Here is a 57,671-nt window from a genome sequence, read left to right on the forward strand (position 1 = left end):
GGCAGGAGCGATCTCTTGTACGGTAACAGATGCAAACGGATGTACAGCTACGGTGGACTTTACAATCAATGAACCAACTGCTCTTACAGCTACAGCTGATGCACAAACGAACGTTTCTTGTAACGGTGAAGCTGATGGAACTGCTTCTGTGGCTGTTTCTGGTGGAACTACTGATTATACATACGATTGGACTGGAACGCCAACTGGTGACGGAACGGCTTCGGTTACTGATCTTGCAGCAGGAGCAATCTCTTGTACGGTAACAGATGCAAACGGATGTACGGCGACGGTGGACTTTACAATCAATGAACCAACTGCTCTTACAGCTACAGCTGATGCACAAACGAACGTTTCTTGTAACGGTGAAGCTGATGGAACTGCTTCTGTGGCTGTTTCTGGTGGAACTACTGATTATACATACGATTGGACTGGAACGCCAACTGGTGACGGAACGGCTTCGGTTACTGATCTTGCAGCAGGAGCAATCTCTTGTACGGTAACAGATGCAAACGGATGTACGGCGACGGTGGACTTTACAATCAATGAACCGGCTGCTCTTACGGCGACTATTACATCAACAGATGGAGTTACATTGGTTGTTTCAGAAGAGGCAACTTCGTACCAGTGGATTGATTGTTCGACAGATGAAATGATTGAAGGTGCTACTTCTGAAACTTATGTTGCTTCAGAAAATGGAGAATATGCCGTTCTGATTATGAATGAAGATGACTGTATAGCTGTATCAGATTGTTTCAGTGTAACAACTGTTGGTTTTGCGGAAAATACACTTGCTGAAACGCTTGTTAGTCTGTTCCCTAACCCAACGAAAGAAAGTTTAACAATTGAGCTAACAGAAATCAATGAAACAAGTGTTCTTGTCTACAACACACAAGGAAAACTAGTTCTTTCTGAAGGTCAGGTTCAATCCGGACACATTATTAACATCTCTTCTTTTGAACCGGGAGTATACTTTGTAAAAGGAACTCACGATCAGGGAACATGGATGAAACGCATTGTAAAGATGTAATATCCTTATATTAGATGGTTTTTAACCCAGAAAAAGTCGCCTGAGTTCAGGCGACTTTTTTTGTTTACCCTTCTTTTTCAGAAATTAACCCTCGTTTCAAAAAAGAAAGTCAGCATATAAATACTCTCATATATGTTACTATTTTTGCCAACTTCACATAAATAGAAACAGAATAAAAACGAAATAAGTATGAAGGCATATGTATTTCCGGGTCAAGGGGCTCAGTTTTCAGGAATGGGAAAAGACCTTTACGAAAATTCAGAAGTAGCAAAAGAATTATTTGAAAAAGCGAATGAAATTCTAGGCTTCCGAATTACTGATATCATGTTTGAGGGAACAGACGAAGAACTAAAACAAACAAGGGTAACACAACCAGCCATCTTCTTACACTCTGTGATACTTGCAAAAGCACTGGGAGATAGTTTTCAACCGGACATGGTTGCCGGACATTCTTTAGGCGAATTTTCTTCGCTTGTAGCAAACGGTACTCTAAGCTTTGAAGACGCTCTTCGTTTGGTATACCAACGCGCTATGGCTATGCAAAAGGCTTGTGAAGCAGAGCCTTCAACTATGGCAGCAATTCTAGGGCTTGAAGACGAAAAAGTAGAAGAAGTCTGTAACAACGTTGACGGCATCGTTGTTCCTGCAAATTATAACTGTCCCGGACAACTTGTTATCTCCGGAGCGGTTCCTGCTGTTGAAAAAGCGTGCGAATTAGCTACTGAAGCCGGAGCAAAAAGGGCATTAGTTCTTCAGGTAGGAGGAGCTTTTCATTCTCCATTAATGGAACCTGCAAGAGCAGAACTAGCTGCTGCAATTGAGGCTACAGTCTTCAATACTCCTTCTTGTCCAGTATATCAAAATGTTGTTGCAAAAGCAGTATCAAATCCGGAAGAAATAAAAAAGAATCTGGTTGATCAGTTAACTGCTCCTGTACGTTGGACTCAAACCATGAACCAAATGATTGCAGATGGAGCTACAGAGGTTATTGAAGTAGGACCGGGTAAAGTTCTACAAGGATTATTTAAAAAAGTAGACCGGCAATTCCCTGTGTCCAGTGCACAAATTTAATTATCGTTGCGCTATTCATAGAAAAAGGGGAAATGATAAAATCACTTCCCCTTTTTTACCTCTATCAAAACCCTAAACTATCGTAAGACATTTACATGTCCGATATATTCTTCTCTATCATCTACATCTGTTCGCTTCACAACTATTTTCCAGATATAAGTTCCATCTTCAACAATTTTCCCACCATACGTTCCATCCCATCCGAATTCCGCATCATACGATTCGAAAAGAATTTCTCCCCATCGGTTAAATATGGTCAGGTGATAGTTGAAGGGATCAAACCCGGATGTAAATACCGGTAAAAACACTTCATTAAACTGATCCTGATCCGGAGTAAAAGTATTCGGAACGTAAAAAATCAACTCTTCCTTCACTGTAATCACCTGTTCAGTAACATCCACACATCCCGCAGGGGAATAAGCTGTCAACGTCACTGTGTAAACACCTGGACCATCCGGGAAAGTATGCGAAGGAGCAACATCAGTTGAAGGTCCAGAACCATCTCCGAAATTCCATATATAAGAATCCGCTCCTTCAGAATTATTAATCATCCGACTGGTTGGATAAACCGTTGACAATTCGGAAGGGTTCGGGTAAAACGATGCTATTGGGTCAGGTTCTACACAAACATAGTTAATGGCTGTTGTTGAATTTGTACATCCTTCAGGTGTTGACACTGTCAATGTAACATCATAGCATCCGTAAGAAGTAAATGTGGCTGTTATATCCGAACAACTACTAACTGTCTCTCCATTACTAAAAGTCCATTGACAATCTAACAGGTTTCCTGTTGATGTATTGTTAAATGTAGCTGTCACGGGAGAACATCCAGATAAATCCTGACCAGTAAATGATGCAACAGGGTTAGGCACAACGGCCACCTGAACATCATCCGTATTACTACATCCATAGACATCGGTTCCTGTCACCGTATAAATAGTCGTATCTGCAGGAATAAAAGGAACTCCATTGGAAATACCATCTGACCAGCTATAGGTATTGGCTCCCGATGCAGTCAGAATAACCGTCGATCCGGCACAAATTACAAGATCATTTCCGGCAAAAACAGTAGGAAGATCATGAACAGTTATTACAGCCGATCCTGTTTGCGCCTGACTACAAGCTGTTGAAGACGCATCCTGAACGCTTAAAAGGTTAACAGTTATCGTCCCGACAACACTTGTAGGAACTGTAATGGTAGCCGTAGTATTAGTTCCCGTTGTAGTTATTGTTTGATTTCCTGCTCCATTCAAATTGTAAGTGAATGTATAGGGAGCAGTTCCGTTGTTCCCTTCAAAAGTTACTACTGGCGCTGCACTGCCTACACAAACATCAGTTGTTCCTGTCACCGTTGCTGTTGGGAGCGGATTTACCTCTACTGTTACTGACTGTGTCTGTGGATTAAGACATGCCGTAGAAGAAGCATCCTGAACACTGATAAGACTATAAACAAAAGTTCCAGCTGTGGCTGTAGGAACAGACACTGTGGCTGTAGCACCTGTTGAAACAACCGTTTGATCCGGACCGTTATTTATCGAATAAGTAAATATGTAAGGAGAAGTTCCTCCGTTTCCGTTAAAAGTTATCACCGGCGAAGTTCCATTCTGACAAACTTCAGTAGTTCCCGTAATGGATGCTGTCGGAAGTGGGTTTACCGTTACTGTCACCGAGCCTGACTGAGCCTGACTACAAGTTGTAGATGAGGCATCCTGAACACTCACCAAATCATACACAAATGTTCCTGCCGTTCCCGTAGGAGCAGAAACGGTTGCTGTGTTACCCGTCGAAACAACTGTTTGATTAGGTCCGTTATTTACAGTATATGTAAAAGTATAAGGAGTCGAACCGTTTGCACCAGTAAAAGTCACCAATGGAGATGTACCGCTCTGACAAACTTCAACCGTTCCATCAATAGTCGCAGTAGGAAGTGGATTTACCAGAATAGTTGCTGATCCTGACTGCGATTGACCACAAACTGTAGTTGAGGCATCCTCTACACTCACCAAATCATATACAAATGTCCCCGCTGTTCCGGTAGGTGCAGTTACCGTAGCAGTATTACCACTTGAGACAACAGTCTGACTCGTACCGTTATTAATTGTGTACGTAAAGGTATAAGGAGCTGTTCCGTTTGCACCGGTAAAAGTAATAACTGGCGCGGCATCGTTCTGACAGACATCCATTGTACCACTTATTGTTGCTGTAGGAAGCGGATTAACGGTTACAGTTACTGAACCTGTTTGGGAATTCAGACAGGCTGTAGATGAAGCATCCTGAACACTTACCAAATCATACACAAATGTCCCTGCAATTCCGGTTGGAACACTAAAGGTCACCAGATTCGAATTATTAGTAGAAACAACAGTTTGATTGGCCCCGTTATTAATTGTATAAGTAAATGTATATGGAGCAGTTCCTCCTGAAGCAGTAATCGTAATAACAGGGCTTGCATCATTTCGACAAACTATAGACGCTCCATTAAGAGCAATAGAAGCTGTTGGAAGTGGATTAACCAGAACCGTCGCCGACCCGGATTGAGGCTGACTACATGTCGTTGAGGAAGCATCCTGAACACTTACCAAATCATAGACAAACGTTCCTGCTGCTCCTGTCGGCACATTGACTGTTGCAGTCGTCCCTGTCGAAACCACTGTCTGATTAGCCCCATTATTAATTGTATAGGTAAATGTGTAAGGTGCTGTACCATTTGCACCGGTAAAAGTAATAACCGGCGCAGCATCATTCTGACAGACATCAGTTGTTCCATTGATTGTTGCCGTCGGAAGTGGGTTAACAGTAACAGTAATCTGATCCGTATTAACACATCCATGAACATCAGTACCGGTCACCTCGTATGTCTGAGTTCCTGAAGGCGTAAATGGAATCCCATTGGAAACTCCATTATCCCAAACGTAGTTCACAGCGTTACTTCCGGAAAGTGTGATTGCATCCCCGGAACATATTGTAAAATCATTTCCGGCAAAAACATTTGGCAGCGGATGAACGGTCAATGCTACATTTGCTGTTGAATCACATCCTGTTGTCGACACAAAAACCTGAGAGTATACTCCACTTGTTGTTTGCGTAACCCCATGAATCACCATCGACTGTCCCTGACAAATTTCGTAAGAAAAGTTTGCTGTTATATGGGAGTTCTCCGTTACTGAAAAAGGTGCCGAAGTAGTAGAACATCCGGCAGCATTTGTTACAGTAACTGTTACAGGATTATCTCCATCAGTAACATTTGTTGTTTGAGTTGTAGCTCCATTTGACCACAGATAAGAAGTAAATCCTGCTCCGGCATCAAGTGTAGCTGAAGCTCCTGCACAATATTCACTTGCACCGCTAATTGACACTACCGGGTTCGCATTAACAACCACGGTAGCAGTTTGATTAATGGTTCGCTGACAAGTTGTTGAACTGGCATCTACAACACTCACAAGATTCACATTGAATGTTCCTGCTGTAGTTGTTGGAACTGTTATTGTAGCACTATTTCCCGTCGATACAATAGTTTGGTTCGTTCCTCCATTTATATTGTAGGTAAAGGTATAAGGTGCCGTACCTAAAGATCCTGTAAAAGTTACAACAGGGTCAGTATCACCAACACAAACAGAAACCCCTCCTGTTACAGTTGCTGAAGGAAGTGGATTGATGATTATCGTCGCAGTTGCAGTCTGAGGATTCAGACATGTTGTAGACGAAGCATCCTGAACACTCACCATAGCATATACAAATGTTCCCGCCGTTCCGGTTGGTACACTTACAGTTACTGAAGAGTTTCCGCTTGCTGTAGTAACCGTCTGGTTTGGTCCGTTATTAATTGTATACGTAAAAGTATAAGGCATTGTTCCACCCGCCCCCGTAAAGGTAATAACAGGAGCAACATCATTCTGACAAATTGTATTATCTCCTCCGATTACAGCAGTCGGAAGTGGATTTACCACTACAGTCGCTGAACCTGCCTGAGCCTGACTACATGTTGTAGACGAAGCGTCCTGAACACTTACCAAATCATAGACAAACGTTCCTGCTGTTCCGGTTGGTACATTTACAGTAGCCGTGTTTCCTGTTGAAACCACTGTCTGATTCGCGCCGTTATTAATCGTATAAGTAAAGGTATAAGGAGCTGTACCGTTTAAACCGGTAAAGGTAATAACAGGGGCAGCGTCATTCTGACAGACATCAATTGTTCCGGCAATAGTAGCCGTCGGAAGTGGATTTACGACTATTGTCGCTGAACTAGTCTGAGCCTGACTACATGTTGTAGACGAAGCATCCTGAACACTTACCAAATCAAAAACAAATGTCCCTACAATTCCGGTTGGTACGGTAACAGTAGCTGTGTTTCCTGTTGAAACCACTGTCTGATTCGCTCCGTTATTAATCGTATAGGTAAAAGTGTAAGGAGCGGTCCCATTTGCACCGGTAAAGGTAATAACAGGAGCAGCGTCATTCTGACAGACGTCAGTTGTACCAGTCACTGCCGCAGTTGGAAGTGGATTTACCACTATTGTCGCTGAACTAGTCTGAGCCTGACTACATGTTGTAGACGAAGCATCCTGAACACTTACCAAATCAAAAACAAATGTTCCTGCCGTTCCGGTTGGCACAGTAACAGTCGCTGTGTTTCCTGTCGAAACTACGGTTTGATTTGCACCGTTATTAATTGTATACGTAAAGGTATATGGAGCAGTCCCGTTTGAACCGGTAAAGGTAATAACAGGAGCAGCGTCATTCTGACAGACATCCGTTGTTCCGTTAATTACAGCTTCCGGAAGAGGGTTCACAGTAACCGTTACCTGATCCGTACCTGTACATCCATTCGCATCCGTTCCATTAACCGTGTAGGTTGTAGTAACCGTTGGGCTCACCGTATGAGAAGCTCCTGCTCCCAAACCATTATCCCATGAATAAGAAACACCTCCTGTAGCAGTCAGCACAACAGATTCTCCTTCACAAATTGTTACATCAAACCCTGCATTTATAGGTGCATCAGGATTAACAACAACAGTTATATCATCCGTATTCTGACATCCATTTACATCCGTTCCAGTTACCTGATACGTTGTTGTTCCGTTAATAACGAAAGGAACCCCATCAGTTACCCCATTATTCCACACATAACTGGTTGCCCCGGACCCTGAAAGAGTTATCGTTGAACCAGTACAAACTGTGAAATCATTCCCTGCCGATACATTCGGAAGCGGGTTAACTGTGACTGTTATCTGATCCGTTTCCGTACATCCTGCTGCAGAAGTACCTGTAACTGTATAAGTAGTTGTTGCAGTCGGAGTGAAAGCGACACCATTAGAGATACCATTGTCCCATGAATAAGAAGCTGCATTTCCAGTAGCTGTCAATGTAACAGACGTACCATCACAGACAGCAAGATCCGCACCTGCATTCACAATCGGTAGCGGATTAACTGTTACTGTAGCTATATCTGTATTGGTACAACCTGTTGCAGTTATAGTACCTGTTACAGTATAGTTTGTTGTGGTTGATGGTGATGCATCTACAGAAGCCCCTGTTGTTGCGCTTAAGTTTGTTCCAGGGGACCAGGAATACGTATCCGCTCCTGATGCTGTAAGGGTAACCGTCTCTCCATCACAAATTGTAGGATCATTCACTGCCACGACGGGTAAAGGGTTAATCGTAATCGTAAATGATTCTATCGAATAACAAACCGGATCCGGTGACTGGTATACAATAGTAAAAGTACCCGGTCCTGTAGCACTCAGATCAACAACTCCAGTAGCTGAGTTAATAGCCACTCCAACCGTCGAGCCAAATTGACCTCCTGTCACACCTGTAATAGTTGGTGAAGGATCTGCATCATCAAGACAATAAGTTGCAGAAGGATACGTGAATGATGCGTCTTCCGGACCTGTAAAAGTCCCGGTTATTGTTACCGGACAACCGTTACCGTCTGTTATATCAAATGAGTAATTATCTCCATCCACCAATCCGGTGACAACAATAGTACCGCCATTCCCTGTTGTGGTATTGCTAAAGGAAGCTGACGCAGGTGTAAGGTTGGATGCTGTAAAATCAGATCCATCTACTTGAGGTAAGCCTCCCGACACAGTAACTGTTACACTACCTGCCTGACAATCTTCAGATACATTCGTCTGAATCTCCGGCAAATATTGAACGGCATAAGGCGCACCCATTTCATAACAATCCAAACTTGTATTGGTATAAGATACTAATAACGGGTTTGAACTGACATTGTAAGCTGTAATCGGAACAAAATACACCGTATTGTTTGTAAAAACACCGGGGTAATTATCAATCCAGAATTGGTCATTTAGCTCATTCAGGTTTTCTATAGAAGTGACTCCGATCCAACAAGGGTCATCCGTTATAAAATAAGTAGGATCCGGAGTAACCGCCACTGTTGGAGGGCAAGAATAGACTCCCCAAATAATATTGGGATCGTACCCGGAGGCTGAAGGCGGATACAATGCTTCTGCCGGTGGAACATAGTCCCCATTTGGCGTAATATCCAAATTATCACCATAACACAAGATGTACGGGTTAGTACTTATTCCTCCCATTACTGGTGTGAATGTCCCTATCTCCGCATAACATACACAGGGCTGTGTATAGCTAATGTTGGACAATGTTATTGTACAGGCAGGATCATCGGTAAAGTATGCTGTTACTGAACAGGTAGAACCATCTGCCGTTATATTATCAATACTAAAATTGAATGGGCTAGTAAAAGGAGCGTTATAGGTAGACGAATTTCCGTGGCAATCTTCTACAATTAACTGTCCCGTTCCAGGAGGGTAATCAAACTGTAACTCTCCCGTCAGATCAAAAGTGTTATCCGGTTGACAAGGTTGAGAAACGGTCGATATAGATGTGAAGTTACAAACACAGGTGTTCGTGTATAGTACCGAATCAATTGCTGTACAACCGAAATTATCCGTAGCTGTGAGGTAATACCATGTATTCGCTGTCGGAGCAGGATTTACTGTAGTAGAAAGTGTATTCGCTCCCGTTGACCAGGAAACTGAGGTTATTGAGTTATTTAATGTAATAGGAGTCGTTGTGGAAACGCTCGGTGGAACAGAGAAGATAGATGCCGATGCCGCGGAACAAGAGTTATCATTAATTGCAGAATTAATAGATCCTGAATTATAATTTACATTCAAAGGACCGCACGTACCCTGACCATTGAAAGCAATACTTGCACTAGTCAATGCGCCAACGTCTGACCCGATACAATCATAAATCTGTACACTCCATCCACCGGCTGATGCATCACAACCGTATAAAGACGACCAGTTTATCATTGTTCCTGCCCCAGGACCATACCCTCCATAGGTTCCACTAAGTGGCACTCCTGCCGAACAAACATCAAGAATAGTAGTTGAGGTACTCGAAAAACAAAGGTTATTTACATTATTACCACTGTTACAAACATTATTCTGTCCTATTGCCCCCGGATTAGGAGACAATGTAATTGTAGGAGACCCGCAGGAAGCAGGACCAACAAGGAAAAAGCCTAAATCGGAAACATAGGTGTGGTTTGCATTGAAACAGACCTGAATACTTGTTGTATTATCAATGGTCAATGGATTTGGCGGCGGGTTGTAGTATACGAAATTTGCTACAGGACTTGCCGTACCATTTAAAGTAAATGAACCACAGGCAGCAATGGGAGCCCCTGCATCAACAGTAGTCTCGTTCAAAAACACCCAGGCACGATAACATCCTATTCTTGTTCCGTTTGCGTCCGTGATTGCAACCAGGTATCCTCCATTAGCCAAACCATTGATCGTACTCGTCGTTCCATTCGTATTTGTGTAGGGATCCCAACCATTCGAAGTCGAATTGTAGGAATACCATTGAAATGTATACGGCGCTACTCCGGAAGGAGAACTTGCTGTTAACGAACCGGTAACCGGATTTCCATCGGAGTCCGGTGTGCAGTAAATATAAATCTGATCATTCGGTGAGCCATCTGTGTAGGATGTTGATGTAGTAGTCGAATGCCCGTTGCCCGTTATCTGAGCCAAAGCACCAGCAAAACATACCACCAAAAAGAAAAGTAGCGTAACCAGTTTTTTCATCGTGTATGTGTATTAATTTTCTTCTGTTTGTTCTGTTCGGCGGATCTTCTCTTCCAAAATACGTCTCTCTTCGGACCCTTCAGGATATTTTGCAAGTTCATTTCTGTAGAGAGTCAATTGTTCTTCTTTCGAAACAGACCCTGGGGTTGAAGGCGTTTCTGACATACGTTGTCTCTGTATTTCAGACTTTTCAAGATTTCTGTGATAGTTGGTATCAGTATAATTATTCGTAGTGATAGGCTCAAAAGTACTTTGCCCCAAAGCACTCCCTGCAATAAACAGCATACCGACGACGGCTATACTGCCTGTAAAACAATTCACTTTCTTCTTCATAGTTGTGGGTTTATTCCTGGTAAAAACCAAATAGCATGTTCATTATATTCAACGAGTTCCCTATCAAAAGGGTTGCTTATTTTCATTTTTAAAATTAACATTTTTACAACACCTAGTGAAAAAAAAATATTTACCCCCTGATTTATTACTACCAACCTCATCCAACTCTTTTGTTTTAAGCTCTTAAAAAAGATGAAATTTCAATTATCTTTGCGGTAACCTACCTAAATTTATTGAAAATGGAAAGCGCCAGAAAACAGCTGAAAACGATATTCGGCTATTCTACATTCAGACCTCAGCAGGAAGAAATAATTCGAACGACACTCGAAAAAGAGGATACAATTGTCCTGATGCCAACAGGAGGAGGAAAATCAATTTGTTATCAAATTCCGGCACTCGTATTTGATGGTACAACACTTGTCATCTCTCCCCTTATTTCTCTCATGAAAGATCAGGTCGAAGGTTTACGATCCAATGGTGTAGAAGCTGCCTTTTTTAATAGTTCTCAACCTGAGTCAGAACGAGCTGAGGTTATACAACAGGCAAAATCAGGCACCTACAAATTACTATACATGGCACCTGAAACAGTATTCCCTGCATTAGACAGTTGGTTGTCCATGGTCCCTGTTTCTATGGTCGCCATAGATGAAGCCCACTGTGTTTCAATGTGGGGTCATGATTTTCGTCCAGAATATACCCAATTACATCTGCTCAGAAATTACTGGAAAGACATCCCTTTTTCTGCGCTCACAGCAACAGCAGATAAAGCTACCCGTAAAGAAATCGAAAACAAACTGGGCCTGAAAAACCCTCATGTTTTTCTCTCTTCATTTGACCGCCCTAATATCAGTCTTGAAGTCAGAGGAAATATTCCCAAGAAAAAAAAGCAGGAAGAAATCCTCGATTTTTTAGAAGAACACGAAGGCCAATCTGGGATTATCTATTGTTTGTCACGAAAAGAAACTGAAGACATTAATAATTTTCTCCTTCAGAACGGGATTCCTTCCAGCCATTATCACGCCGGACTTTCCAACACCGAACGATCAAGAATTCAAGAAGATTTTATCCACGATCGCACTCCGGTGATTACAGCAACTATAGCTTTTGGAATGGGAATAGACAAGTCAAATGTACGATGGGTTATTCACAATAATCTTCCTAAAAATCTGGAAGGATATTATCAGGAGATAGGACGCGCCGGACGGGATGGTCTCGCATCCAAAGCTGTTCTCTATTATACAATGCGTGATGTAAAACTTTTGGCCGACTTTGCGCGGGACAGTTCACAAAAAGAAGTTCTTACAGAGAAGTTGAACAGGATGCTTCATTACGCAGAGTCTCAGACATGTCGTCGCAAAACATTATTAAGCTATTTTAGTGAAAATCTGGAAGAAAACTGTGGAAACTGTGATGTATGCCTGAATCCTCCTTCGTTTATTGATGGTAAAGTCATTGCACAAAAAGCGCTTTCCGGTATAAAAAGAACCCATGAACAAATCGGTTTACACCTATTAATCCAGTTACTCAGAGGTGCCAAGACTGCTGATATTTATACAAATGGTTATCAAAATTTAAAAACGTACGGAGCGGGAAGAGATCTTAGTAATGAAGAATGGCTTTTTTATCTGATACAACTTCTTAATCAGGGGGCTATTGAAATAGCTTACGATGAAAACTTTCATCTTAAAACAACTCCATTCGGAGATAAGATCCTGTTTGAAGGACAAGATTTCTTACTTGCTAAATTCTCTGGTTCGTCTAAAAAGCGAACGGAAACGAAAACTCCTTCTTCCTCTAAAAGCGCATCTCCTGAAGAAGAATTATTTCAGAAACTGCGTCAGTTACGACGAATTATTTCAAAAGAAGAAGAAGTACCTGCGTATATCATTTTCAGTGATGCCGCTCTTAAAGAAATGGCCTCTCAACGACCGGTAACGAAGAATGATTTTCTTGACATACCGGGTGTGGGTCATCAAAAAATGATGAATTACGGGGACGAGTTCATAACGGTAATCAGGGAATTTGAAAAAACCATAAAGCCTGAGGTATCAACCTATGAAAAAACATACGAGCTCTATAAAGAAGGACTTCTTCCCGAAGAAATAGCAACTATTCGGAAACTAAATAAAGAAACCGTATACTCCCATCTCGCAAAACTCTATCTGGAGGGGACCCAGGTTGACTTATTGCGTTATGTAGAAACCTCTCTCGTTGATCGTGTCAGAGAATTTTATGAAAGAACAAAAGATTCCGTATCACTAAAACCCTATTTTGAACACTTCAATGGTGAAATACCGTATTATCAGATACGACTTGCACTCTCTTTACTGGAAAAAGAAAGTGCAGAACTATAATCAGGGAATTTTACATCATTTTATAACGCGATGACATAGCCTGTATTCTATTCATCATTTCCGTTCTTAGTTCTGGTGGCTCTATCACCTCTATCTCACTTCCGTAACTTAACAGAGTACGTATCAGTTCTTCTGTTATTAAAACATGTAAACTAAAAGTCGTTCGTTTATTTCCATTCTTAACCGTTAGCTGTGATGGGTGTAGCATCTGAGAAGCAATGTATTTTGCAGCAATATTATCTGCTTTAAACAGTACCTCAACCGGTTGATCTCCTGTCACCGTAATCCCAAGGCTGTGCTTAAAGTAGAGATCAGGGTTGAAATTTACCGGGAGAGTTGCTTTTCCCTCAGAAGGGTCAATATTACTCATCCGATCCAAACCAAACGTAGAAATCCTGTCTTTTACAAGATCATAACTAATCAGGTACCAACGATTTCGGTATTCCTTTAACAGGAGCGGGGTAACTTTTCGTCGCTTCATTTCTCCATTGGCAAAGCTGGTATAATCGAACCACACTTCTTTTCCACCTTCAATCGCTTGCAGCAACGGGTTAATATATTCCTGCCCAGTTTTTCCATACCCTGTTTCAAACTGGATCATTTCCGTGTCCGGGCGAAATGATTTTTTGTGACGCTTCACATCAATGCGGTCAATCATTCTTTCCAAAGCAAAACCATACTCTTTGAAAAAATCCATATTCCGAAACTGAGCGATCGTACCTGCTGCAAATTTCAATGCATTAACATCATCCTGTGTAAGTGGTGTATCATCAATTGAAAAATCAGGGTCTTCGTAATAATACCCTCTTTCCTTCTTACTGTAATATATAGGTGCGTCATATTCCATACGCATAGCAAACAAATCCTTCTCAATAGTTGAATCACAAATATTTGCTCCTGAAGAAGAACCAAACAATGTTTCTTCACACAACTCCCGAAGCTTTCTCTTGGAAGGATATGGATTATTCGAGTTCCGGATAGCCCGGTCAATTACACGATATCGAAGTAAAGCATTTTTAACGTGCGGCATTATTCTTCGGGGTTTTCTTCAGTTTTCTTTTTTCTCAATTCAAAGTTCCGTCCAAGATATACCTTTCTGACCTGTTCATCGGCAGCGAGCTCTTCGGCTGTTCCCGATTTAAGGATACTTCCTTCAAATAATAAATATGCTCTGTCAGTGATTGAAAGTGTTTCCTGAACGTTGTGATCGGTTATCAGGATACCTATATTTCGCTTTTTGAGATCTGCGACAATGGACTGGATGTCTTCAACAGCAATCGGATCAACCCCTGCAAATGGTTCATCCAGTAATACAAACTTGGGATTCGTAGCAAGTGCACGGGCAATCTCAGTCCTTCTTTTCTCCCCACCTGATAACATGCTTCCTAAATTCTTTCTTACATGCTGCAGAGAAAACTCATTCAATAATTTTTCAAGTTGTGCATGACGCTCCTGTTTGTTCAGTTTCGTCATCTCAAGGATTGCCATGATATTATCCTCCACACTTAATTTGCGGAAAACAGATACTTCCTGAGGTAAATATCCCACACCAAGCTGCGCCCGCTTGTACATTGGCAATTTGGTTATTTCTCTTTCGTCCAGAAATACACGACCTGAGTCGGGAGAAACCAAGCCTACAATCATATAAAACGAAGTCGTTTTACCTGCTCCATTCGGACCTAAAAGCCCAACAATTTCTCCCTGGTTTACTTCCACGGTAACTCCTTTGACAACAGGCCTTCCTTTGTAGGTTTTCTTAATCTCCTTTGTATGCAGTTTCATTAAAAATCAAAATTAAGCCGGGCACGAATGCCAAAGTTATTAACTCCCGGAACTCTGTGTGTCAACCTCCAGGTAAATTCTATGCGAAGGTAGTTGAAAATATTCTCAATTCCTGCTCCAACTTCCACGTAAGGTTTCCAATTCAGCGAATGGGTAACATCAGGAAGGATCATTTCCGATAAATGGCGATTCCCTAAATCTCCTGCCACTCCCCTTACAGCTGTAACCATTCTCCATTTCAACTTTCGTATTCCGGGAATCCGGTCAAAGAGCAACCCGTTCCAATGGTGTTCTGCCATCAGCGAAACATAACGATCACTCACAAACTCAAAAAAACTCATATTATTGAATGCTTCTGTCTGGAGCCAATACGATTGATTTCCCGGATGAACTTTCAGAAACGGATAAGCTGCTCTTCCGAATACATGTCCCGCCTGAATATCATAATGTATTGCACCGAAAAAACCAAGTCGTGCCTTGTGACTCAACTGAAATTCAATCTTCTGGTAATTATAATCTGAGTTAAACAGATCCTTCACACCAAAAATTGCCTGCAGAGATAAAATAGGGAATCTTGACCCCAGAGAAATTCTGTCAAACTGACCCGAAATAAACTCCTCATTTTTACCCCACCTCAACTTAATGGTAAACTCACTTGCCTTAATGTTTTCTATATCCCTGACAGTCCCTTCGTTGTCATATCTTTTATAATCTGCAATTCCAAGAGGTGTGTACGATTTCCACTCAAAACCACCGTAGAGAATCAAATCTTTTCCAATATCTTTTTCCAGATTCACCCCGGTTTTCTTAACGGAAGTCAACTTATCAAGGGGCCCAGTACGCAAAAGGGTTCCAAAAGTCGCTCCCACCTCTTTTGCATTCGGAGACATCCCTAACTGCTCAATGTCATTTCGATAATAGACGGCCAGCATTCCTCTCTTTTTAGGAGTGATATTATAACGCATCCCCACCCCATATTTGATTTGCTGATCTGACCAGCCGTATGCAAGCCTGCCTGCCAATTCAATTCGCTTACTGAATTTATTAGATGTTCGAACCGAAATTTCGTTTCGGATACCTTCTACCTCATTATAACTAATCAGATTATATAAATTACCAACTTCAATCAATCCCAGACGATAGTGTCCGGTAGTTAGCATATATCCGGCATTCTGTAAAAAACGAAATGTTGGATTATACGCAAGCGTATCCACCATCTTAATTACTCCTTTTTCATCTTCTGACAAAGGTTCATGCCTGTGGTCCCTCCAGTAGGATTGATCTTTTTCTTTGGCATCATAGGCAACTTCTACCCGGCTATCTGAACTATAAAATTCATCATCGTACGGCTGATTAATGACAAAATCTTTTCGCATCGTAGTCTTTCTCCCGTAAAAACCATAAATTTTTGATTTACGCAACAACTGGAAATCAACAATTACGCGCTCTCTGGTTAACATCCAGACTTCCGGTTCTACCTGATCAAACTCCTGCTCAAATCGCATCCCCCGGACGTAGTTCAGGTTTGCCCAGGGAGATATATCACCTGTAATTGTTTTAACTGCGTATGTTGTATCGTGAATCCACATCTCCCCTTCAAATGTCAGATCCCCCTTTCTTTTAGGAGTAAAAGTGAGCTTATAACACCACTGATTATCTATAAATGCAGAATCAGCCAGGTAGTACTTATAAAACAATTTATACGAATTGTTAAGCGGAGAAATAAACTGTTTACCAAATAAGAAGATCAGATTATCATAGACATTAATATCCTGATACATTTCCCCCATAAACTGGCTTACCTCCAAATTTTCGACGCCGGTGATATGCGTTGCGTCCATTATCTCTTTCTTCCGTTTTGGATTCTTCTTGAAATAATAACGAGAGACCGACTCTGAAAGAATCATCGGAAGATACTTTCCCTGTTTATTCGAGTCCAGATAATCCAACACCTCTCCCAACTTCTGAACAAACTTTCTGTCATCAAAACCATCCCCGATATTATTCAGGTCTAATTGTATTTTGTTGTACGTTTCGTATTGATAAGCATCCAGTTTTTCTCTATTATTAATTGGCTTATTTCGCACAACGAGTCGCATAAGACGTTCACTCGGTAATTCATCAGGTGCTTCAACAATTATATCATTCAGCATACCCGAAGTTGGTTGTAAAGCAATTTGAATCTCTTGTGTTTTACCTACATCAACCGGGACTTTTGTTAATTCATACCCGACAAACGAAATTTCCAATGTATCCGTAGCATAATAAGACTCGATAAGAAACTCTCCTTCGAGATTAGTCGTCCCTCCGCTTTTTGTATCCTGAAATTTTAAATTGACAAACGGAAGGCGCTCTCCGGTTTCAGCATCCGTAATCACCCCACTGACAACTGTTTTCTGGGCAATAGAGAATATAGGCAGGAACCATACAAATAAGTGTAGTATTCTTCTCATAACTCGGATCAATCGCTAAAGTTATGAAAAAGAAGTTAAGATTTCCAACAGGGTTTACCCTCTAGGCTCTTTTTTTTCAACAGATCTGGCTAACAGAATACTTATCTCATAAAGCAATACAATGGGTATTGCCACGATAATCTGACTAATCAAATCCGGGGGAGTAATCAATGCTGAAAGGATCAACACCCCCACAATCGCATGTTTTCTGTATTTCTTAAGGAATGCTGAAGATACAATCCCTAATTTGGCAAAAAAGTAAACCAAGACCGGAAGTAAAAATAAAAGACCGGAAAAAAAGATCGTTGAAATAACCGTACTCATATATGATGATACAGTAAAGTTATTCTGAATTCCTTCCGCAATCTGGAAAGACCCAAAAAACTGAACACTAAGCGGCGCTACAATAAAATAACCAAAAAGCACTCCTATGAAAAACAAAACACTCACAAAAAAGACAGTCCCTTTAACCGCTTTTAGTTCATTTTTCTTTAGCCCGGGCTTTACAAAACCCCAGATTTCCCAGAAAATATAGGGGAAAGCAAAAATTATACCCCCGACAACACTCATCATCAAAGCATACGAGAACTGCCCTACCACTTCCGTACTCTGCATATTGACAGGTACATCTTCAACACAAACATTGATGGTGCGGCACAAAAAGTCAAATGTATAGAAACTTGATTTTCTCATAGTCATGAACAAATTTTCCATGATCCATGATTTAAATATCCAGATAACTGTCGCTATGGCAACGATTGCTACTGAACTTCTCACCAAACGCCAGCGGAGCTCTTCCAGGTGATCAAGAAATGACATTTCCTTGTTGTCTGTCATCATTACTTAATTGATCGAACAAAGGTAGTCAAAAGTTTAGTTTCTATCTACCCTGTCAGAACCAGAAATATCTTAACTTCGTAGCGCCGATTTGTTAAAATAAGTTAATAGAAACAAAAACAGGCTTCGTCCCCGGTTTCGTCAAAATCAGCGATAAATAATTTATAACCAATGTATTTTAATTAACTTCGTTAGCCGTTTTTTTTAGTATATTAGGGGAAGAAGAGTAATTAAGTTGAAGTAATGGAAGTAGTTCAGTTGAAAGATGCGTTAAGGACGTATTTTGGATTTGACCAGTTCAAGGGTGAGCAGGAAGCTATTATTACAAATGTTCTTGATGGAAACAACACATTTGTAATTATGCCTACGGGAGGAGGAAAATCTATGTGTTATCAGCTCCCGGCACTCATGATGGACGGAACTGCAATTGTTGTCTCCCCTCTGATTGCCCTTATGAAGAATCAGGTTGATGCAATTCGAAATGTAAGCGAAGAAAACGCTGTAGCTCATTTCCTGAACTCATCGCTAACCAAATCGGAAATCAATCGGGTTAAAGAAGATATTCAGGCAGGAAAAACAAAATTACTTTACGTAGCTCCTGAATCCCTTACCAAACAAGAGAATATTGACTTCCTGACTTCGGTTCCGATTTCTTTCTTTGCAATTGATGAAGCACACTGTATTTCTGAATGGGGACATGACTTCAGACCGGAATACAGGAGATTACGGGAGATATTTGAAAAAATATCAAAAGTTCCCATTATCGCTTTAACAGCGACTGCTACCCCTAAAGTTCAGGTTGATATCCAGAAGAACCTGAATATGATGGATGCAAAATTGTTTAAAGCATCTTTCAACAGAGATAATCTTTTCTATGAAGTACGCCCTAAAAGGGAGGTTGAGAAAGAAATTATTCGTTTCATCCGTCAACACGAAGGGAAATCGGGAATCATTTATTGCCTGTCCCGTAAGAAAGTAGAAGAACTGGCGGAAGTACTCCGGGTAAACGGAATTAATGCTCTTGCCTATCATGCGGGAATGGACGCTTCAACACGCGCCAGACATCAGGATATGTTCCTGATGGAGGACGTAGATGTTATTGTAGCGACTATTGCTTTCGGGATGGGAATAGACAAACCGGACGTACGCTTTGTGATACACCATGATATTCCTAAATCTCTGGAAAGCTATTACCAGGAAACCGGACGTGCCGGAAGAGATGGAGGAGAAGGTCACTGCCTTGCTTTCTACAGCTATAAAGATGTAGAAAAACTAGAAAAATTTCTGCAGGGGAAACCAGTATCTGAAATTGAAATTGGTAAACAATTATTATTTGAAATAGTCTCGTATGCCGAGACTTCCATTTGCAGAAGAAAATATTTACTCCATTACTTCGGAGAGGAATTTGATGACAGCGCCTGCTCTGACATGTGTGACAACTGCAAAAATCCAAAAGAGAGATTTGAAGGCAAAGATGAAGTCCATCTACTTTTGCAAGCAATTGTTGCACTGAATCAAATGCAGAAAAACAAACACATCAGTGCCTTTTTAAGTGGAAACAAAACTTCTGATATTGTCTCCTACAGACATGATCAACATGAACTGTTTGGAAAAGGGAAAGAACATGACGAAGTATTCTGGAATGCGGCGATACGCCAATGTCTTGTTAACGGACTACTCCATAAAGACATTGAATCCTATGGAATTCTGAAGCTGACTGAAAAAGGAATGGATTTTCTGGAAAACCCGGTTTCCTTTCTACTCATTCGCGAGACTGATTATTCAGCAACAGACGATCAGGAAATCATCACACAGGCAGGAGCAAAAGATGCCTTTGATGAAGCATTGTACAAAATGCTGATTGACCTGCGTAAACAGACATCAAAAGCACAAAACGTCCCTCCTTTTGTTGTATTTCAGGAAAATTCGCTCAAAGAGATGGCTTTTCACTACCCAATCACAACGGAAGAACTCACAAATATTCAGGGAGTCGGACAAGGAAAAGCCCTAAGGTATGGAAAGCCTTTTATCAATCTGATTGCAAGATATGTAGAAGAAAATGACATCGACCGGCCACAAGATCTGGTTGTAAAATCCATTGTAAATAAATCAGGACTTAAAGTTCAACTGATTCAGAATATAGACCGGAAACTACCTCTCGAAGACATCTCCAAATCTCAGGGGAAAACAATGGACGAAATCATTGATGAAATTGAAGCCATTGTACTTTCGGGAACAAAAGTGGATATCCGTTATTATCTGGATGACATCCTCGACGAAGAAAATCAGGAAGAAATATTTGACTACTTCCGGGAAGCCGAAACCGATTCTTTAGTTGAAGCCTATAATGAGTTTGACGGAGATTACACAGAGGAAGAATTACGATTGATGCGTATCAAGTTCATGTCTGAAATGGGGAATTAAAAAAGTCCCCAATACGTCAAAGTCTATTGATCAGAGTTTACTGAAGGACAATTTTGTTTCGTCCCAGTTTGATCATTCCTTTCGTTTCCATTTGCTTCAGGATCCGCGAAACAACTTCACGAGTCGTACCCAACTCATCCGCTAACTGTTGGTGTGTAATACTAATCTCTTTGTTGTTATACAGGTTACTCTTCTGTAAGATTAAGTGTTCTAACCGTTGGTCCAGTTTCTGAAACGCGACAAGGTTCACCATTTCGAGTAACTCTTCGAACCTTCTGTGATACAAACGGAACATAAAATCCGTCCACTCCGGATGTTCTTTAATCCACTCACCTGCTTTATCCACAGGAATCAATAGTAATTGCGTTTTCTCTTCAGCTACCGCTTTTACTTTGCTCATCTCCTGATGGAGCCCCCCCAGAAAAGACATAATACAACTTTCACCCGGTTTGATATAGTACAAAAGAATTTCACGCCCGTCAGGATCAGTTCGCATTACCTTCAAACTACCATCAAGAACAATCGGAATAGATCTGATAAAAGATTCTTCATTTAAGATAACATCTCCCGGCTCAAAAGTTTTAACCACACCGGAGTTCTTTACATCATCTTTCAGAACTGACTTGAATAATTCATCAGGAAGTACCATACAACACATTTTTTACGTGTGTCGAAGATACTAATTTTTCACTTACAAAAACCCATCTAAATCTCCTCTTAGTCCTATAGGGATTTAGTCCGACCGCCGTCTACAGGTATATTGATCCCATTAATGTAAGAAGCACTTTCGGAAGCTAAAAAAGCTACTGCGGCAGCAACTTCCTCCGGCTCAGCAATACGTTTCATCGGTGATTCTGCCGCCATTTCAGCAAAAATATCCTCAACAGACTCTCCTGTATTCTCAGCCTTTACAGCGGCAATAGACTGCAAACGAGAAGTATTCGTTGCGCCTGGCAACACATTATTCACTGTAATATTAAAACGCCCCACCTCATTTGCCAGTGTCTTACTCCAATTTGCTACTGCACCACGGATTGTATTTGAGACACCCAGATTCGGTAATGGTTGTTTAACACTTGTAGAAATGATATTAATAATTCTTCCGAAACCTGCATTTTTCATACCCGGAATCAAAGCGGTAGCTAAAATATGATTACAAACCAAATGTTGGTTAAATGCATCTATAAACTCCTGTGGCTTTGCCTGAAGAATAGGACCTCCTTTTGGTCCACCAGTATTATTCACAAGTACATGAGCAACATTACCTGAATTCACCCATTTTGAAACAACCTGTTGAACCGATTGTGGATTTGAAAAATCTGCAACAATGTAGGTATGACTTTGCCCTTCATTTGTTGAAAATCCGGCAATCACCTCTTTGAGCTTCATCTCATTCCTTGCAATCGCAACGATTGAATATCCTAACACGGCTAACGCCTTAGCGCTTTCAAATCCAATTCCTTGCGTAGCTCCACAAACTACTGCTGTTTTACCTAATCCGATCAAAGTCATTCTGTCTGTTTTTTCTAAAAAAAACAAAGATAGGCTATTTGTTAAATTTCTCCTCTTTTTCTTTATTTAACTGATTATTATTATATTCGTTATAATAAATTAATAAACTAGTTGTGATTATGAGAAAGATTTACAAGAGGGCTAAAGTTTTTGCCCTAAGCTTACTCTTCGGAGCCGTCGGCTTCAACACGCAAGCACAGTTTGGCTGTGGCTCGGGTGTTGTAATTACCGATGGATTTACCCAGTCGGGTATAACGACCCCGGGTAACGGAGGTGTTGAAGATTGGAATACCAACCCAACAGGCACTTCCATCGATGAACTTTATTGGGATGATGATGTCTATCTATTTGAATATACATCAGGCAGCTTGGTAGAGGAAATATCCATGACTATATTTTCGCGAAATAGTTGGAATGGAATTGGAATTTTTTCAACCTGTACAGGCACCGAGTTCAGTGGAGAGTTAGATGCCGACGGGAACATTTCGGCTGATGTCTCTACTACAGTAACAGCGACTATACCACCATCTACTACGGTTTACATTGCTATAGGTCAATGGGGAAGCCCAAATGATTTAGATTTTGATGTTACAGATTTCACTGTAACACAAATCCCATGTCCGGATGTAACTGGAATTACGACCGATGATTTATCAGCTACTACCGCTGATATTTCCTGGACAGCCGGTCTTTCCGAAACTTCCTGGAACATTCAATGGGGAGCACCTGGTTTCACACCTGGTAATTCAGAAGAAATCGGGAGTTCTATAGTTACAACAACTCCTGCTTATCAAATTACAGGGTTAACTGAAGTAACCGATTATGAAATCTATATTCAGGCAGACTGTGCTGCTGACGGAACCAGCAACTGGGTTGGACCGTATGCTATCACTACCGAAGCCATTTGTCCGATCGTTTCAAATATTACGCAAGATGCTATAGATTACACGACGGCAGATATTTCCTGGACACCAGGAGGAACGGAAGCTTCGTGGAGTATCGAATGGGGGGCTCCAGGGTTTACCCCAGGAAACTCGGAAGAAATAGGTGCTGACATTTCAGCTTCTCCAAACTACCAGATCACTGGACTTACAGCAGGCACTGGTTATGAAATATATATTCAGGCAGATTGTGACACAGATGGAACAAGCCAATGGGCTGGTCCTTTCTCTATTTACACAGGATATTGTGTTCCTACTTTCACATACACAGGTGACTACACATCTTCTTTTGTAACTATAGATGCAATATCTAACGTTTCCTATTCAGCTTCATCCCAGCCTGCTGGCGGGTATGAAGACCTATCCGCAGGTTCACCTATTGTTAGTCAGGCAGACAGTACGTTCAATTTTACTACTGCATATGTTGGAGGAAGCAATACTTTCAGAATTTGGGTAGATTGGAACAATGACTTCACATTTGATGACGCAGAAGAAGTATATCTGAACTCTGTATCTGGCGCAACTCAATCCGGATCTATCACAATTCCTAACGGAACTGTTTCCGGTGATTATAGAATGCGTATTAGATCAAGATATTCTACAACTGTACCCGGAGCATGTTCTAATGAAACATACGGCTCTGTGATTGACTACACCCTTAGAATTATAGATCCGTTAGTAGCACCTTCTCTTACTCAGGCTGGAGGAACACCTGATTGTAATACAGGGACAGATCTTGATGCAACAGGAACTCCAGATGCAGATATCGAATGGTACTGGCAAACTGATGCGGACGGAACAGCTATGAGTAATCAATATTCAGGTCCATATACTGTTTTTGCAAATGGGACTTACTATTTGAGAGCTTACCATACAATTTATGACTTCTGGTCAGCAGCATCTTCTATTGATGTAACAAATCTACCATTGGCTCCGACACCACCTGCTCCAACTGCAGCGCAGAACCCGGTGTGTGTACCAGGAACTGATATCTCAATGCCTGCACCTCCTGCAGATGTTACTTATTATTGGCAAACAGTAGTTGATGGTGTTTCTACCGATTCACCTGCAGACACGCCCTGGAACATAACCGAAACAGGAACATACTATGTTTCCGCTTTCGAAAGCACGAGCGGATGCTGGTCAGCAACTTCAGAGATTACAGTAACTGTTGACAACCAAATTCCTTTGGCACCTCTAGTAACTCAAGACACCTATAACATTTGTACAGGTGCTACTTCTCAAATTATTGAAGCTACTGCTCCGGCAAGTGGACAAATAAATGAGACAAGTGGAGATATCAACATCAATATTCCTGACAATAATACTACCGGAATTTCATCCGATTTAACAGTATCAGGAATTCCAACTGGTGTTACAGTTGATGAGTTATTTGTTACGATCAACATACAACACACGTTCAATGGAGATTTGGATATCTACTTAGTTGGTGCTAATGGTACTGAAATTGAGCTATCAACAGATAACGGAGGTCTTGGAGACAACTATGTAAATACTGTTTTCAGTTTGAACGGTACAAACCCAATCACAGGTGCTACTGCACCTATGACCGGAACATTTTCTGCTGAAGGAGATATGTCTACTTTAGTTACTGGTTTGTTAAACGGAACCTGGACATTAAAAGTAATTGATGATGCAGGTGGTGACCTTGGAGTTCTTAGAAACTGGTCAATAGAGATTCAATACTCTGCTCCAGTAGCTACAATTGAATGGTTTGACGCCGCAACAGGAGGAAACTCTTTAGGTACTAACAACACACTTGAAACAGTGGGAACATCTGTTCTTTCAAACCCGGCGACTGTTGGTTCTTATAACTTCTATGCAAGTTCTGTTGCAGGAGCTTGTGGTAGTGATGAAAGAACACTTGTAACTATTAACGTGGATAATGTAAATGTACTTGTATCTCCAATTGATGCTACATGTAATGGAGGAGAAGACGGTTCTTTTGAAATTACTTCAATAGAATGTGGTGTTGAACCATTAACCTACTCTGTTAATGGTGGAGCTTTTGGTCCGATACCTACAAATCTTGTTGCAGGTACTTATACAATCGTTGCTCAGGATGATAATGGTGATGTAAGCTCTGATGTTACAATCACTATTGCAGAACCGGATGCTATTACTGACTTCTCTGCAGAAGCAATTGCATTTGATCAGGTTGAACTTACCTGGACTACAACTGGTCTTGAAGGTGAGTGGATTGTTGAGTACGGTGAAGCCGGGTTTACTCCTGGAACAGGAACTTTTGTTACTGTAACAAACAATCCAGCTGTTATTGATCAATTGGATGAGAACACAGAATATGACTTCTATATTCAACCTTCATGTGCTCCCGGAACATCAGGTGAACAAGTTGGTGCAGCGAGTGCTGTAACATTCTGTACTCCAATAGCTGCTGCTGGTTGGTGTGAAGGGTTCGAAACAGATTCTCCAACATTAGATTGCTGGACAGTTCTTAACGAAAATGAAGATGACAATGAGTGGACACTATACACCGGATATGCAAACTCCGGAACTTACTCAGCAGGTCTTTATACAGATTACAACGGCGGAAACAATGACGACTGGTTAATCACACCACAAGTGACATTGACTGGAAACGAAGTTCTTTCGTTCTTCTACCGGGTTAGAAGTTCTTCTGAACCAAATGACTTCAGAGTACTTCTTTCAACAACTGGTAAAAACCCAGCCGATTTTGATCAGGTACTTATGGACTTGTCTTCATATAACAACACAACGTATGAAGACACACTGATTAATCTTTCTGCATACACAGGAAATGTGTTTATCGCATTCCATGTGCCTTCAGGAGGTCTTGACGGATACTATCTGTACATCGATGATGTTTGTATTGATATTTGTACTCCTCAAGCCAGTCAGGATGGAGAGTTAGATGTATGTTCTCTTGACGAAACCATTGATCTTAATACGATTATTACTCCGGGAGAAACTACAGGTACATGGAGTTTCGATGTAAACCCAAGTGCATTAAACGGATCTACACTTACAGTAGATGCTCTTCCTGCCGGAACATATCAGGCAATGTACACTGTTCAAACCTTCTGTCCTGCAGAAGCTGATACAGCATACGCAACGATTAATCTTTACGGAAGATCAAGCGCAGGGAATAACAGTAGTGTTGCTACATGTAACTACGGACCATTTAACCTGTTCGACGGTCTTACAGGATCAGTTGATTTAGGTGGTACATGGTACGATCCATCAAACACTGCACTCCCAGGAGCTATAGTAACGTTCAATGGTCAAATCGCAGCGAACTACAACTATTATTATGTAGTTTCTAATGGCGTTTGTCCTGCGGATACAGCGTACGTTGAAATACAACTTCAGGATTGTGCAAGCATTGCAGAAAATGAACTGGCAGGATTTGCTCTGTATCCAAACCCAACTTCTGATGTTGTAAACATTCAGTACAGCGGTGCGGCAATCAATACGGAAGTGATTCTGTCCGATTCCAAAGGATCTGTGATTCTGAATGAAAAAGTTAACTTCAAGACTGAAGACAACTACGAAATCGATATGACAAATCTTGTTAAAGGTGTTTACTTCCTAAACATCTATAGCGAGTCAGGATCGAAAGTAATTCGGGTTGTAAGAAACTAGAAAATAACAAATAATTGAATCAGCGGGGGCATATATTGCTCCCCGCTTTTTTTGTATTCAACACCTAGCCCTCAAAACCTCCTAATTAACTGACTATCAAAAACAAGTAGCTAACCATTTATATTCCCCTTTAGGAATACACTTATATTCTTAGAAATCACTGATTATATTCGTATTTTCGCGCACGAATTAATTAAACTAGTTGTAATAATGAGAAAGATTTACAAAAGGGCTAAAGTTTTTACCCTAAGCTTACTCTTCGGAGCCGTCGGCTTCAACACACAAGCGCAGTTTGGCTGTGGCTCGGGTGTTGTAATTACCGATGGATTTACCCAGTCGGGCATAACGACCCCGGGTAACGGAGGTGTTGAAGATTGGAATACCAACCCAACAGGAACTTCCATCGATGAACTTTATTGGGATGATGATGTCTATCTCTTTGAATATACATCAGGCAGCTTGGTAGAGGAAATATCCATGACTATATTTTCACGAAATAGTTGGAATGGAATTGGAATTTTTTCAACCTGCACAGGCACTGAGTTCAGTGGAGAGTTAGATGCCGACGGAACCACCACATCTAATACATCAAAAACTGTAACCACTATCATCCAACCATCTACTACAGTTTACATTGCTGTAGGTCAATGGGGAAGCCCAAATGGTTTAGATTTTGATGTTACAGAATTTACTGTAACACAAATCCAGTGCCCAAATGTAACTGGAATTACGGCCGATGATTTATCAGCTACTACCGCTGACATCTCCTGGACAGCCGGTCTTTCTGAAACTTCCTGGAACATTCAATGGGGAGCACCAGGGTTTACTCCTGGTAATTCAGAAGAAATCGGGAGTTCTACAGTTACAACAACTCCTGCTTATCAAATTACAGGGTTAACTGAACTAACCGATTATGAAATCTATATTCAGGCTGACTGTGCCGCGGATGGAACCAGTTCTTGGACATCAGTATTTGAATTTACTACACCTTGTTCTCCATTATCAGCTCCATTCGCAGAGAACTTCAACTCAGGACTTCTTCCTACATGTTGGATAAACAGCTCTTCGAATGAAACTACTACCGGATTATGGAAATTTTCCGAAAGTCCGGATTATGATAGCGGAAACACTGTAAACCCCGGAGAATTTGCATGGGTAGATGGATCTAGCCCCTATGTCGCGGATGTTACACTTACATCTCCAATAATTGATGTAAGCTCCTTAACAATGCCACTATTGAGTTTTGAGTTCTTTTCAAACAATACAAGTTCTTATTTGAATAATATACTTACTGTTGAATTGTTAGAAATAGGTGGTAGTTGGACGGAGATCTTTTCAAACAACACCAATAGTAGTGAATGGAGAGAAATTTCGATAGTTCTAAGCTCACTAACTTCCAACCTGATACAAGTTCGATTCATTGTAGACAAAACGCCTGCCGGTTCTAATGCCTACTACAATGATATATTACTTGATAATGTAAGCATTGAAGAAACACCTTCGTGTCTACACCCTTCTCAACTTTCATTTGACGATTTCACAGCCTCTACAATTGATATTTCGTGGACTATAGGTAATACTGAAACTTCCTGGAATATAGAATGGGGAACTACAGGTTTCACTCCCGGAACAGGAGCCGAAGTAGGAAGTGATGTTGAAAATGCAACTCCTCAATACCAAATCACAGGTTTAAATCCAGGAGATTCTTATGAAGTATACATTCAGGCAGATTGTGGAGCGGATGGAACAAGCCAATGGGTAGGTCCACTTGAAGTAACTATTCCTATCTCTGGTTCCGTTTGTGAAATACCATTGGAAGTTACAACACTTCCATACAACACAACAGGATCAACTGATCTATATGGGGACAATTATAGCGGCGCACCAGGAACTTCTTGTGGAACAACAGGTAATTATTTAAATGGAGATGACGTTGTGTATAGTTACACAGCTGATTTTGATGGATTGATTAATGTTTCTATGATTCCTACCGCAAGTTGGTCAGCTATTTTTGTTTATCTTGACTGTGCTGATATCGGATCTAACTGTTATGCAGGAGAAGCAGCTATAGGAACAGCTGAGCGTAACTTTGATATCATTGTAAATAACGGTCAAACCTATTACTTTGTTATATCAACAAACGCAGCTCCTCAGAGTACAGGGTACGAGTTTACGCTTACACCAATATTATGTCCAGATCCAACTGATCTTATCTCTACAAATACTACCATTAGTAGTATTGACGTTTCGTGGACAGAAGGTAATTCAGAGACAAACTGGAATATCCAATGGGGTCCGAATGGTTTTACTCCCGACTCAGGGGATGAATTAGGAACTGATGCTGTAAACGGTTCTCCAGAATACCAAATTTCAGGCTTACAAGATGGTACAATCTACGATATTTATGTACAGGCAGACTGTGGATCAGGTGAGATCAGTGAATGGGTAGGACCAATTCAGGTTCAAACAATCTGTTTACCAATGTCAGCTATTGGTTTCTGCGAATCATTTGAATCTGATTCCGAAACACAAGGCTGCTGGACAATTCTTAACGAAAATGAAGATGACAATGAGTGGGCACTATACACCGATTATGCAAACTCGGGAACTTACTCAGCAGGTCTTTATACAGATTACAACGGTGGAGACAATGACGACTGGTTAATAACACCAGAGTTAACATTAACAGGAAACGAAGCTCTTTCGTTCTTCTACCGGGTTAGAAGTTCTGGTGAACCAAATGACTTCAGAGTACTCCTTTCAACAACAGGTAAGAATCCTGCTGATTTTGATCAGGTACTTATGGATCTGGCTTCATATGACAATACAGCATATGAGGACACACTGATTAATCTTTCTGCATACACAGGAAACGTGTTTATCGCATTCCATGTGCCTTCAGGAGGTCTTGACGGATACTATCTCTACATCGACGATGTTTGTATTGATGTTTGTACTCCACAAGCCAGCCAGGATGGTGAATTAGACGTATGTATTCTTGACGAAACACTTAATCTAAATACAGTTATTACTCTGGGTGAAAACTTTGGAACATGGAGTTTCCCTTCACATCCAACTTTGTTAAACGGAGCTGCTGTTGACGTTTCTTCGCTTCCTACAGGTAGCTATGAGGCAATGTATACAGTCGAAACTTTCTGCCCGGCAGAGGCTGATACGGCTTATGCAACTTTCAACATATATCCTCCTTCAAGTGCAGGAGATAATAGTACTGTCTCAACTTGTAACTACGGTCCATTCTCGTTATTTGATGGTCTTACAGGTAATGTTGATTTAGGTGGTACATGGTACGATCCTTCAAATACTGCACTTCAAGGTAACCTGGTAACATTCAATGGCCAAATCGCAGCAAACTATAACTACTATTATGTAGTTTCTAATGGCGTTTGTCCTGCGGATACAGCGTACGTTGAAATACAACTTCAGGATTGTGCAAGCATTGCAGAAAATGAGCTGGCAGGATTTGCTTTGTATCCAAACCCAACTTCTGATGTTGTAAACATTCAGTACAGCGGTGCGGCAATCAATACGGAAATGATTCTGTCCGATTCCAAAGGATCTGTGATTCTGAATGAAAAAGTTAACTTCAAGACTGAAGACAATTACGAAATCGATATGACAAATCTTGTTAAAGGTGTTTACTTCTTAAACATCTACAGCGAGTCAGGATCGAAAGTAATTCGGGTTGTAAGAAACTAGAAAATAACAAATAGTTGAATCAGCGGGGGGTATGGATTGCTCCCCGCTTTTTTGTATCTATTCTTTTGTAAAAACTTCTATTTTTCCCTGTGTCATGAAAATTCATTAAATTCACCCAACAAAAGTTAATTATTATGACAGCTCCTTTTAATCTTCAGAAATGGATAGACGAGAACAGAGACTTATTAAAACCCCCAGTTGGTAATAAGAATTTGTATAAAGAAGCTGGTGATTTTATTGTTATGATTGTCGGTGGACCTAATGCCCGAAAAGACTACCATTACAATGAGTCGGAAGAACTCTTCTACCAATTGGAAGGAGATATACTTGTAAAAATACAAGAGAATGGAAAAGCGAAAGACATTCCTATCAAACAGGGGGAAATGTTTTTACTTCCTGCAAATGTACCCCATTCACCAATACGGGGAGCGAATACAGTCGGGCTTGTTATAGAAAAAGTCCGGAAAGGAACTGATTTACAGGATGGGTTAATGTGGTTCTGCGAAAAGTGCAACACAAAACTTCACGAATATCGCTTTCCTCTTTCAAATATTGAAAATGATTTTCTTCCGCGATTTAAAGAGTTCTATACTTCTGAGGAACTAAGAACGTGTTCAAATTGTGGGCATGTTATGGAAGCGGATGAGCGTTTTATATAACTTCTAACAAATATAATATTCCCCATTTTTCTGAACAGATCACTTGTTTTATCTGAGTAGGTTTACATGGCCATTAATTCGATGAGGGATTAAGTCCGGTCCTTTATACTCTATAACCCAAATATAGGTACCATCCGGAACTATTTTTCCTCCATAGGTACCATCCCAACCGATGTTAAAATTATTACTTTCAAAGATAATCTCGCCCCATCGATTAAAGATCTTCAGGTTATACTCTTTTATATTCCCCCCTTCTGCTTTAAAAACGCCATTGAATTTATTCCCATCCGGTGTAAATGTATTCGGCACATAAATAATTGCATCAAAATGGATGGTAATATCATCTTTTGCAATACATCCGTTCTCATTGACAAAAGTAACAGTGTAAGTAATAGTTTCTTCAGGGTAGGCCGAACTTGCCTGACAATTCGGGCAACTCAAAAACTCAGAAGGACTCCATGAATAAGTTCCCTCTCCTACTCCTTTTGCTGAAATATCAATAGGATCTCCCGGAAATCCATAATAGTCAGGAGAAGTTTGCACAAAAGCCGGAGGAAATAAATCAACAAATACACCTGCAGTATCTGTACAGCCATTATCATCTGTTATGTACACAATATAGCGCGTCGGCAAAGAAGGTTGTACGGTTACATTTGCTGCTCCCTGTGGATACAAACCTTCAGAAGGAGTCCATTCGTAAGCCACACCTCCGTCTGCCCACAAAAAAGCTACCTCACCGGGACAAATAATAGTGTCATTTCCTGCGAGAGACTCCACCTGGATTACATTCACATAAAAACTATCGGGAGTTTCGCCACAGGCATTATAGCCGACAAGATAGTACCACATGCTTTCATCAGGCCACACACTAATCTCAGAACCTGAAAGAGAAGATATATTTATATCCGGACTCCATTCATAGGTGTTTGCCCCGGATGCAATTACAAGCGCCTCATCACCATAACACAAGTCCAGAGAATCAATCAAATCAATCACAGGAACCATTGTATCAACCTGTATATACAAATCTCCTGAAACCTCACAACCATCAGTCGTTATCCCTTCAACAGATATAGTTGTTGAATTTTCAGGAAAAATAGTTGTGGGATAAGACCCTGAGTTTGAAAACACATCGGAGGGTGACCAAATAATACTTTGGAGATTGCCAAGACTCAAATCAACGGGAATTGTATCCCCGCGGCACAAAATCGTATCGGCAATGATCTCCAGTTGGGCCTCATATACTTCAACCAACACTTCGGAGGTATCAGATCCGCATTCGTTAGAAATAACAACTTCAAAAGTGGTTGTTTCTTCTATCGAGGCGATTGGATTAGCAATATTGGGATTATTCAGCAAGTTAGCAGGAGACCACTCATACGTATCTCCTCCCGATGCAGATAACTGAACCTGTGTTCCAGGACAAACCGGATCAGATATGGTTTGTACTTCCCCGCCAAACTCACGAATTGAAATATCAAAATAAGCTGTATCCGATTGATAACAATTATTTGTATCAATAACCACCAGCATTACCTGATAATCACCCGGTCCTGCATACAAATGAGAAGGATTTATCTCCGTTGAAGTATTTCCATCACCAAAATCCCAGAAAAACTGGTTCCCATTGCTTGAACTATTCTGAAATATAACCGGATTCGGAAGACAGACAATTGGTTCTGTATCTCCTATGGCAGCCTCCATTATACTTAAATCAAACTTAAAGGCAGCCAGGTTACAGTTTGTACTCTGAACAGAAGGCGACCACACTCCGGGAGTGGTCGTAAAACCATTTGTTGTTGATCCACAGGAACCACAAACGGCATGATAAATTGTCCCGTTCTTATCAAATCTTGATGTTCCTCCGTCAACATGATTAGCACTACTTGCTACCCCTCCCATATAAGTCGCATACTTCAAATATGCCGCATCTCCATCCAATACTGCAATATAAAAATTACTTCCGTTGGTATTGCTTTGGTAGGCGTCAGGAGTAGTTGGAAAATTATTAGAAGAACTGGATGTAGCCAATGAGTTTTGGACATTCGTCTGACCTCCCCAGCCCGATAAGTAGATATCATAACAATCCGAGACAAGAAAAGCTGTCGGAGAGATCTCCGGATTTCCTGTTCCCGCTCCAATCGTAGTTGACCAAAATGAATTCGTAAGGTTCGTCGAAAGTTTATGAATAAACTGCCCTGAGTTCGGAATACCCCAAACACCACCTGCATTCGGATAATTACCATCTGTTTGCCCCATGACATATACATTATTGTCAAGGTCAACCTGCACAAAATATCCCTGATCATACTGAGACGTGCCTAACATAGTCGCATTCAATACAGTACCCGTAACTGAATTAATACGGACAACATAAGCATCTTCATTGCCAATACTGTTTGTTGTGAGACCTCCCTGCCCCCAATTCAACGTCGGGCTCGTTGTTCCTCCGGCCATGTATAAATCTCCACCAGGAGAAATCTGAATTGAATTCCCCGATTCAAACCCGGATCCACCATAATAACTTGAAAAGTTCAGTATTGAGAGATCCGGAGATAATTTACCGTACACAGCATCCTGAACACCTGACAGACTCCCTGATGCCATTGGAAAATCTCCTGAGCGTGTTGTAGATGCAAAGTATACATTCGAATTATCATCCACCGTGATTTCTCCCCTGAAACAGTCTCCGTAGTTATAGGCAAGGTTACTGCTATAGCTCAACCCATCATTATTACTCCCACCGATATATGTACTTCCCAATAGCGTATTCCCTCCGGGACTGAGTTTTGCGATATACAAATCTGACCCGTTAAAAAATAAAAAGGGGGTGACTCCTACACCTCCGTTAAACGTTGTCTGAAACCCATTGGAAGTAACCGGAAAATTTGAAGAGGCTGTCGCTCCAAGTACGTATAACTCTCCTGCAGCATTCGTTACAATACTATGTGGCGTTTCGTTCCGGGAACCTCCCAAAAAAGTACTATACAAATTCTGAGTTCCATCCGGGTTAAATTTCGTTATACTGATATCAAAACCGGCGATCAGCCCTGTCATATCCCCTCCATTAAACGTCCCGTCAAAAACACCAGTCGTAACAGGATAACCTGTGCCAAAGACGATTCCTCCCCCATACAAATTTGACCAGGGGTCAGGACAGGCCGTAAACCCCCAATTATCGGAAGTTGCACCAGTAAATGAGGAGAATGTCAACTCCGGATCGATTACCAGTGTTTTTTCGCTGTCATACTCTCCAAGAGCAAAATAAACCTCACCTTTATCCAATACAAAATCACAACTAACCGATGTCCTATTTCCTTCTTCATCAACTGTCCAGGCAACGGGACTTGACTCTTTTATCAGTCCAAAAACAGACGCAACAAGTAATTCCCCGTCTTCTGAAATCTGAACATTTTCACTCCCCTCTATCTTGTAGCGAATAATATCAGGATCAATTCCCGGATTCACTATAAAAGAATATTTCAGCACATCTTCTTTTCCCTCATACACGACCCTAATACCCGGGTAAATCTCTGCTAATTCTGCTCCCTTTACACTGTGTATATTGGATTTCCACTTAGTTGAATCATTCCCCAAAAAATAGTTTCTGTAATAACCTACCTGATTTCTCTCCAAAACTTCCTCTGGAGCCTCTGCTCCAATAAATGTTGTTCGGATCACCTGACGTCGATAGGCGTTCTCAGGAAGTTCATTCGTATGATCGTGTGCCTCATCTCCATGCGTATGGGACTTATGATAATCGAACAGATTAAATGTCATTCCTTTTTTTTCGATCAGAATTTCTCCTGAAACCAACTCTGTTTTGTACAACACATTCTCATGCCATTGCCCCCTGTTTGGGTGCAACAGAACCTGCGTATTAGCTGAGAATGAAATCAATGTACCAATAAGCAAAAGGATGGTCTTGAAATTTACCAACATTTAATCATCTAGTTTACACGAATATAACGTTTTAACTTTAGACGTAAAAAAACACAAATAGTTTCCTTTTCCGGGGTTTTTATCATTTTCCCTGATTCCCTCTGCAAAAAATCGAATATCGGAGGATAAAAGCCTAATGGTTATGTCAGAAAAAAATTAAACCGTATTTTTGCAAAAAATTCAGCTTTTTGTCATGAGCGATGCTATAAAACACGAGTGCGGAATTGCACTTTTACGATTGAAAAAACCCCTTCAATTTTATCTGGATAAGTACGGAACAGCTTTTTACGGCCTCAATAAAATGTATCTTCTGATGGAGAAACAGCATAACAGAGGACAAGATGGAGCTGGTCTCGCAAATATCAAGTTAAATATGAAGCCGGGGCAGCGATACATCAGCCGCCATCGTTCAATAGACGCAAAGCCTATTCAGGACATATTCTCCAAAATCAATCACCGGTTTAAGGAAATCGAAGAAAAAAACCCTGAATTATTAAAGGATGTAGAATATCTAAAAGAAAATGCCGGATTTACCGGAGAATTATTTTTAGGACATCTTCGCTACGGAACATTCGGAAGAAACAGCATTGAAAGTTGCCACCCCTTCCTGCGGCAAAGTAACTGGATGACTCGAAACCTTGTTGTTGCCGGGAACTTTAACCTGACAAATGTTGATGAACTTTTTAATGTCCTCGTAACGATCGGTCAGCATCCAAAAGAGAAATCCGATACGGTGACCGTTATGGAAAAAATCGGACATTTCCTTGATCTGGAGAACGAACGATTATTCCAAGACTATAAGAAAATGGGGTATTCCAACGAAGAAATTTATGCACGTATCTCAGCGCAACTGAATATTGAAAACATTCTGAAAAAGGCTTCTGAAGACTGGGATGGTGGTTATGCAATGTCGGGATTGTTGGGACATGGAGATGCGTTTGTCCTTAGAGATCCGAGCGGAATCCGTCCGGCATTTTGGTATGAAGATGAAGAAGTTTGCGTGGTAGCCTCTGAACGACCTGTCATCCAAACTGCATTTAATATTCAGCGTGACGCCATAAAAGAGCTGATGCCGGGGCATGCCCTTATTATCAAAAAAGATGGTTCTGTGGCTGAAACGCTGATCAATACACCACTTGAAAGAAAAAGCTGTTCATTTGAACGGATTTACTTCTCAAGAGGGAATGACCATGACATATACAATGAAAGAAAAAAACTGGGGAACCTTGTTTGTTCCCAGGTTTTAAAAGGAATCGATTATGATTTGGATAATTCGGTATTCTCTTTTATTCCGAATACAGCGGAAACTGCTTTCTACGGTATGATCAAAGGTCTTGAGGATCATTTGAACGACCGAAAATTTGACAAGATAAAACAACTGGGAGACAACCCATCCGAAGAAGAACTCAAACGTATAATCTATCAACGTGCGCGAATCGAGAAAATAGCTATTAAAGATGCTAAACTCAGAACATTTATCACACAGGATGATGCCCGTGACGATATGGTTGCTCACGTATATGACATAACATACGGATCTGTTGTCCGAGATAAAGACAATCTTGTTGTTATCGATGACTCTATCGTTCGGGGAACTACTCTCCGCCAAAGTATTCTGAAAATACTTGATCGTCTTGGTCCTAAGAAAATAATTGTTGTTTCATCAGCACCACAAATTCGTTTTCCCGATTGTTATGGAATCGACATGGCAAAAATGGGAGATTTCATTGCCTTCCAGGCCATAATAGAGCTTTTGAAAGAAAATGGAAAATCGTATGTAATTGATGAAGTTTACCGGAAGTGCAAGGAACAGGAAGCCCTTCCAAAAGAACAAATCAAGAATTACGTTAAAGAAATATACGATCATTTCTCTTATGAGGAAGTATCTCAGAAGATCGCCGAATTATTAACTCCTCCTGATATTCATGCGGAGGTTGAGATTATCTATCAAACAGTAGAAGATCTGCACAAAGCCTGTCCTGAAAATCTGGGAGACTGGTACTTCACAGGAAATTATCCAACTCCGGGGGGAAACAAAGTTGTAAACCGCGCGTTCATTAACTATGTTGAAGGAAAGAATGAGCGGGCATACTAAAGACTAAAGCAGCCGATGAGAAGGCAAACGTCTGTCATATTTTACGCGTTAACCGCCTATGTATTATTACAATTCGGATGGTGGGGATTTCATCTCATTGATCTTACTCAGGAGTTAAATAATGATCCTGAACACCTGAGTAAGCGTGCTTTGATGATTTTGGGCGAAGGCACCGTTTTTTTCATTATTGTTTTTTTCGGATTATGGAAAATACAGTCTTCCATAAAAAAGGAACTGGAGCTCAGTGCAAAACAACAGAACTTTGTTCTTTCCATAACGCATGAATTAAAAACGCCAATCGCAGCTGTAAAACTATATCTCCAAACACTTGGGAAAAGAAGTTTACAAGAAGAAAAACGCGATGAGATACTTAGAAAAGCACTTCTGGAGAATAATCGTCTCGAACACATGATTGAGAATGTGCTTACTGTTGCGCGGATTGAGAATCAGGCTTTCCGTTTTCATCCGGAGCCGGTTACGATTTCCGAAACAATAGAAGAAGTTATCTCTTCTGTATGTGCATTTGATACCTGTAAAGTTTCTATTGATTGCCCGAAAGATCTTGTTTATAAAACGGACAAGTTTGCACTTCACACCATCCTGTCTAATCTCACGGAAAATGCGCTCAAATATGCAGGGAAGGATTGCGAAATAACTATTCATTGTAATCGATCAGAAGGAAGGCTTCATTTGAACTTTTCCGACAATGGTCCCGGAGTTCCCGAAGAAAAGCTAAAGAGTATCTTTCAGCGTTTTCTCCGGCTTGAAAATGAAGAAACCCGCAATTCGAAAGGAGCCGGACTGGGGTTATATATTGTCAATCAATTTGTTTTGGGACAAGGGGGAACAATTTCAGTAAAAAACAAAAAGACTTCAGGTCTCTTGTTTTCGATTTCTCTGTAACACCTAACTAATTCATCTACTGATAACAATACCCAGCGTTAAGTATTCTTAACATTTTTATTTCAATTCCATCGAAGAAAATACACTAAATTTACCATGGTAATATTTTACCACTTAGGTAAGTAGCATAAAATGAGTAAATCGAAAGACTTAGGCACACGTAGCATTCCTCAACTTCTGGCTTCACAATCCATTCCTGCAGCAATCGGCTTCATGGTTATGACCCTTAATATGGTTGTGGACACCATTTTTGTCGGACAGTATATCGGAAAACTAGCGATCGGAGCCATCTCTGTTGTTATGCCTATCTCTTTCCTTATGTCTTCTGTAGGAATGGCAATCGGAATTGGTGGTTCTTCTATCGTTTCACGAGCTTTCGGAGCAAAAGATCAGGAAAAAGCACAATTAACCTTCAATAATCAGATTTCACTGACCCTAATCCTTATTACAATCATTCTCGCAGGTGGATATATTTTCTATGAACCAATAATTACATTATTCGGAGCGCAAGGAGATCTTTTCTCGTTTTCTGAAAGTTATTACCTGATTACATTACTCGGAATTCCTTTTCTTAGTCTTGCCATGATGGCAAACAATAACCTTAGAGCTGAAGGTAAGCCCAGAGTTGCTATGCTCATATTAATCATCCCCAGTGTTGTTAACATGTTTATGGACTGGGTTTTAATTGTTCTGTTCGATATGGGAATAGAAGGAGCTGCATGGGCGACAACATTATCCAATGTTGCTGCAGGAAGCTTTATGATCTTTTATTATCTGAGTGGAAAAACAGAACTACGAGTTACCCCTTCCCTCTTTCGACTAAAGAAAAACATTGTCAATGAAATTACCCGATTGGGACTTGTCAGCCTGATGCGACAGGGATCTATTAGTTTGTTAACAATTGTATTGAACCACAGCCTGTTTTATTATGGAAATCAAGCCGGAATAGGCGGTGAAACAGCGATCAGTATTTATGCCATCCCTAATAGGATTGCCATGTTTGCTTTCTTTCCGTTGATTGGTCTTTCGCAAGGTTTTATTCCGATAGCCGGGTTTAACTATGGAGCCCAATCCTATAAGCGGGTAAAAGAAGTAGTACGACTAGCCATTGTATGGGGCTTAATTATAGCCGGGTTCCTCACATTACTTTTACTGTTGGGGTCTAATTTCATTCCTACCATTTTTGCTAATGAGCAGGAGGTTGATCTGTTACATTATGCTCCTCAGGCAATTTTTGTTATTTTCTTTGCCACTCCGGTAGTCATCTTTCAATTGATCGGATCCAGTTATTATCAGGCGATAGGCAAAGCAATGCCCGCACTGTTTCTGGCATTGACAAAACAATTCTTCTTCCTGACTCCTTTCGTATTGATTTTTCCGCTTTTCGCAGGATTTGAAGGAATCTGGTATGCCTTCCCGGCAGCAGATATCATGTCAGCTCTTATTTGCTATTATTTTTTACGGATAGGAATGAAAAAACTGGATACCAAACAAATAAATACAGAAACAAGTTTGGCAAACTAGTCGTTTTTCATAATTTAGACACTAAAAAGTGTTTAAATATCCCTTTTCATTTTTACTTCTTTTAGTTTTCTCCGCCTGTTCACTCCCCGCTCAAGTCACAGGAGATCAACTATTGGCAAATCATTCAGAGGACTCTCTATTTACTTTCGAGTCCAACTTTCTTCCCTACTCTCAGGATACGACAACTATTCTGCATCATTCAGGGTTTAGTCTTTGTTACGCCGAACAACATAAACAATCGAGGTGGGTCTGTTATTATCTCGATTCTTCAAGGATGAAAAAAGTAGTTTCACGAACGGACAATTTCAAACCTGATCCATTGCTACAAAATGGAACAGCGACCGTTTCCGATTATAGAAAAAGTGGATACGACAGAGGACATCTTGCCCCTGCTGCGGACATGGCCTGGTCTGAAATCTCCATGCACGAGTCTTTTTATTTCAGTAATATCAGTCCCCAGATACCCGCATTCAATAGAGGAGTATGGAAACGACTGGAAGAACAGGTACGAAACTGGGTCAATGACACCACAACTCTTTTCATTACAACAGGTCCTGTTCTCAAAGACTCATTGCCATGCATCGGTACAGGCGTCAGTATTCCGAAAGCTTACTACAAAGCACTTTTATCTGTTTCTAAGTCTGGTAATATAAAGAGCATTGCTTTTATTCTGGAGAATGCATCATCGACCGCTCCACTTATCAACTTTGCATTGTCAGTTGATTCTCTTGAAAATCTTACAGGGTTAGACTTTTTCTATGCGTTACCGGACGAAATGGAAAAAAGAATTGAATCTGAACTCTGTATCCCCTGTTGGTTTAAAGAATAGCACTATCACCCCAAACTACTTATGAATACAAATTGGAAGAAAGTACTTGGTCCGGGAATTCTCTTTGCGTCAACAGCCATCGGTGTTTCTCACCTGGTTCAATCCACGCAGGCAGGCGCTCAATTTGGACTCAGTCTTTTATGGGCAATTTTACTTGCCAACATTTTAAAGTTTCCCTTTTTTGAGTATGGTTCCAGATACGCATCCGTAAAAGGAGCGTCTATTCTAAAAGGATATTACGAACTTCACAAAATATGGTTATACCTGTACCTTCTCATCACATTTGTATCGATGTTCTTTGTTACTGCCGGAGTTGGTGTTATCACTTACGGTTTCATGGAGCATTTATTTAGTCTTAATGAAATAACCGGTATTAATCATTTTACACTCTACTTACTGTTTGCTCTTTCTACAGCTATACTATGGTTCGGAAGGTTTTCCACACTGGATAGTCTGATCAAAATTCTTGCAGTAATTCTGTTTATAACAACTGTCACTGTATTTATCACCGTTTGTGTTGGCGGACCAAAAGGAAGTGATCAGCTCTTTCCAGAATGGAATCAGGATATGACGGCTTTCCTCCTACCTCTAATGGGATGGATGCCTACTGCCCTTGATTTGTCTGCCTGGAATAGCATCTGGACTGTTGAACGGATCCATTATTCGGGTTACAAACCCACATTAAAGGAAACTCTGCGGGAGTTTAACTTTGGTTATTGGGCTTCAGCTACTCTGGCCATATTCTTCATGATAACAGGAGCATTTTTAATTTATGGAACCGGGCAGAAAATGCCATCCAAACCAGCTGAGGTCAGTGAATTTGTTGTCAGTATATATACCCGTACAGCAGGTGAATGGATCAGATACATCATTTCATCTGCTTCTTTCTCCATCATGTTTTCTACCTTCATAACTGTACTGGATGGTTATAGCCGAAGCATCAGTTATTCACTTTCATTACTCTCTACCCGGGAATTACGCCCCAATCAAATGTATCGACCTACACTGATTCTCTTATCAATAGGAGGGTTACTTTTATTACTTTCTTTTCTGAATGCGCCTAATGGATTAAAAGGAATACTGAACATTTCCACTATTCTCTCCTTCCTTATTGCCCCGGTTATTGCTATTCTGAACTTCAGAATCGTACAAAAAGACATTCTTGGTTCTGCTAATGCACCGGGACTATTTTTACGAATAGTAAGTTATGCCGGCATTATTTACTTACTGGCATTTTCTGTCTATTATCTCTACGGATTATTAAAAGGGGGCTAGAATCTGAAATTTTTAAGCTTTTCGATTTCCACTATCTCTATCATTGAACCTCGAACATTGATCCATCCATCGGTCTTAAATTCGGATAAAATCCGGATCACAGATTCAGTAGCTGTACCTACAATAGAAGCTAACTCGTCTCTGGAAATTGCCATAGCGAAACGATTATCTGCAGATTCACTGTATTTATCATACAAACGAACTAAAGCATTCGCAACTCTTTTTCTCACGGTATCATACGCCAGTTCGATCAATTCCTGTTCGCGAACCAAAATGTTGTTGGCAAGGAGTTTCATAAATGAGGACGCCACCTCCCTGTTTGCCAGGATAACATTAAAGAATTCATCTCTGGAAATAAGCGCAAGCTTCGTATCTTCCAATGCTGATGCATAATCCGTATAAGGCTGATCCTGTAGCAACTCAAAATACCCGAAATAATCTCCGGGAGAATACAATTCTGTTACAAACTCTTTCCCATCATCATTTACCCGATACGTACGGACCTTTCCCTCCAGAACATAATAAATAAAAGTCGGTGTATCTCCCTCAAAGAAAATCTGTTCCTTTCTGGTAAACAATTTAGTCCTTGCATTCAGCGCCAGTTCTTTCAAACCTTCCAGAGACTGTGTCTTACGAACAAACTCATCCAAATTCGGGCGCCCTGAAGCCAGCTCTTTAATTGCCTCACTACGTTTCAATCGTGTTTCAATCGCATCCAGCAACTCCATTTCATTAAACGGCTTTGTAAGGTAATCATCTGCACCCTGGGTCATCCCCTTTCTCATATCTGACTTTTCTGCTTTTGCAGAAAGAAAAATGAAAGGAATAGCCGAAGTCTCAGCATTCTTTGAAAGATAATACAGAACTCCATAACCGTCCAGTTCCGGCATCATGATATCACACAAAACCAGATCAGGCATCTCTTTTTTCACCAGTTCAACTCCTGCTCTTCCGTTTTCTGCTGTTTTTATCTGATAATTTGCTAATTCAAGAATCTCTTGAATGTTTTCGCGCATCTCCGTATTATCTTCTATTACTACTATTTTTTTCATGTGTTTGTGGCGGGTATTTTAACAATAAAAGTAGCTCCTTCATTATTCTTGCTGACAAAGCTAATCTCTCCGTTCAACATGTCCAAATATTTTCGGACAATGAACAAACCTAATCCGGTTCCCTGGATATTTGTTGCATTTTTAGCTCTGAAAAAGCGTGTAAACATTAGTTCTTGTTCTTCTTCCGGTATTCCGATACCGTGATCCCGAACGGCAATCTCTATTCCCCCCTGATCTTCTGACCACTCTACTTCTATCGGGCTTCCCTCCTGCGAGTATTTACTTGCGTTACTAATTAGGTTAATCATAATGCCTTTCACAAAGAAAGGGTCTGAGTAAATGGAAACAGCATCTCCGTTCAGAGTAATTTGTTGCCCCTCTTTAACCGCTCCCATCATATCCTCTCGTATCTCCCGGATACATTCCTGTATATCAAATTCACAAAGCTTAACTTCCTGCTTACCGGACTCCAGTTTCTCGAGCGACAAAAAATCATTCAACAGATTCGTTAGATGTCCAACGGTATTCCTGATCCGGTCTGCATGCTTTTCTATTCGTTCAGAATTATCATTCTCCAAATATCGTTTAATGAGTCCGGCTGAAGAAGAAATAGTTGTAAGTGGGGTTCTGAATTCATGCGATGCCATTGAGACAAATCGGGATTTCAATTCACTCAATTGTCTTTCCTCCCTGAGGTTATTTTCCAGGTGTTCTGCATTTTTTCGCTGTTGCGTGATGTTATTTTCTACAACCAATATATTGGATACATTACCTGAAGAGTCATTTAGCAAAATAGCACTAACAGAGTAAAACTGGTCGTTTCTGGAGATTTCAATCATTTCCGCTAAGCCGGTTTCCTGAAGATTATCCAGAAGAGCCTTTACTTTTTCCGAATCCTCCACACATAGAGAAGGATAGTTCTTCCCTATATATTCCTCCGATCGTTTCGAATGTCGTTCCAGTTCTTTTCCTTCAACAAAACGAATTCGGTATTCCGAGTCTACAATGTAAATTATTCCCGAAGGATAATTCTTGGCAATACTTTTATAAAGCTGCTCACTCTCAAACAATGCCCGCGAGCGTTCCTCTACCAGCTCCTCCAGGTGTTGATTCATCTTCAGCACCTCATCCTGTGCTCTTTTACGAACTGAAATATCAGAAACCAACGCAAGAACCATGGTTTCTTCTTTCGAGTTTTTTATATAGTTCAAACTTACTTCTACCGGGAAATCGGAACCATCCTTCCTTCTTCCCCACAGATTCATCCCCGACCCCATATTCCGTTTTGAAGGTCGGTCAATATAAGAATCTCTGTGTTGTTGGTGTACTCCGTGAAAACGCCCCGGAATAAGAATCTCAATCACATTTCCTATTAGCTCCCCCTCACCATAACCAAACATCTCCTCTGTACGGGGATTTATCAAACGAATAACACCGGTATGATCCACCAGTATTAGCCCTTCAAGAATAGATTCAAATACGATTTTGTAAATTCCTTCCACTTCGACTAGATTTCGCTACTAAAGTAAAAGAATTTTCTGTAGAATTCCGAACGAAAAGTGATAAAAGTCATTCTTCGCTCCTAAAATAACTCTTATATTATCTGTGAGCGGTATCCAGAAGATCCAAAACCGTCTTTACAGGTGAAAATGAGAGACTTGAGACTTCAACAAAAATAGTCATCCAATCTGCCATCCCCCCATTCCATAGTCCGGGTTGTTCTGCGAACAAAATATCTTTACCATGGTAACGCTTTCGAACAACAAAATAGGAATCATCGTCTCTGAAATTTTTCAAATTCAATTTATTCCCATTCAGATCATGCACATCACAAGCCAGCATAACCGGATTAAAGTGAGAACTTTTCACCATCACAGTAAACTGCTCTCCTTCATTTGAAATCTGTGCTTTTTCAACAATTTGCTTTGATACCTTTCCGTTTTTATTCTTTACCCAAAAAGGTCCTCCTCCGGGTTGTCCTTCATTTTTCACCATTCCACACACTCTTCTCGGACGATTCATCCAATCGATCAATTCTCTATCCGTCAATTCATCAACAAACATTGTGGAATACGCTAATTGATATTCGGAAATAAGTAATTTCAAAGCCTCTCTATCGACCTCTCCACCTGACACAACCTGTCTCAACTTTTCATTTACCTCAAGAAGTATCCCCCCCAACAAACGAAAATCATCCATAGAATGCTCAGACACACTACCATGCTGTACATTATCAATATTCTTTATGAACAGAATTGCATCATCCATTTCGTTCAGGTTATCCAATAACGCACCATGTCCTGATGGGCGCGTCAAAGCTCTTCCGGGTTCAACCTCAACGATATCTCCATCCGTAGAAAAAGCAATACTATCTGTATCTTCATCCTGACAAGAAAATTCAGCAATTATATCATATCCGGAAAGCCTTCTTACTTCTTCAATTGAATCGGCTATCAACTTTTTGAATTTGGGATTAACAGTAAAATGAGCTTTGGATATACCTCCATTCAAAGTTGCTGCTTGTAAAACATGCTCCTGAAAAGGGTTTAGGATGAAATATCCATAATAATGAAATGGCACCAGTCCTTTCGGTAACATACCCAACCCCAATCCTTCTTCACTAACTATGTATCGTACAAAACCGGACAGATCCACCTTACCATTCTCCAGCCTATCTTTCATCGGACGGTCTATCTTCCGATAAAAAGCAAAATCCTCCAGGTGATTTAAAAATCGCTCCACCTGCCCCCTATTAACATCATTCGGCTCTTCTATAAAATCATATAGAAACTGAAACATCCGCGACCCTGATCCTGACGCCGGAATAAAGAACCCCGGAAGCACTTTTGTCGAATTATACAACTTCCTGTAATACCCTTTCATTTCGGGTGTTACCTGAAGTATTCCATTTCCAATCCGGCAAGGCTCTACCAGATTCACTTTCGGATGATCTCCGAAAACCTGCGCTCTTTGATGAGATATAATCGTGTCTGTAATAGTCATTCCGTAAAAATAACAAGCTATATTCTGTCGCTAAGTAACAAAATATTATGTTTCATTCGTAGTTTTTCGTTCTTTTGCAAGGTATGAAACGCCTCCCGTCTATATTTTATTATGTATTCAGATCAAAAAAGAGACATGGTACACATTCTCCGTTTGTTTATGAATTTGTAGACAAGTGTATCCGCCATAAACCAGGCCCGAAAGAACAGCAGATTATTCGGTCGTATCAAAAAAAGGTAAAACGGGACACTACCCTCATTCAGGTAGCTGATTTTGGAGCAGGGTCTAAAAAACTGGGACAACAGCGACAGATAAAAGAGATCTATTCCATCGGGAAATCCGGAAAAAAATATGGTCAGTTACTCTTCTCTCTGACCCGGTACTATCAACCCAAACGAATACTTGAGATGGGTACATCTTTGGGCACCGGAACCTTGTACTTACACCTGGGAAACCCTTCCGCACAGTTGACCAGTATTGAAGGATGTTCGAAAACCCTGGCTTATACTATCGAAAATTTCCCAGTTCATTCAAAACAGATTCAATTCATTCAGGAAACTTTCAAGGATTACCTGAATCGGTATGATGGTGAAAAATTTGATCTGATTTTTATTGACGGCGATCACAGAGGAGCTTCACTCAAAGAATATGTCAGACAATTACTCCCACATACACACGACCATACAATTTGGATACTGGATGACATTCGCTGGTCTGACGATATGTGGCAGACCTGGCAGGAGATCAGCCAGCAAGAGAACTTTCATGTATCCATGGACCTACTTCGAATGGGAATATTAGTCTTGCGCCCTGAACAATTCAAAGAACATTTTTATATTCATATATAACTTCAAAAAGAACTTATCATGAAAGTATATACACGTAAAGGAGATAAAGGAGAAACATCACTGATTGGTGGACGAAGAGTTCCTAAATACGCATTACGTATCGAAACGTACGGAACAGTGGACGAGTTAAATTCGCACATTGGCTTGATTCGCGATCAAGACCTCAATGACGATCATGTTACCGTACTTCTGGAGATTCAGGACAGACTGTTTACGATCGGAGCTATTCTTGCTTCTGATCCAAGTTCTAAGATGAAAATTCCTGAATTACATGACGCAGACATTGCTTATCTCGAAGAATCTATAGATAAAATGGATGCCGAACTGGAACCCATGAGAAGCTTTGTTCTTCCCGGCGGAAATACAACTGTTTCCTTTTGTCATATAGCCAGATGTGTCTGTCGCAGGTCCGAAAGACTGGTAATAGAGTTATCTCATTCTGAAGAAATTGATGAGAAAGTCATTGCCTACCTGAACCGTTTAAGTGATTACTTGTTTGTTTTATCAAGAAAGCTTACCAGTGAAACAGGTGCTACGGAAATTCCATGGACACCAAGAATGTAGAAAAGAGCAGCGAAACTTTCTTAAAAACTGAAAGTCAGCAACAAAGAAAAGTGTAACGAAATAACACAATTAAAGTTAATTAATCTAAAAAAACTTGTTTGTAATGCCAAAAAATCTATTTTTGCGCAAAATTAGGAACCACTAAAAGAAGGAGAGTTATGTACTGGACACTTGAATTAGCATCCTACCTCGAAGATGCACCATGGCCGGCAGCTAAAGATGAGCTGATTGACTACGCGATGCGTACGGGAGCTCCTCTTGAGGTTGTTGAGAACCTTCAGGATCTTGAAGATGAAGGTGAAATTTACGAAAGTATCGAGGATATCTGGCCTGATTATCCAACCAAAGAAGACTTCTTCTTTAACGAAGATGAATACTAGCAACAGATATAAAGAATCTTAGTAAAGGCCCGTTTTGCGGGCCTTATTTATTTCCGATCTACCCTATTCGTTAATTCGATAAAATCATCCACGGATAGTCGTTCAGGACGAAGATTAAATATCTCTTGCGATGTATCCAGTCCTGCAAGTAATGGCTTAAGGGAATTTCTCAGCGTCTTTCTTCTTTGATTAAAAGCCATTTTAACCACTCTCTTGAACAACTCTTCATCACAATCAAGTCGCTCGCGTTGGTTTCTGACCATTCGTATTACACCGGATTTCACCTTGGGCGGAGGTGTAAAAACATGTTCATCCACAGTAAAACAATACCTGATATCATAAAATGCCTGAAGAAATACACTCAAGATTCCATATGCTTTTTTTCCGGGACCTTCTGCAACACGCTCGGCAACTTCCTTCTGAAACATACCAACTACTTCTGGAACCTGATCTCTATTTTCAACTATTTTGAAAAGAATCTGGGAAGAAATATTGTAGGGGAAATTTCCGGCAATGGCAAAAGGCTCGGCACCGAAATACCGATCAAAATCTTCTTTTAAAAAATCCCCTTCAAAAATCCGGCCTTTCAGATCCGGAAAGTTGGACTTTAAATAATCAATTGACTCTGTATCAATATCAATAACATACGTATCAAAATCATTTCGTTTTAACAGATAGGTTGTCAACGCACCCATTCCCGGACCAATTTCCAGAACCTTTTTATATGCCTCCCCTTCATTCTTTAACTCATCAGCTATCTGCTGACAAATTTCCGGGGCATTCAAAAAATGTTGTCCCAGGTGCTTTTTTGCCTTTACCGTCATGCTGACAAAGATAGGTCAAAAACAATTACTGTTTAGGACGACCCAAAGCATATTCAACCTGCTCAATCAATTCTCCTTCGTCATTGTAATACTTAAAAACTCCATGATGCAGATTTTCATAAAAAGTTCCTTCCTCTACAAGAACACCTCCTTCATTGTATAACTCAAATTTACCATGGTTCTTTCCATCGACAATTTCTCGTACCTGCTTGACATTTCCGTTCGGATAAAAAACCTTACAAACGCCATTATACGGAACCGTACGGTCCGTCTCATACAAATGGTTATAAGCAACATCAAGGTTAAGACGCTCACAATCTACATATTCTTCTTTTTTTTCCTCTGAACAAGCCCCCAAAGTAAGTGATATGGAGAGTAACAAAAAAAACGAATTTCTCATAGTACAAATTTACGCGTTTTCAATCACGCCCCTGTTAAACCTTGTTAAAAACCCAACCTAACATTGTGAAGAGTTTAATGTTCTGATAACAGTCTATTTCAAATAAAAATAAGACCTTTGCAAAAAATAGTATATTATGAGATTTAATTACCTTTCTATCCTCCTGTTGGCTTTGTCAATAGGAATTGGTTACTCAGGAAACTCCCAGGTAACCACAACCATTGATTTTGATGATGACACCAAATGGACAGGTCCTGCCAGTGGTTATGGAGTACGTGAATACACCGATGGAATTTTTCATGCTATAAGTAACAACGCCTTTCTACAAACGACGGCTGCACAAGATGGCTTTCCCGGTGCAAACGGAACCTATGCGTGGAGACTCAGAGATGCAACAGATTCTTATTGGACAGCAACTGTGGCTAGCGGAGGAGTATCTGATTTCAACGTAAATATCAGAAGATGGGATAATAACCCAGAAGCTATTTATACATTGGAATACTCTATAGACGAAGGTGCAAACTGGGTTCTAGTTGAAAATATAAACGCTACAACACTTAATGACCAAAGTGATTTTGTAAATTTCTCAGGAACAATTAACTCAGCAGCTACTAATATAGCTGTTCGTGTTAGTCGTGTTTCAGGAGAACGGGTAATGATTGATGATTTCCAGTGGACATCGTATACAGGAACCTCTTGTGATACAGAATCTAATATTACAGAGACAGCTTGTCAATCCTATGATTTCTATGGAACAACACTAACATCTTCAGGTACCTATCAACATGTTATAGCTGATGCTAACGGACCTGGGTGCGATGAAACAGTTAACCTTACACTGACTATTGTTTCCGGATATACATATTATGCGGATACTGATAATGATGGGTTTGGAGATCCAAACTCAACAACAGAAGCATGTACAGTACCAGTCGGTTATGTTGATAATGCGGATGATTGTGATGATACAGACCCTGCAATCGGAGAAGCTTCTCTAACTTTCTACGTAGATGCTGACGGAGATGGTTTTGGAGCCGGAACTGCCGTTTTGTTCTGTGCAGACCCAGGAGCCGGATACTCTGCAAACGCTGACGATTGTGATGATAACGATAATACGATTTACCCGGGAGCTACAGAAATAATGGACGACGGTATCGATCAGGATTGTGACGGACAGGATGCTTCTGCTTTGGGTACACAATTCGGAATATACGAATTTAACGGGTCTTCAGACTGTAACACACAGGATCTTGCAGCAACAGTAATCTCAGCAAACGTTACTTTCTCTGATTACGGATCAAGTAATACCAACTGTACTTCAGGATCAGGGTACTTCAATCGTTCAGGTTGGAATCAGACAGCTACTTTAGATGACACACAATACAATGAGTTCACAATCACACCTGCTGATTGTTACGAGATAACACTTACAAAAATAGAATTCCTTCACAGAAACAGTGGATCAGGAGGAACACCAACATGGACACTACGTTCAAGTCTGGATAACTATGCTGCTGATATTGCTACGGGACAATCCAATACTTCAGATCAAACGGCAACAGTTTTACTACCTGTTGATTTTGAAAATATCGGTGCTGTAACTTTCCGTTTTTATATCACAAACATGGAAGGTACAGGAGGTGCAACCTGGAGAAATGATAATGTAACGGTTTACGGTTTTGAAAACACGATCTCTCCTTCTACTTTCTACGCTGATGCAGACGGAGACGGATTTGGTGACATGAACGAAAGTGTTCAGGCTTGTTCTGCACCGGCAGGATATGTTGACAATGACGGTGATTGTGACGACACAGATGCAACTATTAACCCAAATACAATTTGGTACCTTGATGCTGACAACGACGGATTTGGTGATGACAACTCGACCGTTCAAACTTGTGAACAGCCAATGGGAGGAAATTATATCCTAACTGGTGGTGATTGTGACGACAACGACAACACTGTTTATCCGGGAGCTACTGAAATTTGTGACGGAAAAGACAATGATTGTGATGGATCAATCGACAACGGTCTTCAATTCACAGATTATTATGTTGACGCAGATGGAGATGGATACGGGACAGGTGCTCCACAATCTTTGTGTGCTGACCCTGGAGTTGGCTACGCAACAAACGACAGTGATTGTGATGATACTGATGCCAACATTACAACAGGTACTCTTTACTATGAAGATCAGGATAATGATGGGTTTGGTGCCGGAACAGGCACTGAATTCTGTACTGATCCTGGAGCCGGATATGTATTAAACAATGATGATTGCGATGACACAGATGCAGACATCAATCCTAATACAATATGGTATCTTGATGCTGATAACGATGGATTCGGAGTTGACGGAACAACTGTTCAGGCATGTGAAGCTCCTTCAGACAATACATACGCATTAGTTGGTGGTGACTGTGATGATAACGACAATACTGTTTATCCGGGAGCAACGGAAATTTGTGACGGAAAAGACAACGATTGTGACGGTTCAGTTGATAATGGTTTACAATTCACTGAGTACTTTGTTGACAATGACGGTGACGGATTCGGAGCAGGAGATGCTATTGAATTTTGTGAAGATCCAGGAAACGGATACGCACTAACAGGAGATGATTGTGATGACAATGATGCTACAATCTACCCTGGAGCTACTGAAATTCCTAATGATGGAATTGATCAGGACTGTGACGGAGAAGATATGAGTACAGTAGGATTGGATGAGAATACCGTTCTTTCTTTCTCTGTTTCTCCAAACCCATCTAACGGAGAAGTTGTAATTCGCTTGTCTTCTAACTTCAATGAATCTTCGGTTGATGTTTATGCTCTTACAGGAGAATTGGTTATGAGCAGTTCTTTCAACGGAGCATCGACAAAGCTTGATCTTTCTGAATTGAATACAGGAATGTATTTGATTAAAATCTCTAACACTTCTGGAACTTCAGTTCAGCGTGTAGTGAAAAAATAAGAATTTCTTATAAAAAATAGCAAAGGGCGGAATTGTATTCCGCCCTTTGTTTTTAGGTACTCACTCCGCCATATCGACGAGCAGACTAAAAAACATGACAAAAGTCATTTTTAACCCTATCAACATCGTCGTAACTTAAAGGAAATGAGTTTGCCTTATGAAAAATTCTACCACCCCAAATCGAAACACTTTCATAAAAGTGGTGGCTATTCTAGCCACAGTTGTACTCAATCAGAACATATTGGTTGGTCAAAGTCAACTGCCCGAATGTCAATCCACAGTTCCTTTTTTCACTTTGGATTTGAGTTCAAACCCTGATAGCACATATACAACACCGGAAATCACCAGAAATGGCCAGTGTTGTGGAGATGATAATAATCAAAATTATGTCTCCTTTTATGTTACTCTACACCCGGATGTTGCCATGGTTGAAATCGGAATTGCACCCGGTTATGCAGATCCGGGAGGCTCTGGTTTCTACAATATTATTTCCGGTGGTGACCTTTCAACCCCCGGAGCCTGTGGTACTGATATCGCCGGAGGACAAACCGCCTGTATAACCGGCGAAGGCCCCCACAAAATTACGTATCACAAACCTGGTAGTAACAAGGTTAAATACTACCTGCGCCAGATTCCCAAACCCATTTTCCCGGAAGATGCAACAACCCGCATCGGTTGTAGTTATCCAATGAACATATATGGGTTGGAAAGTATCGTCATTCGCTCCATCAATTCATCAACAGGAGAGATCACTCCGGGAGCCTTCAATTCACTTCTGAGTTGTACAGATTGTTCAACACCGTCTTTTACTCCGGGACTCACTACTCCAGAATGGATCGATTATGAAATCTGCGGATCTCCTATAGCTTCCGTTTGTGGTGTTTATGCTTCTTGTGATACAATACGTTTATACACAAGACAAGCGCTGGGAGCTTCTGTCTCACCCAACCCGGCAACCTTCTGTCAGGGAGGCGCAGGTGTTGACCTCATTGCAGCTGGTACAGGAGGTGACATGAATTACTCGTATACGTGGAGAAACAGTTCTAGTTCCATTGTTAGTACAGGTAATGCTTACACCGCCTCCTCTCAAGGAACTTATACAGTTGAGGTAGCCGATGGTTTAAATAGCCCGACTTGTCCTTCTTATTACCTTTCAGTTCCAGTCACCGAAAGCGAACCTCCTATCGTTAACGCAGGTATTGATCAAACTGTATGCGCCCAGTCTCCCGATGTTTTCTTAACCGGGTCTGTTGAAAACGCAACCGGAGGAATTTGGTCAGGAGGATCTGGTACTTTCGACCCTGATGCTAATGCATTGTTAACAATCTATTCTCCTTCTGCCAGTGAAATAAATGCCGGATTTGTAACGCTCACACTGACATCAACAGGGGCAGGGGGAGGATGTACAGATGCTTCAGATGAAGTAACCATATTCTTTTCTGATACAGTTGTAATCAACCCACTATTCTCTCCTATTCAATGTGCAAATCAGTCAACTGTTATAGATGCCAATGTTTCCGGAGGAACTGCTCCATACACCTACTCCTGGTCAACAGGGTCAACAAATTCACTTCTGTCTGTTACCGCCGGAACCTATGGACTACTCGTAGAAGACCAGTATGGCTGTAGTCAATATACCACCGTATTGGTTACAGAACCGGAACAATTAACCATTGAACTTTCCAGTAATCCGACTTCCGATCCCAATCCCGCTGTCTGTGACGGAAATGCTACGGTCTCCATTAACTTTGGAACACCTCCCTACTCGATTCTTTGGTCTAACGGAGAAACTACTGCCACAGCCTCTGGATTATGTTATGGTATCCACACGGTAACTGTAACTGATGCCAATGGTTGTATTGTCGAAGGTAGCACCGTAGTAAGTAATCCACTTTGCTCCTCGCTTGATGCTCAAATTATTAGCAAATCGGATGTCAGCTGTCATGAGGGTTCAGATGGTGAAGCAACTGTCCAGGCAACAGGAGGAGACGGAAACTATACGTATCAGTGGAATTCTACACCTTCTCAGACAACTGCAACTGCAACCAATCTGGTGTCAGGTGTGTATGAAGTTACTGTAACTGACGGATCAGGTTGTCAGTCTATCGCCATGACAACCATCTACCAGCCAACAGTTATCAATAATTACATCATCAGTTCCAATGCTACAAGTATCGGAGGCAATGACGGATCAGCAACTGCAAACCCATCAGGAGGAACACCTCCTTATTCCTATCTGTGGAATCCAACCGGACAAATCACACAAACAGCAGACAATCTACTATCAAACACGTATTACCTGACAATAACGGATGATAATGGTTGTTTAAAAGAAGATAGTGTATTCATCAGCCAGCCACCTTGTAATAATTTCACACTTGGTATCAGCAGAACAAATGTGTCATGCAATGGCGCCGCTGACGGAACAGCCTATCTACTCATAGCTTATGGGACAGCTCCATATACAATTACCTGGTTCAAAGAAGGTGTTTCTTTCGCATACAACACGGTTTCTGTCAGTGATCTTTCATCCGGAGATTATACGGTTGAAGTTACTGATGCTTCAAATTGCACCACTTTCAGGAACTTTACCATTGTTGAACCTAACACATTGAGCATAGGGTTAACCCCTACCAATATAAGTTGTTATGGTGCAGATGACGGAACAATAGATTTAAGTATATCAGGAGGAACCTATCCCTATTCTTTCGAATGGTATCGTGGATTAACACTCATAGCCAACCACGAGGATTTATCAAATTTATCTCCGGGAACTTACTCTGTAACAGTTACCGACGCAAATAGTTGTAGCACTTCCTCTTCGGTAGGTATTATGGAACCGCTGGCATTACAACTAGCGACCTCATCTACCGATATAACCTGTTTTGGATACTCCGATGGTACGCTTAATGCCAATGCGTCAGGAGGAACTACTCCTTATTATTTTGCATGGACAGGTCCTGGTGGATTCAACTCTACAGCTTCCTCGTTAACAGGACTTGAAACCGGATTATATCAGGTTCAAATCACTGATGGAAATTTCTGTAATCTGAACTCTGTTGTAGAAGTATATATTAATGAACCACAACAAGTAGAAATTGATAGTTTCTCAGTTGCATGTCCAATCCCCGGATCATCGACAACTGAAGTAGAAGCCATTTCCATTCACGGAGGTGACGGAGGGCCATACCAGCTATCATTTGACAATGGAGCTAACTACCAGTCTCCAGGCGATTATACTTCCGCTCTTGATATAGGTTTTACCTATTTTGTAACTGTAACTGACAACAATGGGTGTTCTTCTGATTCACCTTATGAGATCGTTATAAATCCTGCAGTAGAAATAACCGCTATTTCTTTCAACCCCTGTATTCCGGAAGGTGTATCACAAATACCTGTTTCCATTACAGTTTCAGGAGGAACGGAAGGAAGTTATGCTATCTCACTGGACGGAGGAGTAACTTATGAAACAGCAGGAATCTACACATTTAACCTGAATAGTAACACATCTTATTCCATTGTAGCCCGGGATAGTAATAACTGTATTTCTTTGCCTTACGAAATTGTTATACCCGCAGAAATAATTCTTACTCCTACATTAGCGTCTGAAGTGAGTTGTATAGGAGAAGCGGACGGAGAAATAAACCTTTCTGTTACCGGTGGCACTACTCCTTATTCCTTCTCCTGGTCAGGTCCGGATTCGTTCTCGGCAAATACTCAAAACATCACAAATCTCTCGGCAGGAAATTATACAATCACCGTAACAGATCAAAATAACTGTATAAGATCCACATCAATTGAGGTCACAACATTTCCGGATGTAACCATCCCTGAAATTGTATGTCCGACTGCTATCGTTGTCAACAATGATCCGGGAGTATGTGGTGCAGTAGTCAATTATAGTGAACCTATAGGTACAGACAATTGTCCCGGCGCATCTACTTTACTTATGGAGGGAATGCCCGACGGGTCAGTTTTTCCAGTTGGAATAACCAATGTGAGTTACGAAGTAACTGATCTAGCGGGTAATTCATCAGATTGTTCTTTCACTATAACAGTTATTGATAATGAACCCCCTATTTTACTATGCCCTGAGGATATCAATACATTCGCGGAAGAAGACAAATGTTCTGTTTCTTCCATAAATGTTGATCTGGGAAGTCCTATTGCAAGTGACAATTGTACACTTAGTTCTCTATCCAATAATGCACCTGCTTCCTTCCCTGTAGGGACAACCATTGTCACCTGGACAGCAGAAGACAATCATGGTAATATAAGTACCTGTGAACAAAGTGTACTGGTATCTGACACTCAAGTCCCTGTTATTATTTCCTGTGGCAACTCTGGTGATGTTGTTGTAACTTCAGACCCCGGAATATGTACCTATACACATTCAAGTAATTCATGGGATGCGCTTGCAACGGATAACTGCACAAACATAGTACTTGAAGTTGAATTAACTGGAGCTACAGTATACAGCGGAAATACGTTGAATGGTATTGTATTTAACCCGGGGCTCACTCAGGTTGTTTGGACAGTAACAGATGATGCTGGCAATAGCTCCTCTTGTGAATATACTGTTACAGTAGAAGACGAAGAAGCTCCCGTTCTTATCAACTGTCTTGATTCCGATCAGACTGTTACAACTGATCCGGATGAATGTTCCTATACCGTTTCAGGAAATGCATGGGACGCAACTGCTTCGGACAACTGCTCGGTTGAAAGTATAACCGCAGAGCTCTCGGGAGCGACCATTGCCTCAGGATTAAACTCTCTTGACGGAATAGCCTTCAACATCGGAACCACAACTGTAACATGGACTGTAACAGACGGTTCAGGAAACAATGTCCAATGTATTTTCGATGTAATTGTGGAGGACAATCAACTGCCGGAGCTTATTAATTGTGTTGGATCTGATCAATCCGTTACAACCGATCCGGATGAATGTTCCTATACCGTTTCAGGAAACGCATGGGATGCTACTGCTTCGGACAACTGTTCGGTTGCCAGTATAACCGCAGAGCTCTCGGGAGCGACCATTGCCTCAGGATTAAACTCTCTTGACGGAGTAGCCTTCAACATCGGAACCACAACTGTAACATGGACTGTAACAGACGGTTCAGGAAACAATGTACAATGTGTTTTCGACGTAATTGTGGAAGACAACCAGTTGCCGGAGCTTATTAACTGTGTTGGATCTGATCAATCCGTTACAACCGATCCGGATGAATGTTCCTATACCGTTTCAGGAAATGCATGGGATGCTACTGCTTCGGACAACTGTTCGGTTGCCAGTATAACCGCGGAGCTCTCGGGAGCAACCATTGCTTCAGGATTAAACTCTCTTGACGGAGTAGCTTTCAACATCGGAACCACAACTGTAACATGGACCGTAACAGATGGTTCAGGAAATAATGTACAATGTGTTTTCGACGTAATTGTGGAAGACAACCAGTTACCGGAAATCGTAGATTGTCCTTCAGGAATGTCTGTTAACACAGACAATGGAAGTTGTGGGGCTATCGTAAACTGGGAGGAACCTTCAGTAATTGACAATTGTGCAAATGCAAGTATATCCGGCTCTCATAGTCCGGGAATGTTCTTTGAACCGGGAATAACAACTGTTATGTATACAGCTATTGATGCAGCTGGTAATGAAACATTTTGTTCATTTACTATCGAAGTAATTGACAATGAACTCCCCGAAATTTCATGTAATGCACCTATTTTCAGTTGTGATCCTGTGGTTACGTATTCAGAACCGGTTGCAAGTGATAACTGTGAAATAGCCACAGTAACCCGAACAAGTGGCTTAGCCAGTGGATCAACTTTCCCTGTTGGAACAACTACCATCACATACGAAGCGGTAGATATCTCAGGAAACGTTTCTACTTGTTCATTTACCGTTACGATACACCCTCTTCCTGAACCAGTTATCAGCTCAGAGAATGTCTCTTGTTATGATTTTGAAGATGGTTCAATGGATCTAACTGTTAACAACGGTACTTCTCCATATACCTATGAATGGTCCAATGGTTTTGACTCTGAAGATCTGTCCGGACTCTCACCGGGAACTTATTCCGTGATCGTCACAGATGCAAATGGTTGCTTAGGAACTGCCTCAGGAACTATTTCCCAACCCGATCAATTGACACTTGCAAGCGAAATAATGCCTGTGTTATGTAATGGTGGAAACAGCGGAGCAATACAAACAGAAGT

31 protein-coding genes (1 of these 31 running past the window's edge) are annotated in these 57,671 nt (G+C 40.9%); 17 read left to right on the forward strand and 14 right to left on the reverse strand.

Translation table 11 applies throughout. The annotated features are described in order from the left end of the window. Window positions 1-1,027: T9SS type A sorting domain-containing protein (locus tag ABDZ97_RS16110; RefSeq protein WP_343790198.1), on the forward strand; the 1,027-nt coding region annotated here is incomplete at its 5' end. A gap of 189 nt (window positions 1,028-1,216) precedes the next feature. Beyond that, a complete protein-coding gene (gene fabD / locus ABDZ97_RS16115; RefSeq protein ID WP_343790201.1) occupies window positions 1,217-2,098 on the forward strand; it encodes an ACP S-malonyltransferase in 882 nt (293 codons plus the stop codon). A gap of 77 nt (window positions 2,099-2,175) precedes the next feature. Here fabD and ABDZ97_RS16120 read toward each other — a convergent pair whose 3' ends face one another. Then, window positions 2,176-10,185 carry a PKD domain-containing protein gene (locus tag ABDZ97_RS16120; RefSeq protein ID WP_343790204.1) on the reverse strand — a complete coding sequence of 2,670 codons (8,010 nt, stop codon included), beginning with the start codon at window positions 10,183-10,185 and terminating at the stop codon, window positions 2,176-2,178. A 12-nt stretch (window positions 10,186-10,197) separates the two neighbouring features. Beyond that, window positions 10,198-10,518, reverse strand: coding sequence for a hypothetical protein (locus ABDZ97_RS16125; protein WP_343790207.1), 321 nt, complete (start codon window positions 10,516-10,518; stop codon window positions 10,198-10,200). 239 nt (window positions 10,519-10,757) lie between these two features. Between ABDZ97_RS16125 and recQ (ABDZ97_RS16130) the strand changes: the two genes are divergently transcribed. Continuing rightward, complete coding sequence (recQ, locus tag ABDZ97_RS16130) at window positions 10,758-12,872, forward strand: DNA helicase RecQ (RefSeq protein WP_343790210.1); 2,115 nt, start codon at window positions 10,758-10,760, stop codon at window positions 12,870-12,872. Between the two features lie 10 nt (window positions 12,873-12,882). Here recQ (ABDZ97_RS16130) and ABDZ97_RS16135 read toward each other — a convergent pair whose 3' ends face one another. From ABDZ97_RS16135 to tatC, 4 genes are read right to left on the reverse strand one after another with little or no spacing between them, the layout of a single operon-like run. Continuing rightward, window positions 12,883-13,902 carry a helix-turn-helix transcriptional regulator gene (locus tag ABDZ97_RS16135; RefSeq protein WP_343790212.1) on the reverse strand — a complete coding sequence of 340 codons (1,020 nt, stop codon included), beginning with the start codon at window positions 13,900-13,902 and terminating at the stop codon, window positions 12,883-12,885. Further along, a complete protein-coding gene (lptB, locus tag ABDZ97_RS16140; protein ID WP_343790215.1) occupies window positions 13,902-14,654 on the reverse strand; it encodes an LPS export ABC transporter ATP-binding protein in 753 nt (250 codons plus the stop codon). The genes ABDZ97_RS16135 and lptB overlap by 1 nt, the downstream gene beginning before the upstream one ends. Next, window positions 14,654-17,107, reverse strand: coding sequence for a DUF5686 and carboxypeptidase-like regulatory domain-containing protein (locus ABDZ97_RS16145; protein WP_343790218.1), 2,454 nt, complete (start codon window positions 17,105-17,107; stop codon window positions 14,654-14,656). The genes lptB and ABDZ97_RS16145 overlap by 1 nt, the downstream gene beginning before the upstream one ends. A 54-nt stretch (window positions 17,108-17,161) precedes the next feature. After that, on the reverse strand, window positions 17,162-17,947 hold the full coding sequence (gene tatC / locus ABDZ97_RS16150; protein WP_343790221.1) for a twin-arginine translocase subunit TatC: 786 nt from the start codon (window positions 17,945-17,947) through the stop codon (window positions 17,162-17,164). Window positions 17,948-18,187: 240 nt separating this feature from the next. Here tatC and recQ (ABDZ97_RS16155) point away from each other — a divergent pair, with 240 nt between their 5' ends. Then, entirely contained in the window at window positions 18,188-20,368 is a 2,181-nt protein-coding gene (gene recQ, locus ABDZ97_RS16155; protein ID WP_343790224.1) for a DNA helicase RecQ, read from the forward strand. Window positions 20,369-20,405: 37 nt separating this feature from the next. On the opposite strand, the gene ABDZ97_RS16160 is transcribed toward recQ (ABDZ97_RS16155), so the two are convergent. Beyond that, entirely contained in the window at window positions 20,406-21,017 is a 612-nt protein-coding gene (locus ABDZ97_RS16160) for a Crp/Fnr family transcriptional regulator (RefSeq protein ID WP_343790227.1), read from the reverse strand. 74 nt (window positions 21,018-21,091) lie between these two features. Continuing rightward, window positions 21,092-21,880: an SDR family oxidoreductase gene (locus ABDZ97_RS16165; RefSeq protein WP_343790230.1), complete on the reverse strand. Its 789-nt coding sequence runs from the start codon at window positions 21,878-21,880 to the stop codon at window positions 21,092-21,094. A gap of 119 nt (window positions 21,881-21,999) precedes the next feature. On the opposite strand from ABDZ97_RS16165, the gene ABDZ97_RS16170 reads away from it, so the two are divergent. The 3 genes from ABDZ97_RS16170 to ABDZ97_RS16180 all read left to right on the forward strand — a co-directional run bounded on the left by ABDZ97_RS16170 (window position 22,000) and on the right by ABDZ97_RS16180 (window position 30,842). Further along, window positions 22,000-26,466, forward strand: a complete 4,467-nt coding sequence (locus ABDZ97_RS16170; RefSeq protein ID WP_343790233.1) for a T9SS-dependent choice-of-anchor J family protein — start codon at window positions 22,000-22,002, stop codon at window positions 26,464-26,466. A 210-nt stretch (window positions 26,467-26,676) separates the two neighbouring features. Continuing rightward, window positions 26,677-30,183, forward strand: a complete 3,507-nt coding sequence (locus tag ABDZ97_RS16175; RefSeq protein ID WP_343790235.1) for a T9SS-dependent choice-of-anchor J family protein — start codon at window positions 26,677-26,679, stop codon at window positions 30,181-30,183. Window positions 30,184-30,317: 134 nt separating this feature from the next. Beyond that, window positions 30,318-30,842 (forward strand): 3-hydroxyanthranilate 3,4-dioxygenase, encoded by a 525-nt coding sequence (locus ABDZ97_RS16180; RefSeq protein ID WP_425542673.1) that lies wholly within the window; start codon window positions 30,318-30,320, stop codon window positions 30,840-30,842. Between the two features lie 48 nt (window positions 30,843-30,890). Here ABDZ97_RS16180 and ABDZ97_RS16185 read toward each other — a convergent pair whose 3' ends face one another. Next, window positions 30,891-34,784, reverse strand: a complete 3,894-nt coding sequence (locus ABDZ97_RS16185) for a DUF7948 domain-containing protein (RefSeq protein WP_343790238.1) — start codon at window positions 34,782-34,784, stop codon at window positions 30,891-30,893. A 193-nt stretch (window positions 34,785-34,977) separates the two neighbouring features. Here ABDZ97_RS16185 and ABDZ97_RS16190 point away from each other — a divergent pair, with 193 nt between their 5' ends. The 5 genes from ABDZ97_RS16190 (at window position 34,978) to ABDZ97_RS16210 (ending at window position 41,410) form a co-directional block, all read left to right on the forward strand. Then, on the forward strand, window positions 34,978-36,879 hold the full coding sequence (locus ABDZ97_RS16190; RefSeq protein ID WP_343790241.1) for an amidophosphoribosyltransferase: 1,902 nt from the start codon (window positions 34,978-34,980) through the stop codon (window positions 36,877-36,879). Window positions 36,880-36,894: 15 nt separating this feature from the next. Further along, entirely contained in the window at window positions 36,895-37,782 is an 888-nt protein-coding gene (locus tag ABDZ97_RS16195; RefSeq protein ID WP_343790244.1) for a sensor histidine kinase, read from the forward strand. Window positions 37,783-37,914: 132 nt separating this feature from the next. Then, window positions 37,915-39,306, forward strand: coding sequence for an MATE family efflux transporter (locus ABDZ97_RS16200; RefSeq protein WP_343790247.1), 1,392 nt, complete (start codon window positions 37,915-37,917; stop codon window positions 39,304-39,306). Between the two features lie 28 nt (window positions 39,307-39,334). Next, window positions 39,335-40,135, forward strand: a complete 801-nt coding sequence (locus ABDZ97_RS16205; protein WP_343790251.1) for a DNA/RNA non-specific endonuclease — start codon at window positions 39,335-39,337, stop codon at window positions 40,133-40,135. A 21-nt stretch (window positions 40,136-40,156) separates the two neighbouring features. Then, entirely contained in the window at window positions 40,157-41,410 is a 1,254-nt protein-coding gene (locus ABDZ97_RS16210; protein WP_343790254.1) for an NRAMP family divalent metal transporter, read from the forward strand. Here ABDZ97_RS16210 and ABDZ97_RS16215 read toward each other — a convergent pair. The 3 genes from ABDZ97_RS16215 to ABDZ97_RS16225 all read right to left on the reverse strand — a co-directional run bounded on the left by ABDZ97_RS16215 (window position 41,407) and on the right by ABDZ97_RS16225 (window position 45,465). Then, window positions 41,407-42,462: a response regulator gene (locus ABDZ97_RS16215; protein ID WP_343790257.1), complete on the reverse strand. Its 1,056-nt coding sequence runs from the start codon at window positions 42,460-42,462 to the stop codon at window positions 41,407-41,409. The genes ABDZ97_RS16210 and ABDZ97_RS16215 overlap by 4 nt on opposite strands. Beyond that, window positions 42,459-43,964, reverse strand: a complete 1,506-nt coding sequence (locus ABDZ97_RS16220) for a sensor histidine kinase (protein ID WP_343790260.1) — start codon at window positions 43,962-43,964, stop codon at window positions 42,459-42,461. The genes ABDZ97_RS16215 and ABDZ97_RS16220 overlap by 4 nt, the downstream gene beginning before the upstream one ends. A 97-nt stretch (window positions 43,965-44,061) precedes the next feature. After that, on the reverse strand, window positions 44,062-45,465 hold the full coding sequence (locus tag ABDZ97_RS16225; protein WP_343790263.1) for a DUF4301 family protein: 1,404 nt from the start codon (window positions 45,463-45,465) through the stop codon (window positions 44,062-44,064). A gap of 83 nt (window positions 45,466-45,548) precedes the next feature. Here ABDZ97_RS16225 and ABDZ97_RS16230 point away from each other — a divergent pair, with 83 nt between their 5' ends. The 3 genes from ABDZ97_RS16230 (at window position 45,549) to ABDZ97_RS16240 (ending at window position 47,257) form a co-directional block, all read left to right on the forward strand. Then, complete coding sequence (locus ABDZ97_RS16230) at window positions 45,549-46,313, forward strand: O-methyltransferase (RefSeq protein WP_343790266.1); 765 nt, start codon at window positions 45,549-45,551, stop codon at window positions 46,311-46,313. 18 nt (window positions 46,314-46,331) lie between these two features. Then, window positions 46,332-46,877 carry a cob(I)yrinic acid a,c-diamide adenosyltransferase gene (locus ABDZ97_RS16235; protein ID WP_343790269.1) on the forward strand — a complete coding sequence of 182 codons (546 nt, stop codon included), beginning with the start codon at window positions 46,332-46,334 and terminating at the stop codon, window positions 46,875-46,877. A gap of 158 nt (window positions 46,878-47,035) precedes the next feature. Further along, window positions 47,036-47,257: a DUF2795 domain-containing protein gene (locus tag ABDZ97_RS16240; protein WP_343790272.1), complete on the forward strand. Its 222-nt coding sequence runs from the start codon at window positions 47,036-47,038 to the stop codon at window positions 47,255-47,257. A gap of 47 nt (window positions 47,258-47,304) precedes the next feature. On the opposite strand, the gene rsmA is transcribed toward ABDZ97_RS16240, so the two are convergent. Both rsmA and ABDZ97_RS16250 read right to left on the reverse strand, forming a co-directional pair. Beyond that, on the reverse strand, window positions 47,305-48,081 hold the full coding sequence (rsmA, locus tag ABDZ97_RS16245; RefSeq protein WP_343790277.1) for a 16S rRNA (adenine(1518)-N(6)/adenine(1519)-N(6))-dimethyltransferase RsmA: 777 nt from the start codon (window positions 48,079-48,081) through the stop codon (window positions 47,305-47,307). A gap of 25 nt (window positions 48,082-48,106) precedes the next feature. Next, window positions 48,107-48,481 carry a toxin-antitoxin system YwqK family antitoxin gene (locus ABDZ97_RS16250; protein WP_343790280.1) on the reverse strand — a complete coding sequence of 125 codons (375 nt, stop codon included), beginning with the start codon at window positions 48,479-48,481 and terminating at the stop codon, window positions 48,107-48,109. A gap of 136 nt (window positions 48,482-48,617) precedes the next feature. Between ABDZ97_RS16250 and ABDZ97_RS16255 the strand changes: the two genes are divergently transcribed. After that, entirely contained in the window at window positions 48,618-51,452 is a 2,835-nt protein-coding gene (locus ABDZ97_RS16255; protein WP_343790283.1) for a MopE-related protein, read from the forward strand. A gap of 157 nt (window positions 51,453-51,609) precedes the next feature. Next, window positions 51,610-57,671, forward strand: partial view of an HYR domain-containing protein gene (locus ABDZ97_RS16260; RefSeq protein ID WP_343790286.1) — the 5' portion only. 1,114 nt of this gene lie beyond the right edge of the window; the window shows 6,062 of its 7,176 coding nt (coding positions 1-6,062); it begins with the start codon at window positions 51,610-51,612; its stop codon lies off the right edge, out of view.

The sequence above is a fragment of the Wandonia haliotis genome, assembly GCF_039523435.1.
Classification (GTDB): Bacteria; Bacteroidota; Bacteroidia; order Flavobacteriales_D; family Crocinitomicaceae; genus Wandonia; species Wandonia haliotis.

Coding starts and splice junctions, on each gene's coding strand:
- ABDZ97_RS16125 (WP_343790207.1), bottom strand. CDS start 10,518: ATGAAGAAGAAAGTGAATTGTTTTACAGGCAGTATAGCCGTCGTCGGT.
- ABDZ97_RS16120 (WP_343790204.1), bottom strand. CDS start 10,185: ATGAAAAAACTGGTTACGCTACTTTTCTTTTTGGTGGTATGTTTTGCT.
- ABDZ97_RS16225 (WP_343790263.1), bottom strand. CDS start 45,465: ATGACTATTACAGACACGATTATATCTCATCAAAGAGCGCAGGTTTTC.
- recQ (WP_343790224.1), top strand. CDS start 18,188: ATGGAAGTAGTTCAGTTGAAAGATGCGTTAAGGACGTATTTTGGATTT.
- ABDZ97_RS16135 (WP_343790212.1), bottom strand. CDS start 13,902: ATGCCGCACGTTAAAAATGCTTTACTTCGATATCGTGTAATTGACCGG.
- rsmA (WP_343790277.1), bottom strand. CDS start 48,081: ATGACGGTAAAGGCAAAAAAGCACCTGGGACAACATTTTTTGAATGCC.
- ABDZ97_RS16160 (WP_343790227.1), bottom strand. CDS start 21,017: ATGGTACTTCCTGATGAATTATTCAAGTCAGTTCTGAAAGATGATGTA.
- ABDZ97_RS16180 (WP_425542673.1), top strand. CDS start 30,318: ATGACAGCTCCTTTTAATCTTCAGAAATGGATAGACGAGAACAGAGAC.
- ABDZ97_RS16185 (WP_343790238.1), bottom strand. CDS start 34,784: ATGTTGGTAAATTTCAAGACCATCCTTTTGCTTATTGGTACATTGATT.
- ABDZ97_RS16195 (WP_343790244.1), top strand. CDS start 36,895: ATGAGAAGGCAAACGTCTGTCATATTTTACGCGTTAACCGCCTATGTA.
- ABDZ97_RS16250 (WP_343790280.1), bottom strand. CDS start 48,481: ATGAGAAATTCGTTTTTTTTGTTACTCTCCATATCACTTACTTTGGGG.
- ABDZ97_RS16215 (WP_343790257.1), bottom strand. CDS start 42,462: ATGAAAAAAATAGTAGTAATAGAAGATAATACGGAGATGCGCGAAAAC.
- ABDZ97_RS16235 (WP_343790269.1), top strand. CDS start 46,332: ATGAAAGTATATACACGTAAAGGAGATAAAGGAGAAACATCACTGATT.
- ABDZ97_RS16200 (WP_343790247.1), top strand. CDS start 37,915: ATGAGTAAATCGAAAGACTTAGGCACACGTAGCATTCCTCAACTTCTG.
- ABDZ97_RS16240 (WP_343790272.1), top strand. CDS start 47,036: ATGTACTGGACACTTGAATTAGCATCCTACCTCGAAGATGCACCATGG.
- ABDZ97_RS16190 (WP_343790241.1), top strand. CDS start 34,978: ATGAGCGATGCTATAAAACACGAGTGCGGAATTGCACTTTTACGATTG.
- lptB (WP_343790215.1), bottom strand. CDS start 14,654: ATGAAACTGCATACAAAGGAGATTAAGAAAACCTACAAAGGAAGGCCT.
- ABDZ97_RS16145 (WP_343790218.1), bottom strand. CDS start 17,107: ATGAGAAGAATACTACACTTATTTGTATGGTTCCTGCCTATATTCTCT.
- tatC (WP_343790221.1), bottom strand. CDS start 17,947: ATGATGACAGACAACAAGGAAATGTCATTTCTTGATCACCTGGAAGAG.
- ABDZ97_RS16230 (WP_343790266.1), top strand. CDS start 45,549: ATGAAACGCCTCCCGTCTATATTTTATTATGTATTCAGATCAAAAAAG.
- recQ (WP_343790210.1), top strand. CDS start 10,758: ATGGAAAGCGCCAGAAAACAGCTGAAAACGATATTCGGCTATTCTACA.
- fabD (WP_343790201.1), top strand. CDS start 1,217: ATGAAGGCATATGTATTTCCGGGTCAAGGGGCTCAGTTTTCAGGAATG.
- ABDZ97_RS16175 (WP_343790235.1), top strand. CDS start 26,677: ATGAGAAAGATTTACAAAAGGGCTAAAGTTTTTACCCTAAGCTTACTC.
- ABDZ97_RS16170 (WP_343790233.1), top strand. CDS start 22,000: ATGAGAAAGATTTACAAGAGGGCTAAAGTTTTTGCCCTAAGCTTACTC.
- ABDZ97_RS16210 (WP_343790254.1), top strand. CDS start 40,157: ATGAATACAAATTGGAAGAAAGTACTTGGTCCGGGAATTCTCTTTGCG.
- ABDZ97_RS16255 (WP_343790283.1), top strand. CDS start 48,618: ATGAGATTTAATTACCTTTCTATCCTCCTGTTGGCTTTGTCAATAGGA.
- ABDZ97_RS16165 (WP_343790230.1), bottom strand. CDS start 21,880: ATGACTTTGATCGGATTAGGTAAAACAGCAGTAGTTTGTGGAGCTACG.